Source organism: Streptomyces sp. JNUCC 63, from assembly GCF_054366325.1.
On sequence record NZ_CM135963.1, the window covers coordinates 8,029,211 to 8,085,800 of the forward strand.

The following is a 56,590-nucleotide window of genomic DNA, read 5'->3' on the forward strand; positions in this document are numbered from 1 at the left end:
ACCTTGGTGGTCTCGGGATCCACGGGGTCGTACGGGCGCTGTCATCCCTGAAGGAGCGGGGCCGGTCAAGGGTGTTACCCTGTCTGTTTTCCCGGTTTCCGGCCGAGTTCGGGCAACGCCGAGCCCAGGCGCGGGGTCAAGGCGGAGCGCCCGCAGGCGGAGCCGAGGACGAACGGCCTTGAGGCCGCGGCGGATCGGCGCACACTGGCGGCGCCGGGGACCGGGGGTATGGAGTTGTGGTGTCTCGCCCCAGAGGTGTGGTCGTGGGGTGGGCAGGCTCGGCTGCCGGTCATCCCTTCGCGGCTGCGTCCGGCCCCGCGGCCGGACGAGCTTGTGCATGGGGCGTTCCGCGACGGCCGACGGGATCGATCACGTTAACGGCCGCGCCGCATGCGCGGGGGCCAGACAGTGCGCGATCACGCGTCGGCCGCGTTCCGGCCTGCTCGCGCCGGGTCCGGCTTCGTCAGGCAGCGGACCTCGCCGTCGCGCAGGGCGTAGTAGACCAGGGTGAGCAGCTTGCGGGCCGCGGCGGTCTTGGCCACGTTGCGGGCCGTGGTGCCGCGGCGGTAGACGATGCGGTCCTTCAGGCGCCGCATCGGGGTGTCGGCCCCGCTGCGCTGGACCGCCTCGACGCAGGCCCAGCGCAGCAGTGGCGAGCCCTGCTTGGTGATCCTGCCGCGGTGGACCTTGGTGTCCGAGGCCCGGTGCCGCGGGGTGAGCCCCGCCCAGGAGCACAGCTGGCCGGGTCCGGCGAAGCGGGCCACGTCGCCGATCTCGGCGACCATGACGGCGGCGAAGACCGGGCCGATGCCGGGGATCGTCTGCACCGCGCGGTAGCCGGGATCGCCCGCCAGGGCCTGCGCGATGAGCCTGTCCACCTCTGCGATCTCGCCGTCCAGGAAGGCGATCAGCCGGAGCAGGGAGTCGGCGCGTACCCGGTAGGAGCCGTGCAGCGGTATCCCGGCCAGCCAGGTGCGGCCGCCGCGGTCGAACACGTCGGTCACGGGCACGTGCAGGCCAGCCTTGCCGAGCACCGCGTGGATCTGGTCCTTGGCCGAGGTGCGCATGCCTACCAGCTTGTGCCGGTAGCGCACCAGCTCCCTCACCTGGCGGGTCCGGCGGGGAGCGATCCACGCCTGCGGCAGGCGTCCCATGCGCAGCAGGTCGGCCAGGTCGGCGGCGTCCTTGTCGTCGGTCTTCACCCGCCGGTAACCGAACATCTTCACGCCCAGCGGATGCGCGAGGTGCACCTCGGCTCCGGCTTCCTGGAGCGTGTCGGCGGCCCAGTACCAGCCGTAGGTGGCTTCCAGCACCACCTGCGGGTGCGGGCCGGCCTTGGCGATCTCGGCCTTGAGGGCGGCCGGGCTGTTGTCGATGCGAATCCGCTCCAGCCGTTCCCCTTGGGGGGTCATGCGCAGCAGTACCGAGCGGTTGCGGTGCAGGTCCATGCCCACGATCTGAGGTCCGTCGTAGGCTTGCATCTGGTCCATCAGGGCCTCCTGCCTGTGGACGGTCGTTACTTCTCCTGGACCGAGCATCGTTCGCACCCGGCCGGAGCGGGAGGCCCCGCTCCTTCATCGCATCACGTTGTTGGGTGTGTGAGTGTCCGATGGCGCCGTCTGGGCGTGGTGGGCTTGCCCTTCGGGCCTGGTGTCAGGCCGTGGTGGACCGGTCGGCAGGACCGGTGATCTGGTCCCAGACGGCGAAGCGGACGGTCGTCTCGGCTCGGTGGTCGGGGGCTGTCATCAGGTGGCGGCGGGGTCGGAAGTGGGGTGAGATGCCGCTGAACGCGGCCAGGAACCGCTGGGCTGCGCCGATGCTGCGGAAGCCCTTCATCGCGCGTTCGCGCCGGCGGGTGGGCCGGTGGCTGTTCTCGGCCCGGCTGTTGAGGCCCTTGTGTGAGCGGTGCTCGACCGAGAACATGACCTCGCGGTGGGCGGCGCCGCAGGAACGGAGCTGGTCGGCGACGACCACCCCGGGCACCGCCCGAGTCTTCCGCATCGGGCGGCGGAAGAAGCGCCGGGCCGCGGCCTCGTCCCGGCGGCTCTGCAGCAGGATGTCGAGCACGTTGCCGCCGGCGTCGACGGCCCGCCACAGGTACTTCTGCTCCCCGTTGATCGTCACGAAGACCTCGTCCAAGTACCACGTGTACCCGGGCCGGGGCCGGCGGCGGCGCAGTCCGTTCGCGTAGGTCTGGCCGAACTTGGCGGACCAGCGGCGGATGGTCTCGTAGGAGACGATGACGCCGCGCTGGAGCATCGACTCCTCGACCTCGCGGAAGCTGAGCGGGAAGCGGAAGTACAGCCACACGCAGTGGGAGATGACCTCGACCGGGTACTGGTGCCCCCTGTACGACGGCGCCGGGCTCTCCACGGACGATCCCCCTCCACCATGATCAATTCGAAGATCCTCCCATGCCATTCGCCAACATGACAGTGCCGTCCTGCGCAGGGTCGCCGAGGCGGCGGCGAACGCGGCCGGTGCCGTGAGGACGGGCAGGCCGGCGACGCTGGTGTGCAGGCTCACCAGCAGCATGTCGGCGAAGAGGGTGAAGCCGACCGTGAAGTTTCCCCGTGATGTTGAGCACTTCGTGCTTACGCGGCCGGGGTCACCTCGTGGCGCGGAGGATTTCCCAGATTGTGGAGGCGGCGATGGGGTGGCCGAGCCGGGTCGGCTCGCCCTGGATCCTCCTGTGCACCCACCTGGGGTTCTCCCGCGTCAGACGCAGGATGAGCTTCCTGATCGCCCCCCGGTCGGCCGCCGTCCGGTTCGCGAGCGCCGCATGCTGCAGTCCTACTTGGAGGCGATGAACCGGCGGTGCCGGGCCAGGAGCGTGCCGGGGGGTGACCGGGAAGGCCGTGCGCCAAAGCCGCCGGGTATCAGCGCGGACAGCGCCGCGCATCAGAACCGGTCCGCGGGCTCGTAGCGGACCGGGCCCTTCGACTGCCGGCGCAGTACCGCGTTCTCGTGCCGCAGCACGAGCAGCTCGGCGTCCTTGGAGGTGTCGCGGCGCAGCAGCGCCACCGGGACGGACCGCAGCTTCCGGGTCACCTTGTACACCAGCGAAACGATCACGCAGAGGTGGTGCCAGCCGACGCCGTATTGCCGCCCTCGCCTGCAGCGATGACTATCCGAGCCCGACCGGTTGTGCCCCGTTCACGGGGCGCCGGCAAACCCTCGGCCTGCGCCCGTGTGACGGGCCCGGTGCCGCGGGTGTCGACGTCCGGTGTGCTCAACGCTGCCGCCACAGGTCGATGTCGCCCCGCAGGACAAGCCCGATGAACAGTCCCACTCCGCCCAGGACGGCGACCAGGAGAAACGCCCAGAAGCCGCCGAAGTAGCCGGCGAAGCCCAATGCCATCCCGGCTGCCAAGCCTGCAATCGCTGTGTCCATTGCTCCCGGATTCGACGTAATTCGCGGGTTCTAGAGGTACTGCGGGGTTGAAGGCGCAGGTCATCGGGCTGCGAAGGGCTCGGACGTTCGGAAGCGCCTAGAGACGCGACTTTCCTGATTTGCCTGCGCTGGCCTGCTGCTTCGCCTTATCGTCTGGAGCCGTGTATGTGAAGACGACGAAGCGGGAGAACAAGTCCGGGACGGTCCGGTACCTGCATCTGGCCCACAACGAGTGGGATCCGGTGAAGGGGCGGGCGGTGCCGAAGGTGCTGTTCTCCTTCGGCCGGGAGGACGACCTGGACCGCGACGCGGTCAAGCGCCTGGTCGCGTCTCTATCGAAGCTGCTGGACCCGGGCGACGCCCTGACCGCGACCGCAGCACCGGACCTGGAGTTCACCTCCTCGGTGCCGTTCGGCGGCGCCTACGCGCTGGACCATCTGTGGCGCCGACTTCGGATCGACCAGATCGTGGGCCGGGTCGGGCAGCCCAAGCGGGGTCGCCGCCGGGACATGACCGCGACCGAGCGGGTGCTGTTCGCCCTGGTCGCCAACCGCGCACTGGCCCCCTCCTCGAAGCTCGCGGCAGCGGACTGGATCACGAACGACGTGCACATCGACGGCCTGGCCGAGACCGGCGAACAGACCTGCTACCGGGCGATGGACTGGCTGCACGAGGTGAAGGACGACCTGGAGAAGCAGGTGTTCGACGAGGTCGCGAACCTGCTGAACCTGGAGGTGGACCTGCTGTTCTTCGACACCACCAGCACCTACTTCGAGCTGGAGGAGCCCGACGAACCGGTCGCCCGCGACGACACCGGCCACAAGCTTGAGGACGGCCAGGCGGGCGGCGACGCGAAGCAGGCCGGATTCCGCACCTACGGCAAGTCGAAGGACGCCCGCGACGACCTCCCGCAGATCGTCATCGGCATGGCGGTCACCAGGGACGGCATCCCGGTGCGCTGCTGGTGCTGGCCGGGCAACGCCTCCGACCAGACCCTGATCCGCCAGGTCAAGGACGAGATGCGGGACTGGACCCTCTCCAAGATCGTGTGGGTGGCCGACCGCGGCTTCTCCTCCGCCGAGAACCGCCGCTACCTGCGCAAGGGCGACCACGCCTACATCATCGGCGAGAAGCTTCGCTCCGGGAGTCCCGAGGTGCAGGCCGCCCTGTCCCGGCAGGGCCGCTACCAGGACGTCGGCGAGAACATGCGCGTCAAGGAGGTGCGGATCAGCGACACCGACCGGTTCGTCATCTGCCACAACCCCGAAGCGGCCGAGCGCGACCGGCACATGCGCGAACAACTCGTCGCCCAGCTGGCCGACTTGATCGCTGACACCGACAAGCTCAGCGAGTTCAAGCGGGGCGAACTGCGCGGGCGGATCACCGACAAGCCCGGCCTGAACCGCTACCTTCGCGCCACCCCGGCCGGCAAGCTCCGCATCGACCAGGCGAAGATCAAGGCGGAGGAGAACCTCGACGGGAAGTACCTCCTGCGCTGCAGCGACCCCCACCTGAGCGCCGAGGACATCGCGCTGGGCTACAAGCAGTTGCTGGAAGTCGAGCGCGGCTGGCACGACATGAAGCAGATCATCGACCTGCGGCCCGTCTACCACCGGCTCGAGGAACGTATCCGAGCCCACGTCATCCTGTGCTGGCTCGCTCTCCTCCTCATCAGGATCACCGAGACCACCACCGGCAACACCTGGCCGCACATCCGACGCGAGCTCGACCGCCTCCACCTGGGCACCTTCACCGGCCCCACCGGAACCTTCCAGCAGGTCACCGCCCTGACGAAGCCCCAGCGAGACCTGCTCGCGAAGCTGCAGATCCCCGTCCCCAAGCAGGTCATCGCGCTTCAGCCCGCGCCTCGCTGACCAGCCGAAACGCGACCGCCTAGAGAAACGCCCTCCAGGCGGACCCACGCACGTCCGCCCAGGTCAGATCCCAGATTCGCCCCTCCAGGCCGCCGAATTACGTCGAACCCGGGTTGCTCACTCACCTGTCTCACGGACTGCCCGGCACCACGTCGTCGTCGCCGTGGGTGCGGCGACAGCCGCCGGCGCTCAGCTCACGCGGCCCTCTTCCGCTTCGGACTCCTCCTCGGGCAGGTGCACGTCGTCGATCGTGAGGTTGACCTCGACGACCTCGAGCCCCGTCATCCTTTCGACAGCGGAGATGACGTTGGCGCGTACGTCACCGGCGACCTCGACGATGGAGACTCCGTACTCGACGACCACGTCCAGGTCCACGGCCGCCTGGCGCTCCCCCACCTCGACCTTGACCCCGCGTGTCACTGCGGTGCCGCCGCCGGGAACACGTTCGCGTACGGCCCCGAGGGCCCGCGACATGCCGCCGCCGAGGTTGTAGACGCCAGGTACTTCGCGGGCGGACATGCCGACGATCTTTGCCACCACAGTGTCCGTGATGGTGGTCTTCCCGCGGTATTCGGCAGGGACGTCGGCGCCCCGGCGGCCCTGCAAGGTCGCACCGCCCCCGCCGGGCGGGGACTCCTGGCCGACGCTGTTCCGGTTGCTGGTGTCCGTCATGGCGGCAGTCACCTCGATCGTCCCTGGAGCATCCGAGTGATGCCTGTCAAAGGGTTGGACACCGTTCCGGCCCGACTCTCACACTCAGCCATTGTGATGTGCATCACATAGGCTGGTGTGGGGTGGGAGTGGGCGCCTCGCAAAAAGACGCGGCGTCTGCACGGCTGCGGACATCTCCGCATGCCGGCATCCCGGCACGCGACTGGGAGCGGACGTTGACCCGACAAGTCCGACCTGCACCGCCGGAACCCCGGCTCTCCGATGCCCTCCTGGCAGTGCGGGCCTCCGAGGGCGACGAGGACGCCTTTGCTGTTCTCGTGCGGCGCCACAGCCGCGACCTCCTCCTCCTGGCCTCACACATGCTCGGTAACCCGCAGGACGCCGAAGAAGCCGTCCAGGACGCCTTCGTCAGCGCGTGGCGACGGCTGCCGGAATTCCGCCACAGCGCGGCCTTCACCACCTGGATCTACCGGATCACCGTGAATCGCTGCCTGAACGCCCGGCGCCGTCGGCTGCCTCCCGTGCCGCTGGAGGAGGTGCCCGAACCCGCCGCGCACGATGCGTGCAGCTCGCCCAGCCGGACCGCCGAAAGCAACGCTGCCACGGCCGCCCTGGCCACGGCGGTCGGCGAACTCAGCGCCGACCAGCGGGTCAGCTGGATCCTGCGAGAGATACACGGACTCCCCTACTCACAGATCGCCCAGGTGACAGGTACCAGCGAAGAGACCGTGCGCGGCAGACTGTTCCGAGCACGCCGGTCCCTGAAGGAGGCGATGGTGCCATGGCGCTAGAGGACCAGCATCCGCACAACGCAGACACGAGCGTGCCCGACCTGGCCCCGCTCACCGGCGACGAGGTACTGCCCTGCGGTCGCCCCCTCAGCCACGCCTGGGAACAGGCACGGGACGCCCGGCCGCAGACGGACCCGCACACCACCTCCTGTTCGTACTGCCGCGAGGCCGCCGAAGGACTGGCCGCACTGGACGCCGCCACACAGGCGTTGCGTGAACGGCAGCCAACCGGATTGAACGCCCTCGCCGACCGCGTCATGGCCGTCGTCCGGTCCGAAGTCCGGCTCGGACGCATGCTGCCACTGGACGACCCCGCGCTGGATCTGCGGATCACCGAGAACGCTGCGGCCAAAGTGCTGCGCCAGGCCGCCGACACCGTGCCCGGGGCGACGGCCGTGAGCTGCCGCTTGAAACCCGCGGGCAAGGGCACCCACGTCCACGTGGCCATGACCCTCGCCGCGGCCCTCGACCAACCGCTGCCGGCCGCGGCCGAGGATGTTCGCCGATCGGTCATCACCGCCGCAGACCGGACCTTGGGAATGGCCGTCACGAACGTCGATATCAGGGTGATCGACGTACTGCTGCCCGAGCCCGGCGGTGCCTGATGGCCGCATCCCACGCCCCCAGCCCCCGCACGGCCGCGGCATACGCCGCTCTCTCGGTCCCCGGCGTAGCCGGCCTGCATCCCGGCCTGGCCCACCGCCTCGCACAAGCCACCGCCCACGCCTGGCCGGATACCGACGAGAGGCTTTCCCTGTCCGAAGCCGGCGTTCGCGCCGACCGGGCGGCGGACGGCTCCGGCTGGCAGGTAGAAGTGCGCTGCCTGGTGTCCGAAGGCCACCGACCGCTGGATGTGTCCCGCAACGTCCGCTCCCGGGTCCGGAGCGCTGTCCTGGCCCACCTCACCGCCCACGGCCTTGCAGAACCCCTCACCGTAACCGTCACCGTGACCCGCATCATCATCCCTGCCGGGGCTAGGACTGAAGCGGAAACCACATGAGGAGCCAGGCACCGGGATTGCACAGCCGCAGGAACCCACGAGGGAGCGCGGCCCATCAGGGCCCTCTGTGACAGCGTGGCCTCGGCAGCCAGTTCCCCTGAGGCCGGCGGGGGGCGGAGGCGAAGGTGGACTTCGGCGACGTGGAGGCGCGCCTGGCCGGCGAGCAGGTCAAGGTCTACCTGTCCCCTTCTGCACACGCGGTGCACGGGCACTGCATGGCTGCACCGCTGGGAGAACGGCGCAGCCGACCGGGCGGCCCCGCAGGCTGTGCAGGACCCGCGGGATGCGGAGGCACCGTCGGGGAGCCGGGCCCACCGGCCCGCCCGTCCGTGTGATCCTGTGCCGTTCGGAAACTCGTCGCCGCTGATCAGGCGGCGTACCCGTAACTCGTTTATGACGCCGCCGAGTACTCGGCGGCGGAGGACTCGGTGCGTAGTCAGGTCGGTCTTGGGTGCCGGGTGCTCCTGCGCGAGGGGCGGAAGCTGTCCCCGAGCCTGATGTGGGCGATGGCGGTTGTGGTGTCGGGCGTAGGCGTCCGGGGCATGGCGGGCATGGGTCTCGTTCCAGATCAGCAGGTGGTCGAGGACTTCACGCCGAAGGGTTCCGACGACCCGTTCACCGTGCGCGTTCATCCGAGGAGCCCGCGGCGCGGTCCACACGGCCTCGATGCCGTCGGCTGCGAAGACCGCGTCGAAGGACTCGGTGTACTTCGCGTCCCGGTCGCGGATCAGGAAGCGCAGTGATTCCAGGCGCAGGCCCGGCTCGACGGCGAGGTTGCGGGCTTGTCGCACGGTCCGCTGCCCGGTCGGGTGAGCGGTCACACCGGCGATGTGCGGGCGGCGCGTGCCGTGCTCGAGGAAGACCAGCGCGCAGGCCCGGCGAAGGTCGACCAGGTCGATGTGCGGGAAGTCGCATGCGATGAGGCCCTCGGCTTGCGCGGTCGGGAACTCGCGCCATGTCGGCCCGCTGCGGCGTGGGGCTGGATCGATGCCAGCGGCCGTCAGGATCTCCCAGACCGTCGTGGTGCCGGTCGGATGTCCGAGGCGGGCGAGTTCGCCCTGGATCCGTCGACAGCCCCCACGCGGATTCTCCTGGGCCGGCCGCAGCACCAGCGCCTTCACCGCGCCGGCGGCCGGTGGCCTGCCCGGCCTCCACCGGCCGCAGCACCAGCGCCTTCACCGCGCCGGCGGTCGGTGGCCTGCCCGGCCTCCGGCGGCGCTTGCTGGAGTCCCACGTGACCGCGATGAGCCTGCGGTGCCACGCGAGCAGGGTCGCGGGCGTGATTGGGAACACCCGCGCCCATCGGCGTCGCGGGAACACCGCGGACAGCGCAGCGAACCAGATCCGGTCCGACGGCTCGTACCGCACCGGACCGGTGAGCTGCCCGCGCAGCACCGCGTTCTCATGCCGCAGCACCGACAACTCGGCATCCTTGGCCGCGCGTCGACGCAACAGCACCGCCGGGACCGACAGCAGCCTCCGCGTCACCCGGTACACCAGCGAGACGATCACCCGGACAGGGTTCCAGGAGGCCCTCGTGGCGCGCCAGACCCGCTCCGAGCAGCAGCGACGAATTTCCGAACGGCACAGGTTCGGCGTGTCTGCTTGCGCGTGTGTGCTTGGGAGCGGCCCGCGCGGCGTGCGAAGAGCGGTGCGGGGCCGCTGAGCTCCGCCGTCCTGTAAAAGCGGGCCCGCCTTTTTGGGCGGGCCCGCTGTGCCGGGTCGGCGGATGATCAGTGCTTGCCCACCGGGTTCAGCACGATCGTCCCGGAGTCGTTCGCCGGGTTACCCTCGTTGGGCATCGTGTACGCGAAGAACGCCCGGCCGGTGGCGTTCTTGATCATCTTGTCGACGCGGAGGCCGAAGGTGAAGGTGCGGGAGGCGTCCTCCAGGATCGGCGTGGCGAGGAAGCAGAGGTAGTCGCCCTCGGCGCCCTCCCAGCCGGGCCGGCAGTCCTCGGGGACCGCGGTGACCGTGGTACCCGGGGGGAGGTCGACCCAGAAGGAGATCGGTTCGCCGCCGGAGCGGAGCGCGGCCAGCCAGGCGGGGCCGTGGTTGGCGAAGCCGATGTCCACCGACACCGTGCTGCCCTTGCGGGCGCGCAGCCGCTCACCGGTCAGATCGAGGTCGAAGGTGTTCGCCGTCGGGAAGTCCATCTCCGCGTAGCGGGTGTAATCGGCCGGGTCCGCGTCCGGCACGCGGACCAGCTCCAGCGCCGGCCCGTCACCCGCCTGGTAGTCGCCTTCGGTCGGCAGCTTCCGCGCCTGCTCGGCTGGCACCGCGCTGAAGTTGTAGGACATTGCGTCGTAGAGCGCGAAGCCGGCCGTCTCGACCGGGAAGGGCGCGCTCAGCCCGTATGCCGCCTCACCGGCGAACCCGCTGTCGAAGATGCAGAGCGCCGTGGAACGTCCGAGCACATCGTTGGGGTCACGCGGCTGGTACCAGCAGTTGCTGAAGGTACTGGGGAAGGACAGCCCCCGGCTGCCGGAGATCCGCAGCACGACGCCGTCGCCGCCCAGCCCGCCGGCGTTGCGGAAGCCCAGCGGCGCCTGGAAGGTGTCACCGGCCTGGAAGCCCCCGGGCTCGGTCAGCTGCTTCATCAGCAGTTCTGGGCCGCCCACCAGCACGTCCACCGTGTGTCCGGTGAAGGCCAGACCCTCGCCCGCGGCCGTGATCTCGATGGTGCCGAAGTCGCCCGCGGAGCTCTCGTCGGTCACGTCGAGGCGGATGCCGCCGAGGTCGTTGAAGTCCTGGCCCGCGTAGATCTCGTAGCCGCTGCAGGTGGCGACGAGCCCGTCGACGGAGCACCCCTGCCACCCGCCGAGCTGGGAGAAGTCCACCGCGGCAACGCCGGCCAGGGAGCTCGCGTCCACGGTGACCGTGTACTGACCGGTGTGGATCGGCCAGATGACGCCGTCCTCGTCCGGTACCGGCTCGCCGGGCGCCCGGAGTCCCAGCTCGATCTGAGGCCCACCCGGCTCACCGGCCTCCGGGTGCAGCGAGAGATTCACGCTGCCGGGGCCAGTGACCGAGACCGGCAGCAATTCCTCCTGGGCATGGGCAGGACCGGCCGACGCCGTGCCGACCAGCGCGGCCAGCACAAACGCGGAGATGGTACGCCGCACGGCGGCGAGAGGCGTCATGAGACTCCCATAACTTCAGGCATCAGACGCACCGGATCGGTGACGCATACCCATGACTCACGAACTTCCCGGAAGGTTGCCCTGAAACGCGATGGCGCCTTGTGCGTGCCGAGAATCTCGTCCGCGCAGGTCATTCCGCTTGCGGCCGCTGCCAGTTGCCACGGCATGATGACCACTCGTGCTTCTGCGTCTCGCCTGTCTGATCGTGTCGAATGCCTTCGCCGCGCTCTGGCTGCTCCCGATGAGCGACCGCGCCAAGGACGCCGAGATCCTGGCCCTGCGCCACCAGATCACGGTCCTTGAGCGGCAACTCGGCCCCAAACGGCCTTGGTGGCCTGCGGGCACAGGACGGCGGCGAGGATGGCGCGGGTGGCGACATCGACCGCGATCTGGTGGGGTCGGGCCGGGCGAGGGTGCCGTCGTCGAAGAGGGCGAGGACGTCCGGGCGGGTGGTGTCGACCTGGACCTGCTCACCGGGCCGTAGCGCCGCGGTGGGGGGCAAAGGCCCGCCCATTACAGCTGGCAGGGGTGGCGCGGACGGGGCCGGTGGGCAGTTAGCCGGGGCGGGCGAGGGTGGTGACCAGCCGGTACAGCGTGGCCTGGGACGGTGCGGGCGCGGTCTCGAACAGCCCCCAGTGCGCCGCCGCCTGCGGCGTCTCCGCCCCGATGACGGTGAAGCCGGGATCGGCGAACAGGTGCCCGGCCGGTACGACCTCGCCCCCGCCGTCGGGGCCGACGAGGTGGATGTCCTGCCCGGCCAGAGCGACCACCTGCCACGTCACGCCGCGGAAGCGGACGCGCGCCCCGGCCCTGACCACCGGCCGAGCAGCCCGCCGTACTCCGTTCACTGGTCGCCGCCCCCGTCCGCACCGGCGCCGCTGCCCTTACCTGGGCCGACGAGGACTCGCTCGTGCAGCGGCTTTTCCAACGGAGTGGTCAGCTGCCCGTGCCACAGGGCGTGGAAGACGACCGGGAGGACCTCGATGGGGTCGCCGGCCGCTGCGGCGCCCTCGATCAGCGGTCGCGGCCGTGCGAACGCCTCGAGGACCGCGGGCATCAGGCCGGGGCGGCCGGCGTTGCGGGGGTGGCGGTAGCCGGCCAGTCGTTTCAGGTTCGCCGCCGGCACCTCATCCAGTGGTGCAAGGCGCCGGTAGGTCCAGCCGATGGGTGCACATGCCTCGGCCACCGCCTCCGCGGCAATGAGGGCGCGTTCGCCGCCGGCCTCGGGGTGGCTGGGGCAGTCGGCCAGCAGTCCGGTGCCGTCGGTGTAGCGGGCGAAGAGCTGCGGTACCCACGAGCGCACCCGCCCGCTGCGGTTGCGCCACAGCAGCCGCACCGGCCGTCCGGCCAGGCCGACCACCCGGGGATCACGGTCCAGGATCATCAGCTGGGTCCGCGTCGCGTTCGATTCCATGGCCACATGCCGCCCGGTGGTCGCCGACCACCACAGGCCCGGCCCCCACCGCCGCCCCGGCACCACGGGGAGCGCGGGGACGGGCGGCAGGTCCTCAAAGGCCACCGCCAGGGCTGCGTCCACCCACCGCTGCTGGACCATCTGCCCGACCGGATCGAGGAAGACCGCCTCGAACCCGGCACCGTGCTCTGCCTCCACCCGCCCTGCCCGGCCACCGGGCCCGGCTGCACCCGCGTTGATCACCTGCTCCAGCCAAGCCACTGCTGCCTGCGCGTGCCACGGTTTCCGGGATTCCGGCCCCGAAGGGGTGCCGCATCGGCTAACGGTTGACGAAGCGCCCGCAGCCGTCCGGTGCCTCCCGCTCCGCCGTCAGCCGCCGATTTCCTCCCGGTCTGCGGCCAGTGCCTTCGTCAGGGCGCTGACAGGCAGGCCCGTCCACTGGGCCACCTCCTTTAGGGGGCACGCCGGCCATCGCCGCTGCCAGGACGGTCTGCCGCCAGGCCTCCTTGAGCAGGCCGGCGCCGTGACTGAGGTGGTGCAGCAGATGCCGGGCGACCTCGGCGGTGGGCCCGGTCTGTGCCCCGCGCAGCTGGAGCAGCTGCTCCTTCGCGCTCTCGACCAGGCCGCAGATCAGCGCGCGCTGCTCGGCGGGCGCCGCCGCGCGCCACATCGTGCCCGAGCCGGGCGCTTTCTTCTCCTTGGTCAGCAGAGGAGCCGTCGGTGGTGGGGTGAGGCTCGGGACGGCGCGGGTGGATGGGCTATTGCGCGTCGTGCGGGCGGGGGTGCGGGGGGTGGTGGTGCTCGGTCAGGACGGTGAGCAGGCGGGTGAGTTCGTCCTGCTGACCGGGGGTGAGGGGGGCGAGGAGTGCGCGCTGGGCGTCGGCGATGAGCGCATCGAGGCGCTTCAGGCGGCGGCGGCCGGTGGGGGTGAGGGTGATGACGTTGCGGCGGCGGTCGACGGGGTCGGGTTCGCGGCGGATGCATTCGGCGTCGGCAAGCTCGTTGAGGACGGCGACCATGTCGCTGCGGTAGATACCGGTGCGGCGGCTGAGTTCGGCCTGGCTGGCGGCGCCGGCTTCGGCGAGCGCGACCAGCACGGCGAAGTGCCACTTGCGAGCGCCTTCGGCGGCCAGGCGCTCGCTGACGAGCCGGTCGGCGACGACCGCGGCCCCGGCGAGCAGGCGGCTGGGGATGGTGCGCAGCCGGGCCGGGGTGGGTTCGGGGGTCGGGCTCATGGGGGATCCTCCGCCTCTTGCGTTAGTGCCACTAACAGCCTACCTTGCGTTAGTGGCACGAACGTTTGGGCTTCGAACGAATTCTCCTGGAGTGAAGACCGTGATCAAGCCGTTCCGCATCGACATTCCCCAGGCCGACCTCGACGACCTGACCGACCGCCTCTCCCGCACCCGTTGGCCCAATGAGGTCGCCGACGCCGGGTGGGACTACGGCTTCCCGCTGGCGCGGTTGAAGGAGCTTGCCGAATACTGGCGCACCGGCTACGACTGGCGTGCGCATGAGGCCAGGCTCAACGAGCTTCCGCACTTCACCACCGAAATCGACGGCCAGAACATCCACTTCGTCCATGTCCGGTCTGCGAAGCCGGACGCGCTCGCGCTGATCCTCACCCACGGCTGGCCCGGTTCGTTCCTGGAGTTCCTCGACGTGATCGAGCCGCTGTCGCGCGACTTCCACCTGGTGATTCCGTCCATCCCGGGTTACGGCTTCTCCGGGCCGACCCACCAGCGCGGCTGGGACGCCACCCGGGTCGCGCGGGCCTGGGCCGAGCTGATGCACCGTCTCGGGTACGAGCGCTATGGCGCGCAGGGCGGCGACTTCGGCGCGGGCATCTCCACGGCGCTCGGCGCGGTGGCACCCGAGCACGTCGTCGGGGTGCACGTCAACTACCTGCCGACCCGGCCGGTCCTGGATGCCGGCATCGAACTGTCCGAAACGGATGAAGCCCGGCTGGACAAGGTCCGGCAGCTGATGGCGAATCGTCCGCCGTTCCAGGCTCTGCAGGCCCTCACCCCGCAGACCATCGGCTACGCGCTGACCGACTCGCCGGTCGGCCAGCTGGTCTGGATCGCCGAGCGCTTCGCACAGTGGACCGACCCCGAGACGCCGGTCAGCGACGAGCGGATGCTCACCGACATCTCGCTGTACTGGCTGACCGCCACGGCGGCCTCCTCGGCGCGATTCCACCACGATGCCCCGCGGGGGGTCCAGCAGCCGTGCCCGGTGCCACTCGGCGTGGCGGTGTTCGCGCACGACATCACGCAGTCGGTGCGACCGCTGGCCGAGCGGCTGTACGACATCAGGCACTGGTCGGAGTTCGAGCGCGGCGGCCACTTCGCCGCGATGGAGGTGCCCGAGCTGCTCGCCCAGGACGTCCGGGACTTCTTCCTCGCCCGCATCGCCCGCGCCGACCTCGCTCTCAACGGAATCTGGAAGTGATCACCGCTGAGGAAACGTCAGTGCTTCGGGTCGATGGACGTGGCTGCGTTTGCGGCGTGCGAGGTCGACGTGGCGGGTGTGGAAGTCTGAGTCGAGGTCCTGGAAGCGGGCGTCGGGGTCGTTGATCAGGTGCCAGATGACAACCAGGAGCGAGCGGCCCACCGCGACTGACGATGTCGCCAGGCCGTCACGGTGAGCAGGACCAGGTCGAGACAGAGGCATCCAGGACGGAATATCGGGATATCGGTGATCCGCTCTCCGGTACCAGGCACCACGTGATGCCACGATCCTCCTGCTGCAGATCACCGAAACACGAGGGGCCCGCCGCCCGGTCCGGCGATGGAGGCCGGCCGTGAACGGGCAGCCGATTGCGCGCCGGTCGAGGAGGCGTGGGGAGGCGGGTCGGCGCCATTTACGTGTCACGGGAAATCGTTACAGTGAACGGCTCATGGTCACTCCCCGGCGTGCCGGTGCCGCTGTGTCGCGCAGGCTGGGCGGCTGCTCGGCACTCCGCCGATCACTTCGTACTGAGGCGTCTTCATGTCGGATATATACGGTTTTTTCTGTCTTCTTAGGGTCGATTCAGGTGGTTTTCATGATCGCGGGTCATTCTCTTTTCCGTGACCGAGAGCTTTCACAGCGGCGAGGACGTCGGAGACGCCACCCGACCCATCGAGCGTCGGCGACGTGGGCCTCGGCTTCGTCATCCCGATCGGCACTGTCAAGTCCGACTTGGTCAGGCGATGTGTAAGGAGTACGACATGAGCAAGCAGGTTCTGCACGAGGCGACCGCCCCCGTCGGCCCCGCCGGAGTCTCCCTGGTCCCGGAGGCGTACGAGATCCACGCACCGGCGAGGCGGGTCCCGGAGGTGTCGGTTCCGCACCTGATGGGCTTGCGCACCAGCGCGGCACGCCCCCACCGTCGCAAGGTGCCGCTGAGCCGTCTCACCCCGGCGCTGGGCTGAGTCGGAGCTGCTGGCCCGGCTGCGGGTGCTGATCCGACGCGGCCCCATCGAGCGTCCTACCGTCCTGGCCGCCGAATACCTGCTGCTCCTGGAGCGCACCGACCGCCGCCAGGACACGCCGAGCGTGGCCACAGCCCCTGGCTTCCCATCGGTGCCGCAGCACGTGGCCACGCACCTTCGCAACGGCTCCCCGGCAAGACGGACACCATCGCCTGTTCGGCCAGCCTCACTGCCGCGGTCTGCGCGGACCGGCTGGACCGTGCCGTCACGAACCTGATCCGCAACGCCCAGCAGCACGGTCAGGACCCCATGGAAGTGACCGCGTGTGCATTGAGGTGCGCGATCACGGCCTCGGCTTGCCGCCAGATTTCTTTCCCCACACCTTCGATCGTTTCCCCCAGGCCGACCAAGCTCGCGCCATTACCGACGCCGTCGCCTGCGCCGTCATCGGCAGCTACGGCGCAGCCAACCACGCCGACGGTGGCGCCGTCGTATGGATCACGCTCCCGACGACAACGATCACTTGACTTCCTCCCCCGCCTGAAGGCGGGGGATTCCAGCGGTCGCCCGCTGGGCTTCCTGCTTCACCGACGACCGCCCCGTCCGGGAGGACTCCCGTTGAGGTCTTACACCGTCTCCACAGGCGGACGCCGCCAGCCCGGCGGCCAGGATGTTGCGTGCCGCGTTCACGTCGCGGTCGTGCACGGTGCCGCACTCGCACGCCCACTCCCGGACGTTCAGCGGCAGCTTCTCGCGGACCGTGCCGCAGGCCCCGCACAGCTTGCTGCTGGGGAACCAGCGGTCGATCACCACGAGTTCACGCCCGTACCAGGCGCACTTGTACTCCAGCATGATGCGGAGGTCCGTCCAGGCCGCGTCCGAGATGGCGCGCGCGAGCCTGCCGTTCTTCAGCAGGTTGCGGACGGTGAGGTCCTCGATCACGACCGTTTGGTTCTCACGGACGAGACGAGTGGAGAGTTTGTGGAGAAAGTCCCGGCGGCGGTCGGTGATCCGCGCGTGGATACGGGCCACGCGGCGGCGGGCCTTGGCCCGGTTCGCGGAGCCCTTCGCCTTCCGCGACAGTTCCCGTTGCGCCTTCGCCAGGCGGTCACGGTCGCGGCGCTCGTGCCGGGGGTTGACGATCTTCTCCCCGGTCGACAGGGTCACCAGGGACGTGATGCCCGCGTCGATACCGACCGCGTTCGTCGTGGCCGGAGCCGACGCGATGGTGTCCTCACACAGCAGGGACACGAACCAGCGCCCCGCAGCATCGCGGGACACCGTCACCGTCGTGGGCTCTGCGCCCTCGGGCAGCGGACGCGACCAGCGGATGTCCAGCGGCCCGGCCATCTTCGCCAGCGTCAGGTGGCCGTCGCGCCACTTGAAAGCCGAGCGGGTGTACTCGGCCGACGCGCGGGACTTCTTCCGGCTCTTGAAGCGCGGGTACTGGGCGCGCTTGGCGAAGAAGTTGGCGAACGCCGTCTGCAGATGCCGGAGCGCCTGCTGGAGGGGGACGGAGGACACCTCGGTCAGGAAGGCCAGTTCCTCGGTCTTCTTCCACTGCGTCAGTGCGGCGGAGGACTGGACGTAGGAGATGCGGCGCTGCTCGCCGTACCAGGCGCGGGTGCGCTCCTGAAGCGCCTTGTTGTACACCAGGCGGACGCAGCCGAACGTGCGGGACAGCTCCGCTGCCTGCTCGTCCGTGGGGTAGAAGCGGTACTTGAACGCCCGCTTGACCTGCCGCGTCACACCTCACCCTCGATCCACCGCGTGATTTTTGATCGCGCAGTGTGATTGCTTTTCGGGGTGGGTTTTCGGTTTGGGGCAGGGCGGGGTTCCGGATGGCCGTTCCGGTGAGCTGCCCCGACTTTCGTGGAGTCCGCGATCGTGTGATCAAGCGGTCTGCGGGACTTGCTCCTGTCTCGTCCAGTACGCCTGTTCGTACTCGTCGGGGGGCACGTAGCCGAGGGCGGAGTGGAGCCGTTCACCGTTGTACCACGCGACCCACTGGAAGACGGCCCGCTCGACCTCGTCGAAGTCCCGCCACGGCCCCTGATGGTCGATCAACTCGGCCTTGAACGTGCCGTTCAGGGCCTCGGCCATCGCATTGTCGTACGAGTCCGCGACGGAGCCGACCGACGCGGAGGCGCCGACCTCGGCGAGACGCTCCGTATACCGAATGGACACGTATTGCGACCCGCGGATGCTCTCCTGTGTGTCAACCTCCTGGGATCGGCCCATTGCCGGGAGCGCCCGAGCCTGAAGGATGCCGGGCCGGGCTGGGCTGTCAAGGGCGCCTGCGGCGTCGCTGCGCGATGGGCTTCGCCCACCCTGGACAGCACCGGCCTCCGGCCCGGGAGGGGCTGGCTATCGGGCGGTCCGGTAGGTGCGGCGTCCGGTGGTGGCCCGCCGACTGGCGTCCTGTTTGATCAGGTAGTACGCCTCGCGGGCGGTGTACCGCTTGAGACAGCGGATGATCTCCATCTTCGACTTTCCCCCGGCCGTCCGGCGCTCCACGTACTTGCGCGTCCGGTCGTCGACGCGCATGCGGGTGACCACGGCCAGGTGCAGGGCGGAGTTCGCCTGCCGGTCACCGCCGCGGTTGAGCCGGTGGCGCTGGTGCAGGCCCGAGGAGGCCGGCAGCGGGGCCACTCCGCAGAGCTTGGCGAAGCGGGCCTCGCTGCTGCAGCGGTCGGGGTTGTCGCCCGCAGTGACCAGCAGTTGGGCGGTGTTCTCGATGCCGAACCCGACCGCCGCCAGCAGGCCGGGAGCGAGCTCGCGGACCAGCGGGGCGACCATCTCGTCCAGGTCGGCGACCTCGTCGTCGAGTTCGAGGTAGCGCCGGGCCAGGGATTTCAGCGCGATCCGGGTGGCGGCGACCGGATCGCGGAAGGCACTCTCGTCCGGCCGCCAGGCCGCGCAGGTGCGGATCAGCTGCATCCGGGTCAGGTTGCGGACCTGGTCGCGCAGTTCCTCGGGGGCGGAGACGATCTGGCAGCGCAGCATCTGCAGGGCGACGCGGCGGGACTTGACCGCCGTGCTGCGGGCCACCCGCAGCACCCGCAGCGACTCGACCATGCCGGTGCGGGTCTTGGGAGTGACCGTGCGCCGTTCGGCCAGGGCCGCGTGGGCGGCGTTCTCCGCGTCGAGGGTGTCGTCCTTGCCCCGGCGACGGCGGTCCGAGCGGTCGGGCCGGTCGACCTCGAGGACCTGGACGCCGGCCTGGTCCAGGTGGCGCAGGAGCCCGGCGCCGTAGGAGCCGGTGCCCTCCACCCCGATGCGCCGCACGTCCCCGAAGGTGCGCATCCAGGCGAGCAGGGCCCGGTAGCCGGCCCGGGTGGTGGAGAAGGAGGCGGTGCCCAGGACGCGGTCGTCGGTGTCGACGACCGCGCCGACGTGCAGGTCCTTGTGGGTGTCGACGCCCCCGATGACGAGAGGGGACGTGAGTGGGATGCTGGCCATGTCGGCCTCCGAACGGTTGTGTCCGACTGGTTCCGGGGTCGGCACGGGCTCGTCGAAGGCGGCGGACACGACAGTGATGGGACGCCTCTGGCCAGGCTCTCCTCAGGTCACGGCCGTCGGCGAGGCGGGTGCCTCGCCGGGATGCCCCGGGCCACCGACAGATCCGAGGAAGGACAGCGCGGTCGGTCGGAGTGCGGGTCAGGAGGCCGCGGGGCATCCCGGCACCGGTATCCTCGCGCGTCCGTCGCTGTGCGGGCCAGGAAGCCCGGGGACATCCAGCACTCCACATACTCACTGTCGCTGTGATGGATCAGGTCGGCGTCTTTCTTGATCTTCTGCCGCCACAGCGCCATCTCCAGCGCGTCCAGCGGCAGGTCCGCGCGCATGTGGGTGGCGGCCTGCCAGCCCACGATCCGGCGGGAGTACGCGTCCAGGACGAACGCCACGTAGACCCAGCCCGACCAGGTGCGGATGTAGGTCAGATCGGCCAGCCACAGCTGGTTCGGCCGCTCAGCGGCGAACCGGCGGTTGACCAGGTCCGGCGGGCGCGGCGCGGACGGCTCCGGGACCGTGGTGCGGCGCCGCCGGCCACGGATGACGCCCTCGATGCCGAGCTCGCGCATCAACCGCTCCACCGTGCACCGGGCCACCTGGTGTCCGGCACGGACCAGCGCGCGGGTGACCCGGCGGGCGCCGTAGGTGCGGCCGGAGTCCTCCCACACCGCCGTGACCAGCGGAATCAGCTCCTCGTCGCGGAGGCGGCGGGCCGACTTCGGCCGCGTCTTACGGGCGAAGTACGTCGACGGGGACAGGTCCAGCACCCGGCAGACGGGATCGACCCCGAGGCCCTTGTCGCGCAGATGGTCGATCACCTGCTCGGCCTCGTCCGGGGACGGTCGATCTCCTGGGCAAAAAACACGCTGGCGGCCTTGAGGATCTCGTTGGCCCGCCTCAACTCGGCGTTCTCCTTGCGGAGTTCCTTCAGCTCGTCGCGTTCAGCACTGGTGAGGCGGTCGTCGCGCTCGCCGGCGTCGGCCTCAGCCTGGCGGACCCAGGACCGCAGAGCCTCCTTGTGGATGCCGAGCTCGCGGGCGACGTGGGCAACCGGGCGTCCCGTCGAGCGGACCTCGCGCACGGCACGCTCACGGAGTTCATCGGGGTATTTACGGGGTGCTGGCACTGCTCGTGGTTCTCCTTACGCCTGGAAGCGTAACCCAGGCTTCAGGGACTCCACGAAGATCAGTGCAGCTCACGGTGGCGGGTTCTCCGAGGTCTTCCAGGTCGTGGGTGGACGGCGGGGTCTGGCTGCTCAGGTCTGCATGCGCTGGCCGGTGGCGGTCCACAGGCCGATGAAGTCGTCGGCCCAGCGCCAGTGTTGGGGCAGGTGCAGCACGAGGCGTCGTCCTGGGCGGGCGATGCGGGCCGGGACGGTGATCAGGTGGCGGCGGATGGTGCCGGTCCGGGCCCGTGCGTGGAAGGTGGAGGTGAGGTGGCCGGCGGCGCGGGTGAGGTTGTAGGCGGCTGCCGCCAGGGTGAGCCAGGCCGCGTTCGCGGTGAACTTCCCCGAGGGCAGGTGGGCCAGGGCGGAGTCCTCCAGGTCGGCGAAGACCTGTTCCACCGCGGCGTGAGCGCGGTGCATGGGCTCGGCGTCGGTGAGGACGAAGACGCTGTCGGTGAAGATCGCGTGGTGGCGCCAGACGGCGAACAGTTCGCTCTGCCCGTCGGGGACCGTCTTGCCGGGGTTCGACGTAATTCGGAGCCTCTGGAGCAACGGCATGCCCGCTGGCCTGCGGCTTCACCTTCTCGGCTGCCCCAGGTCGTTTCTCTAGGCGCTCGCGTTTCCGCAGGTGGCGAGGCTCTCCGGTGCGGTCTCCGAGGACCTGGCCGAATGCCGTCGCCAAGCCGTCCCGCGATCGACGATAGGGCGTCGAGCACGGACCTCGCCCTGCGGTCGCCAACTTGCCCCGCTTTAAAGGGGTTTGTCTCCACCGTTCTTCGTCCCATTGTTGGCCCGTTGGCCCGATCGGCCAGGCCGCTGACCTGCCCGTTTCTCTATGCCTAGAGAAACGGGCGATTCGGGCCGCAAGTGGAGAGTCAGCAGGTCAGCTGGTACTTCGCGCCTCCAGGCGAGACGAATTACGTCGAACGCGGGTCTTGGGGTTCAGCCGTTTCACGCGGCGCACGATGAGCCGGGCGGTGGCGCGGAAGGCCTTCTTCTTGCTGGTGAACGCGGTGAAGCCGATCTCGGCGATCTCTGCGTCGGAGATCCAGCGTTCCTCCTCGTCGTCCCAGATCGCGTCGGTGTACTTGATCGATCTCCAGGCGTCGGGATCGATCGTCTCGATGGCTACGCGGATCGTCTTGGTGACCGCGACGGCCAGGGAGAAGCGGGCGCCGGCCTTGCGGCAGGCGTCCACGACCTTGTGGGAGAAGTAGGCGGAGTCCGCGCGGACGATGATCTGTGCGGTGATGCCCATGGACCGCACCGCCGCGAGGGCCTCGCGCAGCAGCGAGGCGGCGCCCTTGCCGGAGCCCGCCGAGCCCTTGCGCAGCCTTGTTGCGACGATGACCGGCGCGCAGGTGGCGGTCTTGACGGTGACGATCTGGAAGTGGAGGCCGCGGACCTTGGTGTAGCCGAAGGAGGCGCCCTGCTTGGCCGGGCCGTAGACCTGCTTGACCTTGGAGTCGATGTCGACGAACACCACCTCGTCCCCCTTCGGGACGAAGCCCGTGTGGGCGGCCAGATTGCAGGTGAACGCGCGTACCGCCGCCTCCAGTTGACGCACGTGTCCCCAGGTGAAGGCACGCAGGAACGTGCCGAGCGTGGACGGTGCCCGCACCCCTGCGAAGAGTTTCGGCAGCCCGCCGTGCCGCAGCACATCCAGGTCGTCGATGGAGTCCGCGCCGGCCACCATGCCTCCCACGACGCTCATCGCCTTCGCGTCGGCGGCCGTCCCGGCGCCGTTCTTCGCGCCGGTCAGCTTGACCTTCTCGGCGACCAGGGCCGGCAGGCCGCACCGCTCGGCCAGCCGGATCACCGGGACCAGTCCGGCATGCGCGATGAGATTCGGCTCGTCGAACGCGGCGAACACCCGCGCCGGGCTGTGGAACAATTTCACTCGAGAGGTGCCTTGCTGATCGTGCCTGATGTGAGCGTAGAGAACTCTCATCATCGCAGGTCACAAGGCACCTCTTCGTTCCCGGCCCTCACGCCGACCGGTGATCACACGGTGGATCGAGGCTCACATCCTACCAACTCCCGTATGAATCAAGGGCGTCGACCGGTGGCCGACAGACGCCGAATCGCCCCGGCGGCGATTCGGCTTTCCCTGACCTGCTCCGCAGGAGTCCGTTTCTCCCCCGGCCTGAAGGCCGGGGTATCCACGGAGGAATTCCGGTGATGACATGGTCTATAGGTTACGGCCTCAGCACAGCCCGGCGGGCCTGGACGCCCGGCAGAAGTTGTGGGCGAAGGTGTTGCCGCTCTTGGTGCTCTCCTGGTTGGCCAGGTCGGCGGGGGAGTTGTCCCGCAGCGAGTTGTCCCTGACCCGGTTGTTGTCGCTGGTTGCTCCGACGAAGCTCTTGAAGAGCATGATGCCGCCCGACAGCGGGGACGTGCCGGAGTTCCCGGTCACCTCGTTGCCGGTGACGTCGGTCTTCTCGACGCCGGTCAGGATGATGCCCGAGCCCTGCAGGAAGGGCAGCCGTTTGGTCTTGGCGCAGTACTTGTTGTTCTTCACGACTTGGTTGCCGCGCACGGTCAGCACGCCGGCCTTCGGCTTGTTCTCGTCGCCGACGATGAAGACGCCCGCGCAGTTGCCGGTGACGTTGTTGCTGGTGACGGTCAGGTTGCGCAGCCGGCGGACGGTGACGCCGATCCGGTTGCTCTCCAGGCGGTTGCCGGTGATCAGCGTGCCCTTGGTGTCGGCGGCACCCTGTTCGGCTGTGATGGTGTTGGCCAGGAAGATGCCCGCGTCCCCGTTGTTCCGGGCGGTGTTCGCCCGGTACGTGCTGTGCTCGGAGCGCTCTTCGGCGAGGCCCCACACGGCGTTCTTCTCGGCGGTCACGCCCCGCACGGTCAGGTCGTCGGTGGCTACGGAGATCACCCCGGTGTGGGAGAAGCCGGTCACCTTCAGGTCGGAGATGGTGACACCCTTGAGCCGCTTGATCTTGGTGCCGGACACGCAGATGCCGTTGCCGCGCTTGCCGCAGTCGTCCGTGGCCTTCGCCGCCGGCTTGATGACGGTGGCGGTGCCCGTGCCACGCAGGGTCAGGCCGGGCGTCGTCACCTTGACGCTCTCGTGGTAGGTGCCGGGCAGCACCTGCACGGTGTCGCCCGCCTTGGCAGAGTCCACCGCCTTCTGGATTGATTCCCCCGGGTGCACGAGGTGCGTCCGCTGTGCCGAGTCCGGCGATGCGGCAGCGGCGCAGGAGGCGACGAGCCCTGCCGTGCTCAGGAGAAAGGCGATGTGGCGTTTCTTCACGTTCTGCACGTTATGAGTCAGACAGCCTTCTGGCTGCCGGATGGGCCATCCGAGGGCGTGTCACGGGCGCGTGCGGGCGTGGTCAGGGGCGCAGGGTGCGGCCGATCTCCGGCTCACGGCCTGCAGCGGCCGGCGGTCCTCGAGCTCCCACAGGCAGTTCTGCAGGACCCGGCCTGTGGGTACCGGCAACCCTGTCACCTGTAGTGAGCTGAGGCCTTAGGGTCACGATGCGATCACACCGTAGGCACTCGTGAGCCCGTCGGCGCACGCTTGGGAAACGTGACGTTCCGTCTGGCCTACCGATTCGGCAGTCTCGCCGCACAAAGGAGGCGGGTTGCCTGTTCCGGCAACCCGCCTTGCAGCACCGTGGGCAGTCAGCCCCGGACGATGTTTTGTGCCTGCGGGCCCTTCTGGCCCTGGCCGATGTCGAAGGTGACGTGCTCGCCCTCGGTCAGCTCACGGAAGCCGCCGCCCTGGATTTCGGAGTAGTGGGCGAAGACGTCCGGGCCTCCGTTGTCCTGGGCGATGAAGCCGTAGCCCTTTTCGGAGTTGAACCACTTCACGGTGCCGCCGGTCATACTGCTATTCCTTCGTTCCTGCCCGGGAACAGCCCGTGATCACGGGCATGCTCCGGCTCTCGTAACGGAAAGAGCCACCAGCTGTTCTACCCCGCGCCGCCTGGTCCGCCCGGCGGGGACACACGCGCACGAGCTGTACCCGGTCATGAACCTGGCCGCTGCTGCTCCTGCGCGGCCACGACCGCTTGGGCCGCGCCCTGGCCGAACTCGAACAGCGCGCTCCCGTCCAGGCGAGCTGCGTACGCCTGCGCTACCTGGCCGAACTCGACTTCGCCGACATCGCCGCCCGCCTGGACATCACACCAGGCGCCACCAAGGCCAAGGTCCACCTGGGCCTGAAGAACCTCAATCGCCTCATCGGCCTCCCGGATCCGGGGAAAGGGAAGCCCTGATGCTGGAAGATCTCCTGCGTGCCAATGGTGTCCCGCCGAGTGGTGTAGCAGCGATCACCGCGAAAGTGCAGCTCGCGGGCCTGATTCGAGTGGCCGCCCATCGGGCCGACCTGACGACGTGTCAGTGAATTACTGCCCGAGGCGCTGCGATGCCAGCGTTGACACGGCCTTCTTCGAGGCTGGGCCCAACAGGCGCGGCGATGGCGGTCACGACGACCGCTCTCACCTGACGGACGGTCAGGTAATGGTGGCGTCGGAGCGAGCCAGCTTGGAGCGTGACCTGCAGCTTCCCCTTGATCGCTGCTACACCACATGGCGGGACGTGACCGGCGGCCCAGTCCCGCCAGTTGCTGAGGATGCTTTTCGCCCGGTCTCCCATGAACAGGTACACGCCCAGTGGCGCGAGTACTCCGAGGGAGGCGATGACGACGAAAACGGCGAGCGCGCCGATCTGTTGCGGGACGGGGATTCCGGCTGAGCTGATCGAGGCGCCGGCGGCGATGGTCAGGGGGCGTTTTTGGCGTTGGCCGCCGACAGCGCGAGCCCGAGTCCGAGGGTCTTGGGCGGGGGTGAAGCGGTCGATGGCGGCCATCCACTTCGGCAACTGTGCCTGGGAGGGGTCGGCGGGGCGTCGGCGCCACGACGGTCTCGGTCATCACGGACCTCTTCCTTGATCACCAGATCCGCCGTTGATCAGTCGCTCCCGGCCCCGGCACCCGGCCCCACCACACCCTGACACGCCATCAGCCAGACACGCCATGGACAACTTGACAACGCCCTCCAGGCCCTCGACCGCACCATCCCCACCGGTGCCATCACCGTGACCACAGCCGACCAACTCGCAGCCGTCGCCGGCCACGCGCTGAGCCCATGAACCCGCACCCGAACCGAGGAGTCATTTTTCGACAGCTCCCTGGCCCGTCAGGCGGATGCCTGTCCGCTGATTTCCGCCAGCAGTTCCAGCGACCTCAGCCAGGCCTTCCTGTCGATGGCCGAGGACACGATGATCAGCTCGTCCGCCTGGGCGAGCTCGGTGAAGCGGTCCAGGTAATCCTTGACCTCGGCGGGGTTGCCGACGGCGGTGTACTGGAGCATTTGCAGGACCTGCTGTCCGGCGGGGGTCTCGAGGATCATGTCCGCCTCCTCCGGCGTGAACGTCCGGCCGCCTCGGCCGAGCATCTGGGTCACGCGGTGGCGCTTCGTGGCATGGAAATGCTCCTGGGCGTCTTCCGTCGTGTCCGCCGCGATGACGTTGACGCCGGCGATGACGTACGGCTTGTCCAGTTGCGCCGATGGCTGGAATTCGCGCCGGTAGAGGGCGACGGCGTCCCGCAGCGCGTTCGGGGCGAAGTGGGAGGCGAAGGAGTACGGAAGCCCGAGTGCGGCGGCGAGCTTCGCGCCGAACAGGGACGAACCGAGAATGTACAGCGGCACGTTGGTGCCCTTGCCCGGTGTGGCGTCGACACCTGGGATGCGGGACTCGCCTGCCAGGTAGCTCTGCAGCTCCAGCACGTCTTGCGGGAAGGTGTCCGCCGACCTGGGGTCGCGGCGCAGCGCACGCATCGTCTGCTGGTCGCTGCCCGGTGCCCGGCCCAGGCCCAGGTCGATGCGGCCGGGGTGCAGCGTCGCCAGGGTTCCGAACTGTTCGGCGATCGGCAGCGGTGCGTGATTGGGCAGCATGATGCCACCGGCGCCGAGGCGGATGGTCCGCGTATGCGCGGCGATGTGCGCGATGAGCACGCTGGTCGCCGAGGACGCGATGGTCGGCATGTTGTGGTGTTCCGCGTACCAGATCCGCCGGTAGCCCCACTCCTCGGCGTGCTGGGCCATGGTCACGCTGGCCTGGAAGCTGTCGGCGGCGGTTTCGCCCTCGCCGATCTGCGCCAGGTCGAGGATGGAGAGTGGGACAGTCACGGGTAGCAGACCTCTCGGAGAGACAGACACAGGTACGTGGAGCGGGCACGCCGAATGCCGGCCGTGCCCGTATCCGGGAACACTGACGAAGCCCGGGATATTTCGGCGCCACTGTCCACCGGCCCGCGTCGTAGGCCTCGAGCGGCAAGTCGGTCGCTACCGCGGGGACGGTGGCGGGAAAGGGACGGTCACCGGACGGGACGGTAGACGCGCAGGCCCTCGTGGAGCTTGGACAGCGTCACGTCGCCCCCGGGTTCCGTGATCTCACCGTCGTACGCGAGCGGGGTGCCGGGGCTGATGCCCTTGATCCGTACCCGCTTCATCCGTACCGCCGCGTGGAACGGCGATCGGGACAGGGGCCCCGCCAGCGCTGCGCCGATCAGGCGTGCCCCGGCCCGGCGGCCGCCGTAGACGGCGCGTACGTCGAACAGTCCGTCCGCCAGGTCGAGTCGGCGTCCGGTGGTCAGGCCCGTGCGCCCGTAGGTGCAGTTGCCTGCGAACAGCAGCCACAACGGGCGCCGACGCGGAGAAGATGCCGAAGTCGTCGATCGACGCCGAGCTCTACGAGCTGGAGGCAGGCCGCCACGTCCCACCGGACCGCGTCCGGTCCGCCTGGCTGTGCGGCGGCCACCTCGTCAGTGAGCGGCGCGAGATCCTGCGGCAATTCGCGAACGGCATCGACGCAGCAGGCCGGCGGGTGCACCGCGCCTTCCTCGCCTCCGTGCGGGTCCTCGGGGAGGGCGTCGACATCACCGGCGAGCGGGGCGTGGAAGCGATCTGCTTCGCCGACACCCGCGGCTCGCAAGTGGAGATCGTGCAGAGCATCGGCCGGGCGCTCCGGCTGAACCGCGACGGCTCCACCAAGGTAGCCAGGATCATCGTGCCGATCTTCCTGGAGCCACCTGCCCGCCGAGGACACCATGGTCGCCATCGTGTCCGTCAGCGCGCCCCGCGACCTGCTGCGCCCCGTCGGGGGCGGCGGGCCGACCGTGCGCAGAGCCCTCGGGCATGGCGACCTCATCGTGATGGGCGGCTCCTGCCAGCGCACCGGGGAACACGCGATCCCCAAGTCGGCGCGGGCGGCCGGGCACAGGATCAGCATCCAGTTCCGGCCGGACGGGGTGCGCTGAGCCGGCACCCGGCCCCCCGCCCGCCGCTCCGGCGACCCCGCCGGAGCCGACGTGACCTGGGGGAACACCAAGTCGCGGACCGTGAGCGCGAGTTCGGGTCCGCATGTGCACCGGGCCCGGCCCGTGCCCGCGTCCGCCGCGCCCGCGGACCGCTGCGGGACACGGACTTGAGCCCACCCCTTGTCCCGCCGCCCGTCGGCACCGAAGAATGCGCACGGCAACCATCGGCTACAGACGTCACACCCGGCGTCGGCGAGGGGGCTCCACCCAATGTCACCTGCAGCACCGATGACACGCACGACACGTCGCTCACCGAGGATCGGCAAGGCGCTCACCGGCGCGGCGTTCGCGCTCGCCCTGGTCGGCGCGAGCGCGGCACCCGCCGTCGCCGGGACCGCGGGCGGGGACGCCGGCACCCGCGCGAGACCGAACGACGCGCCCGTCACGTTCGCCGGCACCGTCGCGCTCAGCAACTGTTCCGGCTCCGTTGTGCGCACCCCGCAGTCACAGCCCGACGACCCCGCCCTCGTGCTGTCCAACGGGCACTGCATCGAGAGCGGCTTCCCGAAGGCCGGCCAGGTCATCGTGGACCAGCCGTCCACCCGCACGTTCAAGCTCCTCGACGAGGACGCCGGGGTGCTCGGCACGCTCCAGGCCGACCAGATCTCGTACGCGACGATGACCGACACCGACATCTCGCTGTACCGGACGACCACCACCTACGCTGAGATCGAGAGCAAGTACCACGTACGGCCGCTGCTGCTCGACCCGCGCCACCCGCGCAAGAACACCGAGATCACCGTGACGTCGGGGTACTGGAAGAAGCAGTACAAGTGCTCCGTCGACGGGTTCGTGGACCAGCTCAAGGAGTACTGGTGGACCTGGAAGGACTCGGTGCGCTACACGCCCGCGTGCCAGACCATCGGTGGCACCTCCGGCTCTCCGGTGATCGACGACCACACCGGACGCGTGGTCGCCGTCAACAACACCGGTAACGAGGACGGCGAGCAGTGCACGCTCAACAACCCCTGCGAGGTCGACCGCAAGGGGCGCATCACCGTCCGCCAGGGCACGCACTACGCGCAGGAGACCTACGGGATCGTGCCGTGCGTCGTCGACGGCAGCAAGCTCGACCTGGGCCGCAAGGGATGTGAACTCCCCGAGCCCCAGGCCTAGTCCGCAGAGGGCGTACTCCGTACGGACCGGCCCGCGAGCACGTCCGTACGGCGGCCGTCCTCGATGACGAACCGCCCGTCGATCAGCACGTGCGGGATGCCCACCGGCAGGGTGCGCGGCGCCTCGAACGTCGAGCCCGCCGCTACCGTGTCCGGGTCGAAGAGCACCAGGTCGGCGCGGTAGCCCTCGCGGACGAGCCCGCGGTCCGGCAGGCGCAGCCGGGCCGCCGGACGGGATGTCAGGTGCGCCACCGTCTCCTCCAGGGACGGCACGCCGAGCCTCGCGGGCGTAGTGGCCGAGGTAGTGCGGGAACGTGTCGTACGCACGCGGATGCGGCTTGACGCCCTGCAGGATGCCGCAGCTCACGCACGTGCTCCAGCCGGGTGTTCTCGCGCTCGCCGTACGCCTTCAGCACCGACGGATCGTCGATATCGAGCTGCTCGGCCAGGTAGTCCACGACCTCCGCTGGCACGTCCGTCGAGTCGTCCAGGAACACCCCGAGGCAGCGTGCGGTCGTGAGCTGGGCAGCGAAGCCCAGGCGGTTGTGGACCCCGCCTCTTGGACTCGATCAGCTCCCGGTCCGCGTCGCCCAGGAAGAAGAAGCGCTCCAGCTCAGACCCTTCAGTCGTAGATCGAGTCGTTTGTTGTAGTTCGTCATGGCGGTGTGGCCGGCGGTGATCGGGTGGTGTCCCGGGGCCGGTTGCGTCTGCGATGACAGGCTCGGGCGAGGGCTTGGTGCAGACGCCGCCATCGTGACCAGTGCAGGCCGTGCAGGATCCGTGCCTCGCCCATCGGCTGACGCTCCATCATGATGAGGAGCCGGGCGATCTCGAAGGCAGTCAGCGTGATCGGGGCGAGGGCGGCGGGGCTGCTGGGATCAGCGTGGCCCCCCTGTGTGGGCGCGACCGGTCCACTCGTCGTGTTCGCGGCGGCGTTCGGCGGCAGCCTGTACGGCCAGGAACGCGGCGGCGAGCTGGGCGAGGGTGATGTGCCGGTACCAGCCGTGGAAGTGGCGCACCTCGTAGTCGGCCATCCCGGCGGCCGACTTCGCCAGCTTGATCGCTTCCTCCACCCTCCAGCGGGCGCCGGGCACCAGCACGAGCTCCTCCACCGCGGTGTCCTCCGGGCCCCAGCCCAGGTAGTAGTCCCGTTCCTGCGGGGTCTCGGGGCGGCGCCGGGCGAGCAGCCAGCGGGCCTTTCCGCTGCCGACCGGGGCATCCGGGGCCGGGATCCGGCGCACCCACCACTGCCAGGTGCGCGAGTCCAGCCGGGAGGGGCCGGCCGGCAGCTCGATCCACTCCTCCTCGGCCGCGTGCTGGTCGACCAGGCGGGCCAGGTGCCGCCGGCCGGGCCTGGGCAGCACGCTCTGGTTGGCCTGCACCGTCACCACGTAGGGCAGGCCGCGGTCCTCCAGGGTGCGGCGGAAGGCACCGTCGCGGCCGTAGACCTCGTCCGCGGCCAGCCACACCCGCCCCTCGGGTAGGTCGGGAAGGATCCGGGAGATCATCTGCTCGGCCAGGCGCGGCTTGACGGCGAAGCCGGCCCGGTCCGGGACACGTGCCCGGCGGCACCGCTCCCGGTCCTCGGTCCACTCCTTCGGCAGGTACAGCTCCCGGTCGATCAACGCCTGCCCGACACCGGTGGCCCACGCAGCCATGACCCCCACCTGGCAGGGGAAGACCCCGCCCAGCGCGCCGGAGTACTGCCGCGCGACCCCGGCGGAGGCCCGGCCCCGCTTGGCGAAACCGGTCTCGTCCACCACCAGCACCCCCGCTCCGCCGGGCCCCGCCCCGACCCCGGCGTCGCGCAACCCCTCGATCACATAGCGACGGGTGAAGTCACGCAGTCCATCGACGTCCCACACCGCCCGGTCCAGCAGATGCTGCTGCCCCCAGGGCGAGGACTCACCGACGTACTCGGAGATCTGCCAGCCGTTCTTACGCGCCAGCGGAGCCAGCAGACCACGCACACACGCCGCCGCCCGTCCCCACAGATCGACGCGCGGGAAGATCCACGCGATATCCAGCAGCAGATCGTCGAGCCGGCCCGCAACACCCTCGGCACACTCCCGGTCCGTCACGACCGGGGGGAGATCAAGCAACTCCGCCTTCATGCCGGACAGCTACCCATCCCACGAGATTGACGAACTACAACAAACGACTCGATCTACGACTGAAGGGTCAGACACGGCAGCTGTAGTTCCGGGACCGTAGCGCGTTGATGCCGGCCGGCGGGGTGGTGGGGTGCCTGCGGGCATGGGGACGGCCACCATGATCATGACGGTTTGTGAAGACTCATCAGAACCAGGTGGCCGCGGAGGCCACGATAGCCGAGCGGGCGTGGACGGCGGCGCTCGGAGCGGTGAGCGGCCGGCCAGAACCGGTCCGCGGGCTCGTAGCGGACCGGTTCTGGCGAGTTGCCGTCGCAGCACCGCGTTTTCGTGCCGCAGCACCAGCAGTTCGGCGCCCTTGGCCGTGTCCCGGCGCAGCAGGACCGCAGGCACGGACAGCACCGCCCGGGTGGCCCGGTACAGCAGCGAGCTGGTCACTGGTGCAGCATCCCAGCCACCGCCGAGGGGTCTTGCACGCGAGCTCCCACCTGCAGCGATGACTTTACGAGCCCCACAGGTCGCGTTCGCCGGGCAGCGGTGGCCCCGAACCGCTTCGGTCCGGGGCCACCGCAGACTTTTGCCATGCTCGCCGGCTCAGTCCTCGTACAGGGCGATGATGCGGCCGACGACCCCGCCCTTGCGGAGGCGCTCCAGCCCCTCGGGAATCCGGTCCGGCGTGATGCGGTTCAGCGGCGGGTTGAGGTCGCCCGACCGCATGAGGTCGTAGAGCTCCTCGAGATCCTGCTTCGTGCCCGACTTGGAGCCGAGGACCCGCAGCTGCTTCAGAATGATCGCGCCGGTGCTGATCGTGGACTCGAGGCGGCCCATGCCGACCTGCACCAGCGTACCGAATTCGCCGAGCGTCTCGAGTGCCTCGGCGGTGGTGGTGCCGAAGCCCGCGTAGTCCACGATGAGCTCGAGGTTCTTGTCCGCGAACTCGGTGATCGACTCGGCGACGCCCACCAGGCCAACCTCGGCGGCGAGCTCCCGGGTGGCCGGGTTCACGTCGGCCGCGTAGACTTCGGCGCCCTTGAGGACGGCGGTGCGGGCGCCGATGTAGCCGAGGCCGCCGAGGCCGATCACACCGACACGCATGCCTTTCTTCGCTCCGCCGAGCGTGACCATGGCGTGGTACGAGGTGAGGCCCGCGTCGGTCGCCATCGCGCCCAGCTCGAACGACACCTCGTCCGGCAGTCGCACCAGATTCGCGTCGGTCGCGCGTACCTTGGGTCCGTAGCCGCCGTCCCAGGCGCCGTAGCCGATGGCGTCGCCGTCCGGCATCATCGGCGAGAGGCCGACGCGGTCGCCGATCTTCCAGTGGTCCATGCCCTCGCCGACCTCGCTGATCACGCCGGCGTTCTCGTGCCCGAGCGTCATCGGAATCCGCGGGAACATCGACATCCAGCCCGCGTCGTCCATCGCGCTGACATCGGAGTGGCAGAGACCGGCGGCCTTGACGTCGACGACGACCTCGCCCGGTCCCGCGTGCGGCGCTGCCACCTCCTCCAGGGTGAGCGGCTGGTTGGTTCCGTGGAAGCGCCAGGATTTCATGGTGTCGCGTGTCCTTGCATACGTGCGTCGGGGGACGACGCCAGATGACGCCGTCCGTCCGGGCTGGATGGGCTTTCTCTTGTCTCTCGATCCGGACGGCGCTCGCTGGAGGCTCTCTCCGGACGGTTCTTTCGGCGGCCCTGGTGCGGGTGCCCGTGTTCCGGCCGCCGCCCGGCATCGGGCGACGACATGCCCGGGGCGGGGTGGGCGCACCCCGCCCGGTCGCCTGCTGCCGGTCTCGGCCGCGGTCGCTCATACGCGACGTCGTTGTCGGACATGAGCCATGCGGATGGTGCGTGCGCACTGCTGATCAGCGGACTGGTGGTTCCGGCCCCCGCCGTCAGCGGCGATCGTCCCCGCGGTCGCGGTTGTTGTCGCGGTCGTGCTGGCCACGGTCGGGGTCGGGCCGGTCACGGTCACGGTCGCTGTCCGTGGCGTAGGAGCCGGTGACGACGCGCTGGGCGTCGGAGTGGGGCGATGCCGAGGCGGTACCGCCCGCGGCGAGCACAGCGCCCGCCGCGGCTGCCACCGAGGCGGCCGCGGTGGCGACCTGCCCTCCGAAGGTGCGACTCGTGATCATTCCTCCTTGAATTCCATGCCGACGGTTCGTCCCGTGGGACTCCGGACGGTTCGGACGGTGCCCCGAGGTGGTGGGCCCATCGCAGAAACTACCCGGATATTGTTGAAAGGTAAACTTTCTGTTACGTGAGCTATTTCACCGCTGTCGCCTCGCCCGGGGGGAAATGATCCGGCCTTCCGCGGCCTTCGCGCGGCAGAAATCAACCGCATCGACGGACAGGGAGAAACCGCCGCCGGTCGAGACGGAACGGCAGCCCGCCCCGGCGGCAGGGGCGGCCGGCGCGCACCGACGGCCACCTGGACCCGGCCCGGCCCGTCGTCGGCCGCTTCCCGCGCATGCGGGGATGACCCCGACCCCAGGAGGCATCTTCCCGGCCCTCACTGACGTCGCGCACGTCCCCGGCCGGGGCGGTGAGGGGAGTCGGGGAGATCGCCTTGTCGGGCGGGGTCGGTGCCGGGTGGCCGGGGGTCGGCGGCGAGCAGGTCGTCGACCGGGATCAGCCGGCCGCGCACGGGTTCTGGACCGTGCCGGGCAGATCCATCCCAGCCTTGCGGCGGCGGATGATCGTGCGGCTGACGCCCACACGCGCCGACGGCCTCCCGCTGGGTCGATATCGGCGACTTCTCGGCGAAGTGTGTGAGAGGTCAACCAGCCGAAGCAGCCTCGGGATTGGGGCCGGAAGGGTGGTGTGTTCCGGCTCGCTCCGGGACCCCTGGGGATCGACCTGCCGAAAAGATAGTTTATGGTTCAACCAACGGCGGGCGGCGTGGCCGAGAAGACCACTCCTGTGACGCGCCGAGGAGCAAGCCGAAGACCACGGTCGAACAGGCCGCAGCCGGCATGGCTCCGCACCGTCGCACAGATCGAAGGAGTTCCCCATGTCAAGACGGAGCCCGAAGTCGCGGACGCTGAGGTCCGCAGTCGTGGGCGTACCGCTGGCGGCGGCCGTCGTCGCCGCGGCGTTCGCAGGGACCGCCGGGACAGCCTCCGCGGCCGACCCGAAGTCGGCCGCGAACTGGACTTCCGCGGGGCATGACTCCCACAACACCCGCAACGCCGCGTCCGAGCACATCGTGAACGCGAAGAACGTCAAGAACCTGAAGGCGCGTTGGACCTTCACGGCCGGCGGTGACATCTCCGCCACGCCGACCGTGGTGGACGGCGTCGCGTACGTGCCGGACTGGAGCGGCAAGCTCCACGCTGTGAACACCAAGACGGGCAAGGCCGCCTGGTCCAAGCCGGTGAGCACGTACAGCGGGATCGAGGGCGACGTCTCCCGGACCAGCCCCGCCTACGAGGACGGCAAGCTGGTCTTCGGCGAGGGCGTTCCGTCCATGAAGACCACCGCCGGCGCCTACCTCCTGGGCGCCGCCGCCAAGACCGGCGCACCGCTGTGGAAGACGCAGATCGACGACCATGAGGCGGCGCTGGTCACCGGCTCGCCGGTGATCGCCGACGGCGTGGCGTACGTGGGCGTGTCGTCCAAGTCCGAGGGAATGCCCGGCGAGCCGACCTTCCGCGGCAGTGTCGCCGCGGTGAGCGTCGACACCGGCAAGATCCTGTGGAAGACCCACACGGTGCCAAAGGGGTACACCGGTGGCGCGGTGTGGGGCAGCCACCCCGCGGTGGACCTCGAGCGCGGCCTGGTGTACGTGGCCACCGGCAACAACTACTCGGTGCCGGAAGGCGTCTGCGAGACCCCGGACGCGACCGGGTGCACCCCCGCCTCCCCCGACAACCACCAGGACTCGATCGTCGCGCTCGACCTGAAGGACGGCAAGGTCGCCTGGGCCCGCCACACCCTCGAGGCCGACCAGTGGACGATCGAGAAGCCGAACGGCCCGGACTACGACTTCGGATCGGGCCCGAACCTCTACACGACCACGGTGGACGGCAAGCGCACCGACCTGCTCGGTGTGGGCCAGAAGAGCGGCGTCTACTGGGCGCTCGACCCGGCCACGGGCAAGGTCGTCTGGCAGACGCAGGCCGGCCCCGGCGGCCTCGGGGGCGGCATCCAGTGGGGCTCCGCGACCGACGGCAAGCGCATCTACGTCGCGGTCACCAACTACGACAACGTCCCCACCACCATCACCTCGGCGACGGGTGAGAAGTCGACCACCAAGGGAGGCTTCTGGGCCGCGCTCGACGCCGCCACCGGCAAGCTCCTGTGGCAGACCGCCGACCCGCAGGGCCACAAGGCCCATGGCTTCGTGACCAGTGCCAACGGCGTCGTCTACGGGGGCTCCATGGCTCCCAAGGGCAACAACATGTACGCCCTCGACGCCGCCACCGGCAAGGTGAAGTGGGGCTTCGCCAGCGGCGGTTCGGTCGTCGGCGGTGCCGCGGTGGTCAATGGCTCGGTCTACTGGGGCTCCGGCTACACCTCGGCGATGTGGCCGGACAAGGGCACGAACAACAAGCTGTACGCCTTCTCCGTCGGAAAGGGCAGCAAGAACTAAGCACCCTCGCTTCGCCTGTTGAAGCCGTGAAACCGCTCAGCCTCGGAGTGCCCCGGTGCGATGTCCGCGCCGGGGCACTCCGAGGCTGAGCCTGATCCATCGCAGTGGACACCCCGACAATGGATCTTGATGGCCCAGGAAGGGACGGCCGGGTGGGACGCAGGTCTCCGTATCCGGAGGAGTTCAAGAAGGACGCCGTCGCGCTCCGTCGTGCCGCGGGTGGCAAGCGCACGTGTGCGGCGGTGGCCGCGGATCTCGGTATCACCGCCGAGTCGCTGCGGACGTGGGCCCGCAACGACGAGTCCCAGGCGGCGCCCGAACACCGTAGTGCCGACGGGAGCGCGGACGAGGAGCCGGCCCGGCTGCGGGCAGAGAACGCCCGCTTGTCGACCAAGAGCAACCTGTCCGCCCGGAGCTTCGTGTGCTTGTCTACCCTGTGCCGCTCGAAAAGACATCGCCGCAGGCGGCAGCGATGATGTCGCGCTGACTGGGAGCATGTCGGGGTGATCGTGTTCCTGGTGGACAAGGTGACCCGGAAGCTGCTGTCCGTCCCATCGGCACTGCTCCGCGGCGATGGGACGAAGGACGCAGAGTTGCTCGTGCTGCGGCACGGGAACGCAGTGCTGCGCCGCCAACTGGACGGCCCGGTTCGCTATGAGCCGGCGGACCGGCTCTGGTTCACCGCCCTGTCCGGCTGATACCCCGACGGTGCCGGCGCGAGGTCTTCCCGGTCACCCCCGGTACCCGGCTCGGCCGGCACCGCAGGTTCATCGCCGCGAAGTGGGACTACAGTGCGCGTCGCCGTACAGGACGGCCGCCCACTCGAGCAGCGGTCAGGACCCTCGTGCTGCGACTGGCGAAGGAGAACCCGAGGCAGGGCCATCGACGCATCCAGGGGTAGTTGGCCCGGCTCGGGCACAGCATCGCCGCCTCGACGGTCTGGGAGATCCCCAACGCCGCAGGCGTAGAGCCGGCACCGCGTCGCTCTGGCCCGACCTGGCGCGAGTTCCTCACCGCTCAGGCCGAGGGCATCATCGCGACCGGCTTCTTCCATCCCGGCACCCCACTCGGCAGGCGGCTGTACGCGCCGGCGTTCCTCGAGCACGGCACCAGACGCCTGCACATCACCGGCGTCACCACCCACCCGACGCGAGAGTGGACGGTGCGGCAGGCGAGGAACCTCGCCGCCGAGCTCGGGGCGCGCACGGAGTCCCTGCGCTTTCTCCCGCGGGACCGCGACGGCACGTACGGCGGAGCGTTCGACGCCGTCTTCAATGCCGAGGACCTGGACGTGATCAAGACCGCGCCGCGGGCTCCCCGCCTGAACGCCCACCGGGAGAGAGCCACCGGCAGCATCCGGCGCGAGGCCCTCGACCACGTCCTCATCCCCAGAAGAGGTCCATGCGTGCCAGATTCTTGCGGCCTACCCGGCCCACCACAACCGGGCACGCAGCCAGCCACCACCCGACGCTCAGGAACACCCCGCCGCGGCCCACCACCTCAGCAGCCGCAGACTGCTGTGCACCCGGGTCCGCGGCGGCCTCGTCAACGAGTACAGATACGCCTTCTGACCTGTGGTATGACTTTTCGAGCGGGACAGGCTCGTGCTCGTGTCGCCTGCCCGCGGGCCTCAAGGCGGCCTGACCACCGCCTCCCACACGCGGAGGCGGTGGTCAGGCGGCGCGGATCGCGGAGACGTCGAACTCCAGCTTCACCTTCTCGCCGACCAGCACGCCGCCGGTCTCCAGCACGCTGTTCCAGGTCAGGCCCCAGTCGGTGCGGTCGACTGTGGTGGAGCCCTCGAAGCCGGCGCGTTCGTTGCCGAAGGGATCGGTCGCCGTGCCGGTGTGGGCCAGGTCCAGGGCGACCGGGCGGGTGATGCCCTTGATGCTCAGGTCGCCGGTCAGGCGGTAGGTGTCCGCGGAGAGTTGCTGCACGGAGGTGCTGCGGAAGGACAGTTCGGGGTGGGCCTCGGCGTGGAAGAAGTCGGCGCTGCGCAGGTGCTGGTCGCGCTGCTCCTGGTGGGTGTTGAGGCTGGCGGCCTTGAGGGTCACGTCGGCGGTGGAGCGCTCGGGGTGCTCGTCGTCCAGGTACAGGCGGCCGTCGAAGTCTTCGAAGGTGCCGCGGACCTTGGTGATCATGGCGTGCCGGGCGACGAAGGCGATGCTGCTGTGCGCGGGGTCGATGGTCCAGATGCCGGTCAACCGGGCGGTGGCCGGGGCGGAGGCCGAGTCGGTGGCCGGGGCGGGAGCGGTGGCGCGGCGGCGGTTGAACAGGCCCATGGGGTCGTCCTTCAGGGAGGGGGATGTCTTCCACCCTCTAACATGTTGAGAATTAAATTAATTTCGGGGGGATTCCTGCATTCTCGACGGTCCGGCAGCCCGAGCACATCAGCCATGAGAAGCGGTTGTGGCGCCGGCTCTGTCCGCCGACCGGCGGGGAGGGCGCACCGCCACTCGCGTTCGTGTCCGCCGACACCACGGCCGCGAAGGTCGCCAACACGGTTGCCGTGTCGGCGGAGGCGGGCCGCCGCTCCTGGGCGCCCCGCCGGTACGACACCCACCGCCGGGGAATCACGGTCCGGGACTACGGCCAGGCCGTGTTCGTCGTCGTCACCACCCTGGAGCAGTTGCGCGAGCGGGGCGCGGACGCGGCGGTGTGGTGGCGCCTGGGACGCGACGGTGCGCAGACGCTGACCCCCGCACGGGACGCCTGGGAGACCGGAACGACGTCCGCCAGTTCTCGACCTGGGCGGTCCGGCGTCAGGGTCAGTGTTCGCCGTTGGCTTCCGTCGGCCGGTCCTTGGCCCCGGGCCGGGGAGCGGCAGGACCGGCCGCACTGCGGAAACTCCCGTCAGGTCGCACCCAGAGGCCGACTGCGCCGGTTGGTGCGCGTGTCAGCCCATGGTGACGGCGGCGTGCATTTCCCACATCAGGACCTCGGCGCCGTCGGGGCCGGCGGTGATGCGCTGGCCCTCCGCGCCGGTGATGCGGACCGCGTCACCGGTGGCCAGGGGGCCTGCACTTTCCAGTTCGGCGCTGCCGCGGGCGAGGAAGAGGTGGGTGAAGGGGGCGGTGACGATCGGGAGGGTCTCGTCGGGGCGGATGCGGGCGACGTGCAGGGCGGCGTGCTTCTGCCGGATGCCGATCGCGCGCTGGTGGGCGTGCCGGGGCATGCCGGAGGCGAGGGTGGTCCAGCCGCCGCGGGCGAGTTCGTCGTTGATGTCGAGTTGCTCGTAGCCGGGCTTGATGCCCGCCTCGTCGGGGATGACCCACATCTGAATGAAGTGGACGGGATCCTGGTGGGCGGGCTCGCCGGTGAGGGTCCAGGAGTCGTTCTTCTCGCTGTGGAGGATGCCGGTGCCGGCGCTCATCCGCTGGGCGAGGCCAGGGTAGATCACCCCGTTGTGGCCCTCGGAGTCCTGGTGGACCAGGCCGCCGTCCAGTACCCAGGTGATGATCTCCATGTCGCGGTGGGGGTGGGTGTCGAAGCCGGTGCCCGGCGCGACGACGTCGTCGTTGGAGACCAGCAGCAGTCCGAAGTGAGTGTTCTTGGGATCCCAGTGGCGGGAGAAGGAGAAGGAGTGCCGGGAGTCGAGCCAGCCGGCGCGGGTGTGGAAGCGCTCGCCAGCGCGGCGGACGTCGAGGGCGGAGGTCATAGGGATGTCCTTGCTGTCCGTGCGGCCGGGGAGGCCGCCCTGGCCGCGTAGTTGAAAGTTATACAACCTTACGGCTCCGGTCATTCCCGTCGCCTCGCGGGGGCTCGGCTGCCCTCTATGTGGTTTACGGTTCAACTAGTGCTCTGGATGGTTTATGGGTCAATCAATGCCCCGGTCGGCGGGCACGGATCGCAAGGATGAAATCTGTCATGGGCATCTTCAGCCGCAATCGAACGAACGCCCCCAACGAAACGGAGACCACAGCTGTGAGCACCCAGACCAAGCTCGCCGTCGTCTACTACTCCTCCACCGGCACCGTCGCCGAGATCAGCAAGGAGATCGCCGAGGCAGCGGAGAAGGCCGGCGCCGAGGTCCGCCTGCTCAAGGCCGCCGAGCTGGCCCCGCAGGCCGCCATCGACTCCAACCCCGCCTGGACCGCCAACGCCGCCGCCACCGCCGACGTCCCCGTCGCCACCCCGGCCGACATCGAGTGGGCCGACGCCGTGATCTTCGGTTCTCCCACCCGCTTCGGGAACATCGCCTCGCAGCTCAAGCAGTTCATCGACACCCTCGGCGGCCTGTGGGCCCAGGGCAAGCTCGCCGACAAGGTCTACAGCGGTTTCACCGCCACCTCCACCGCCCACGGCGGCCAGGAGTCCACCCTGCTCGCGCTCTACAACTCCGTCCACCACTTCGGCGGCATCCTCGTGGCCCCCGGCTACACCGACCCCGCCAAGTTCGCCGACGGCAACCCCTACGGCACCTCCCACGTCGACGCCCAGGGCAACAACCCCGTCGACGACACCACCCGCGCCTCCGCCCGCGTCCAGGCCGAGCACGTCGTGCGCATCACCACCGCCCTCAAGACCGGCCTCGCCACCGCCTGACCCCCACCCTCCCGAGCGGCCCCCGGACCGGCCTGCAGCGACAGCGAGGCCCTCGCCTCCTGCACCACCTTCGCCAGGTGAACGAGCAGACTTTGCGGTTCACCTCATCGGCTTCTGGCCGTGACAGCGCAGTTCGTGCAGCTGAGCAGGGTCGGACGGTGGCACGCGCGTGGGCGGCTGCCCACGGCGGAATGGGTGCTCCCGCCGCCCAACACCGTGGGCGGGGGCTGTTTTCCGTGCGGAGTCGGGCCGGGCCAGGAGCCGGCCGCGGCGCGGCGAACGCCACAGCACGATGTGCCGCGGCCAGAAAGCCTGTCCTGTGCCGGGGAACTGCAGCAGAGCAGAGCCGCCTGGAGGCGATCGACCTGGCTGCTGCCCGCCGGGACGGGGCGCATCGTCCGAAAGCGCGGCTTCCACCTCTCTTCCGCGCCCGTACGGTCAGGCGAGACACTGCCGGTGACCGCGGGCGAAGCCGTCGCCCCGAACGAGAATCCGGCGCACGGGTCGCTGCGCAGGAGCCGGGCCGGGACGAGCTCCCCAAACGGGCTTGCCTCCTCAACCCGGAGTTCCGTGCTGCTCAGGGCTGCCGGCCTGCTGCTGGGGCACTGGGACACGGGAAGGCACGCCTTCAAGGTGGCCACTCGGCTTCCACTCCTGCAGCAACGCCGAGCGGCACACGCCACTGTGGAGTCCGGTGGGAAGGGAAACGATGACCAGTACGCACGAAAACGCGCAGCCGGACCGGTCGGCCCGAGAAGCGGAGCGAACCCGCATCCGGGACCGGTACCTGCGGCCCAGCGGGCAACGGCCCGCCTCGTCCGCTCGAGGCCTGCACCACACCGCCCTGATCAGCAGCGACGTCGAGCGGACGATCCGCTTCTACCAGGAAGTGCTGGAGTTCCCGCTGACCGAACTGATCGAGAACCGCGATTACCCCGGTTCGTCGCACTTCTTCTTCGACATCGGCAACGGCAACCTGCTCGCCTTCTTCGACTTCCCCGGACTCGACGTGGGACCGTACGCCGAGGTCCTGGGCGGCCTGCACCACGTGGCGATCTCGGTGGAAGCAGACCGCTGGCGTCACCTGTGCGACAACCTCGCCCGGGCCGGCGTCGACCACGTAGTGCACAGCGAGGTGTCGGTGTACTTCCGGGACCCCGACGGTGCCCGCATCGAGCTCATCGCCGATCCACTCGGTGAGATGTACGGCAACAAGGTGCTGTGATCAGCGTGCTCAGGGCTGTCCTGCCCCCACGACGCAGGCCTGCCTCGGTCACGGTCTGCCGCGCGATCACCGCTTCGCGGTCGCCGGGAAGGTTGTCCGGCCGGGGCGGCCGGGGCGGCCGGTGCGGCCGGTGCGGCCAGGCAGGCCAGGTCAGGCTGAGGCGTACACCATGACACCCGCCGCCCGCGGTATGAGCGTCTCGGGCATGGGCTGACCGGCGAGCGCGCCGATTTCCCGCCGTCGATACGCCTCCTTCACCGTCGGCGCCCGCGGCAGCGTGACAGGCGCTGCTCCGCGCGGGCGCCGGCGTCGAAGCGACGCCAGGCTGCTCCGATGTCACACCGACGTTCCAGGATCCCGACGGAAGACCGCGTTGCCGAAGCAGAAGTAGGGGTGCGGCCTGTCCGAAAGGCCAACGAACACACCCAGCAGCCCTCAGAGCCCCATGACTGACCGCGTTCGTGCCCGCACCGGAGGCGCCATGCGACCTCTCCGGTCATCCTGGCGGACACTGGCATCCCTGGCGTCGAGCCGCGCATCTGCACGGGCGCGAGCGATGGGGGCAACCCCTGGTGCCGCACAGTCCGCAGGAAACCCCGCTTGATGAGTTCGGTCCTGCCCCCGAACGAGGGCACTCCCAGAAGGGGAACGAGCTGGATCGGGGGTGCTGCGTTGCCTGCCGACGGACACTGACCTGCCAGGGCGCACAGCTTTCGGTCGTCGTGTTCGAGGCGGGGGACCGCGTTGGTGATGGAACCGCTTCGGGCGGAGACCGGCCTTGGTGCCGTCTCGGTGATCGCCTTCTCGGACGATGCGAAGTCGGGCGGGAACGCACAGAGGGCAGTCAGCCGCACAAACATTACCCTGATGAAATGACGACCGGGATGATGACGGGTCCGGTGCGCTTCAGCACGTTCGACCTCCCCGAGGCCCAACGTGTTCTCCTGTGGGAGGAGCACAATGCCGAAGCCCTGATCGGGTTGCGGTGTCGCTCTCTTCACCGGAATTCCTCCGTGGATACCCCGGCCTTCAGGCCGGGGTGGGGGTACCTCCCGCTTGCGGGGGAGAAACGGACTCCTGCGGAGCAGGTCAGGGAAAGCCGAATCGCCACCGGGGCGATCCGGCGTCTGCCGGCCACCGGTCGACGCCCTTGACTCATACGGGAGTTGGTAGAATGTGAGGAATGGCGCAGCAGGTCAAGCGGGCATTCAAATACCGCTTCTACCCCACGGACGAGCAGGCAGCGGAGCTGTCCCGCACGTTCGGCTGCGTCCGCCTCGTGTACAACCAGGCGCTTCAGGAGCGCACCCGCGCCTGGTACGGCGAGCAGCGCCGCATCTCCTACGTCCAGTCCTCCGCCGCGCTGACGCGGTGGAAGAAGACCGAGGAGCTCGCCTTCCTGGCCGAGGTGTCCTCCGTCCCGCTCCAGCAGGCGCTCCGCCACCTTCAGACCGCGTTCGCCAACTTCTTCGCCAAACGCGCCCACTACCCGCGCTTCAAGAGCCGGAAGAAGTCCCGCGCGTCGGCCGAGTACACCCGCAGCGCCTTCACGTGGCGCGACGGGAAGCTGACGCTGGCCAAGATGGCGGAGCCCTTGGACATCCGCTGGTCGCGTCCCCTCCCGGAGGGTGCGCAGCCCACGACGGTGACCGTGTCCCGCGACAGCGCGGGGCGCTGGTTCGTCTCGATGCTCTGCGAGGACACCGTCGCGTCGGCTCCGGCCACGGACGGGGCGGTCGGCCTGGACGCCGGGATCACCTCCCTGGTGACCCTGTCCACCGGAGAGAAGATCGTCAACCCCCGGCACGAGCGGCGCGACCGTGACCGCCTGGCCAGGGCCCAGCGGGAGCTGTCCCGCAAGGCGAAGGGCTCGGCGAACCGGGAGAAGGCCCGCCGCAAGGTGGCCCGCGTCCACGCGCGGATCACCGACCGGCGGCGGGATTTCCTGCACAAACTGTCGACTCGGCTCGTCCGTGAGAACCAAACGGTCGTGATCGAGGACCTGACCGTCCGCAACCTGCTGAGGAACGGCAGGCTCGCGCGCGCCATCTCGGATGCGGCCTGGACGGAACTGCGCATCATGCTGGAGTACAAGTGCGCCTGGTACGGGCGTGAACTCGTGGTGATCGACCGCTGGTTCCCCAGCAGCAAGCTGTGCGGGGCCTGCGGCACGGTCCGCGAGAAGCTGCCGCTGAACGTCCGGGAGTGGGCGTGCGAGTGCGGCACCGTGCACGACCGCGACGTGAACGCGGCACGCAACATCCTGGCCGCCGGGCTGGCGGCGTCCGCCTGTGGAGACGGTGTAAGACCTCAACGGGAGTCCTCCCGGACGGGGCGGTCGTCGGTGAAGCAGGAAGCCCAGCGGGCGACCGCTGGAATCCCCCGCCTTCAGGCGGGGGAGGAAGTCAACGCGGTTCCGTTCCTTCCCAGGCTGCCTGGACCAGCTCGCTGATCGTTTCGAGGGTGACGGCTCGTGGATTGCCGGCCGGGGCGGCGGCGACGATGGCCTCGGCCGCTGCTGCGACGCCCTCCTCGGGCATGCCGAGTTCGCGCAGAGAGCGCGGGGCGTTCAGATGGTCGCGCAGCCGGGCCAGCCCCTCGTTGGCGGTGGGGGTGTCGAAGGCGGCCGCGAGGCGCCGCTCGGCTTCCGGGGCCTGTGGGCCGTTGAAGGCGAGGACGTGGGGGAGGACGACGGCGTGGGTCTGGGCGTGCGGCAGGTCGAACATGCCGCCGAGGACGTGGCAGATCTTGTGGTGAAGACCCGATCCGGCGGACGCGAAGGCCACGGCGGACAGGTAGGCGCCGTACAGTGCCTGCTCCCGGCCCTGAAGCCCGTCGGGTTCCTTGACGACCAGGGGCAGTCCGGTGCGCAGTGCCCGGACGCCTTCGGCGGCGAAGGCCTGGTTGATGGGGTCGGTCCGCGGAGCCCACATGGAGTCCACGCAGTGGGCCAGCGCGTTCAGTCCGGAAGCCGCACTCAGGGCGGCGGGCAGGGTGAGTGTCAGCGAGGCGTCGTAGACGATCGCGCGGGGCAGGACCCGCGGGTCGGTGCCGGTCGTCTTGCGGGAGCCCTCGGTGAGCCCCCACACGGGGGTGGCCTCGGAGCCGGCGTAGGTGGTGGGTACCGCGACGATGGGCAGTCCGGTGGTCAGGGCGACTGCCTTGGCGAGCCCGGTGGTCGAGCCGCCCCCGATGCTGACGAGGATGTCGGTGTCGTGGGCGGCGGCCTCGGTGCGGGCTCGTTCGGCCACCTCGACCGGGACGTGCATGACGACCTCGTCGTGCCGGTGGACGACGGGCAGGCCGTCGGTGATGCGGTGGGTGAGTTCCTGCTCGGCCGTGGCGGCGATCACCATCACTCGTCGGGCGCCGAGAGCGGCGACCTCGGCGGCGAGGTTCTCGGCCGCCGCGCCGGAGGCGAACCGTACGCGCTGGGGCAGGGTGTCGTGGTCGAAACGCATGGGGATTCAGTCCCTTTCCAGGATCGTGGTCAAGGCGTGCCGCAGCTGGGCCGCCGGGTCCTCGGGGAGGGTCATCGCGCGCCAGGCGATGTGCTTGTCGGGGCGCACCAGCAGCACACCGCTCTCCTCGACCTCGCGCAGCTTGGCCCAGTCGTAGTAGAGGTCGGTGACCTCGCGGCCCGGGCCGATGACGACGGTCGCCAGCGGTATGCCGAGTTCCTGGCCGACCTTCTCGGCGGCCTGTCCCCAGTCCTCGCCCGCTATGCCGGTGATGAGCGTCCACCGGGTGTAGGGGGCGAGGTCCATCATCGCCTGCTTGCGTGCGCGGTCACCGACCCAGGCATGCGGCAGGCGCGCGCCCGGCACGGTGGACATCTCGTAGTAGAGGTCGGGGTCCCGCGCCGGGACGGGGGGCGTGGTCTCGTCGGAGAGGATGGCAGAGGAGGTGTAGTGCTGGCCGAGTTCGACGCCGTGCGCGTTGAACTCGTAGTTCTTCAACTCCATCGCCCGCACCAGGGCGGCTCGCTTGGCGACGCCGGCGAGGGTGTTGGCCTTGCGCTCCTCGATGGCGGCCGCCATCTCGGCCTCGGTCGTGGCGTCGAGGACACCCAGGGCCTTGAAGATGTCCACGAACTCGCGGCTGGACTTGTTGGCCCGCTTGACGATGCGCTCCGCGACGGGTGCCCGTTCGGTGCTGTAGGTGTCCAGCAGCGCGGGGGACGCGTGTCCCTTCAGCACGGCGGCGAGCTTCCAGGCGAGGTTGTAGGAGTCCTGGACCGAGGTGTTGGAGCCCAGGCCGTTGCTCGGCGGGTGCCGGTGCACGGCGTCGCCCGCGCAGAACACCCGCCCGAGGTGCAGGCGCGTGGCTTACATCTCGTTGTTGCCCCACAGGCTGGTGCCGGTGATCTCGACATTCAGATCCGGCATACCGAGGAGGTTTCGCACGATCTCGATCGCGGCCTCCTCGTCGATGTGAGGGGGCTCCTCGGCGATGTCGTAGCCCCACACGATCAGCCACTCGTTCCAGGGGCGGACCATCCGGACCAGGCCGGCGCCGATGCCTCCCACGTTGGAACCCGGCTGGATGACCCAGTACAGGACGGAGGGCCGGTGGGATACGAAGGAGGCGATGTCGGCCTTGAAGGTGATGTTCATCGAGCCTGCGATGTCCATCGCGCCCCCGAAGGGCAGCCCGATGTCGGCGGCCACCTTCGAGCGGGCTCCGTCGGCACCGATCAGGTACTTGGCCCGGATGCTGTACCGCTGTCCGGTCAAGCGGTCAAGGACCTCCACGGTGACCCCGTCGGCGTCCTGGAAGTGGGAAAGGTACTCGGTGGAGAACCGCGTCCGGGTCCCCCGCTGCGTCGCGTTCCTGGCCAGGATCGGCTCCAGGTAGGTCTGCGGGATGTCGACGGTCAGGCACGGGGAGGCGAGCCGGTGGTCGGCCTCCCGGTCGGGCCGGGTACCCCAGGTGTGGATGCGGCCGATCTCCTCCCCGGCGATGCTCGTGCAGAACACGGTGTCGCCCACGAGGGCGTGCTCGGTGGCGTCCGCCAGCACCTGGTCCTCGATGCCGAGATCGCGGAAGACCTCCATCGAACGCTGGTTGGTGATGTGCGCGCGAGGCGTGTTCGCCGTCCACCGGTACTTGGTGATCATGATGTTGTCAACGCCAAGCGTCGAGAGCAGCAGGGCGGCGGTGGCACCCGCGGGACCGGAGCCCACGACCACGACCTCGGTGGTTACGGTCGAACCGGTCGGCAGCTCAGTCTCGGGTGCCCCGTCGTTGAATTCCGGCATCCTGATGCACCTCTCTTCGGACCGGCGTCGTTGCCGGTGACGTCAGTGTCGGAACGACCCGACGGACACGGAACCTGCCAGGACCGATGTTGGCGGTAACAGGAAGACGTGGCGGATCTGCAAAGGGCCGCGTGCACGGCTGCGGCCTACGCTCCTTCGTCGCTCTCGTCGCTCTCGTCGCTCTCGTCGCTCTCGTCGCTCTCGTCGTTTTTGCGCCGCCTGCCACGGGAGAGCTCACGCACCCGGCTGGTCGCTGCGGCAGGGATATCGACGACGCTCCCGCCGCGGACGGTGAGCCACTGGGCGAGATGCCGGCCCAGTCCGTTGGCGTTCTCCACAGCCCACTTGCGCTGCGGCCACCGCTTGGCCCAGGTCAGCAGCCGCCGGTAGTCCGTCAGGCTCGCCTCGATCCGCATCGATCCGACCTGCAGATTCGATTCTGGCTCGACGGCGGTGGCGGTGTGGGTGGACTTGTGGGGATCAACGCCGATCAGTATCACGGGCTGTGTTCCTCGCGGTCGGACGACAGGGCAGCCACGGTCGACACGCCGACTTTCGGAACCAGACGACCGGGACACGCCTTTGTTGAGTCAGACCGCGGACGGACGCCGGACCGGCGACATACCACGGGAGGGCCAGCCCCGAAGAGCGGCAGACGGTTCACGAGTCACCCGGACCGGTGTCCTACGGCACGCTACGAGCGGCCAACCCGACCGCGTCCCGCTACCTCTATACAAGTCGGCGGTTCAGGGGCGGAGCGGTGGCGTGGCCTTCCTCGACTCGGACGCCTGAGCACGGTCCAGGTCGGACAGGAGTCGTTCCGCGTCGGTGGCAAGCGCCCCGTAGACGTGCCACGCGCCGGGCTTGACCAGCGCGCCGTGTTCGACGAGTTCGGTCATGCTGTCGTGCCAGGACCGGGCCTGGTCGAGCGCGGCGCGCAGCCGTTCACGGACGTCGGAGTGCTGTGGGCCCGCGGCCCGGTCAAGGTCGGCGCAGGCCCCGACGGCCCGCCCGGCCAGCTCGAGCGTTTCGGCGTACTGGTCGGTGAACAACGGCCCCGGATGGCGGTCGGTCCGGGGGTCCTCCACGATGTCGGCCAGGGTCCGGGCGATGCCCCGCACCTGTAGTGATACTCCGTGCAGAACGTGGAGCGTATTGCCGCAGGTTCCGGGCCGCCGTGACGCGCGCACGGTGCAGCGGATGTTCCAGCGCAGGCTCTCCTCGGCCAGCCGTACCTGTTCCCGTGCCTCTGCGATCTCCTCCTCGAGTCGGCGCGCTCGCGACAAGCAGATCTGCGGCCCGCCGGTCCGCCGCTGCTCGCGCAGGCCGCGACCCATGTCGTGCAGCAGCGCGCTCGTGGCCCGGGCCAGTCGGCGCACCGCGGCACGGGAGTCGTCCACGTACACCGGAGGCAGGATCAGGGCGTTGACCGCCGTCCCCACGACCGCCCCGGCCGCAGTGGCCAGCGCCAGGAGGACGAGGTCACGTACCGAAGTCGCCGCTACGACGGCCAAGGTGAGCAGCGCGGTCGAGGCGACCTGGAGTTGGTCGTCGAACATCCGGCGTCCGCGGGTGGCCAGGACGACGGCGAGGACCACCATGATGCTTCCGGCGGTGGGACCCAGCCACCAAGCCGTGGCGATGGCCAGGGCAGCCCCCGCCACCTGGACGGCGATCCGGCGCACGGCCTCGGTCACCGAGTGGTGCACCGTCGAGGTGTTGACTACGAGCAGAGCGGTGGCGACGGCCAGGAACTGGGGTCGTCCCGGCCCCAATGGGGCGGTCACCTGCCAGGTGAGCAGCACGGCAATCAGATTCTTGACGCCGTGTGACAACACGTTTCTGCTTCGGCCGGCGGTCACGGTTCTGACCAGACGCCCCAGCATCAGCCACAGCCCGCGAGGAGGGGTCGACCGCCTTCGCTGAGCATTAGTTGAATCTTGCACGAAAGGAAGAATGTCATTTTTCGCCGCGTTTAACCAGCGGCCCCTTCGCGAGTCGGGGCGGCAGGGGGTCTGGCGGCCTCGGGTGCGACGCCGTGCAGGTGCATGCATCGGCGGCCCGCCGGCTCGCCGGGCGTCGGATGTTCCCAGTGACCGTGTACGTCCGCGCAGGACGGCGCCTCGCGCCGGGGCCCGTTGCGCAGTGGCGGTTTCCCCTGTGGTTGGCCGGCGCGGCCGATTCAGGAAGCGAGCACTGCGAACCGCCGGATTATTTCCTCTCTGTGAGGGTGGGGCGAGTGAAATATTTCACGAGACTAAAAATTTATTGTTCAATCAACTGGGGATAGTTTCAGCGGTGCCCCACCACCTCGGGGCACCTGTAGGGTGCCAAAAGTCGCACAGATGCTCTGAGCTGGGTGTTTGCCAGCAGTTCGTGACCGTCGTCAGGCGGCATCGTGGTACTCGTGGATGAGTCCGCCAAGGACGTCGTGGCGTTGGATGCGCTGCACGGGGAACGGTATGACATCGGGGTCGTCGGTGGGCGCGCGGAGCTGGAGGAACCGGTGCGACCTTCCGGTGTTGTAGTGAGCCGCGTACTCGGCGAGGACGCGGCGGGCGTGCTCCTCGTTGTAGATCAGCATCCAGTCCGCGCACTCGGCCCTGACGGTGCGTATGAACCTCTCGGGGTGGGCGTTCATCCGGGGTGTCTGCGGCGCGCTCTTCAAGATCTTGATGTTCTCGGCGGTGAAGACGGTGTCGAAAGCATCGGTGTACTTCGCGTCGCGGTCGCGCAGCAGGTATCGGACGACGGAGGCTCGACCGTCGAGGTCGGCGAGGAGGTTGCGGGCGAGTTGGGTGGCCCAGGCGGCGGTGGGGTGGGCGGTGACGCCGAGGATGTGCACCGTGCGGCTGCCGACCTCCATGACGAAGAAGACGTACAGCCGCTTCAAGGTCGCGGTGTCGATGTGGAAGAAGTCCGCGGCCAGCAGGCCGGCGGCCTGGGCGCGCAGGAACTGGCGCCAGGTCGGCGCGTTGTGGGTACGTCGGGGTGCCGGGTGGAGGCCGGCGCTGCGCAGGACGCGGCGGACGGTGGAGGCCCCGACCCGGTGGCCCAGGTGCCGTAGTTCGCCCTGATCCTGGTGTAGCCCCAGCTGCTGTTCTCGCGGGCCAAGCGCAGGATCAGCGAGGTCAGCTCCTCGGAGATCGGCGGACGGCCGCTTCGGGCAGGCGGCTGCTTCCACTTCCAGCGGATCATCCGGCGGTGCCAGGCCAGGAGCGTGCTGGGATTGACCAGACGGTGCCGGCGAGCGGCAGGTACTGGGCGAGAGCAGCGAGTACAGCGCGGTCCGGCCAGGTCAACCGGGGCCGGGCTTCGAGCCGGCGGCGCAGGACTGCGACCTCATGGCGCAATGCGAGCAGCTCGACGTCCTTGGCGCGCTGCGAACGTGACAGCAAAAGGAGCAGTCCGAGGAGGCGGACGAAGGCCAGGTAGATCACGCGCAGCACCATGCCGTTCGAGCGCGCCATGGCCGATCGCGACCGCAAAGGACCAGGTCAAGGGTGGTGTGCAAGTTTTGACACCCTACAGGGGCGACTTCTGTGCGGCCGACTCACCCGCCTGGCGATCCATCCCGGTCTGCGGGGCGGATCCTTTTGAGGCCGGGAGGTGGCCGTGCAAGAGGAGGCTGACGAGCTGGTCCACCACCGCCTCGCCCGGCGGTATGCGGTTCACCGCGGCCAGGTACACGACCGTCCCGGAGTAGATGTCGACCATCAGTGACGTATCGGTGTCCGGCGGCAACCGGCCTTCGAGGCGGGCCCGCTCCAGCAGGTTCACGACCGACGCGCGGCGGGGTTCGATGAGCTCGGCGAAGGCTCCCGTGCCGGTGGGATCCTCGATCACGTCGGCGAGAAGCGCCGGGAGGATCAGGCAAGTGGGCATGGCGGAGACGAGCTCGATCGTGAGACGGACGGCGGTGCGCAGGTCGGCTTCGAGGTTGCCGGTCTCGTGGATGGGAGGCAGGGGGACCTCCCCGCTGAGGGCCTCGATCACGAGTGCGGCCTTGTTCGGCCACCACCGGTAGATGGTGGCCTTGCTGACTCCGGCCCGCCGGGCGACGCCTTCGAAGGCCAGCCGCTGGTATCCGACCTCGCCGAGGAGGTCTTTCGTGGCTCGGAGCACGGCTTCGTGAGACTCCCGGCGGCGCCGTCGGGAGTCGGGCGTGATGCGGTCGGGCTGGGCGCACTCAGGAGCCAAAGCGCTCTGACGGCCTTCCTGAGACCTGGGAGTGTCCACCGCATGCCTCCCTCGTGAGCCACTGGCCCCCGTTGACTTTGCCCGGAAAATGGCTCTATGTTTAGCGAAACGGGGCGTTTCGTACCGTATGCTCCGTCTTGTAGTCAATAGTAAGATCCGCAAGCCTGGCTGGAAACTGCTGCGACGATGTTCAGTACGTCCGGCGGGCGGGTCACTGCGCGTCAGGCTCGCGCGCGGGTCTGGCGCGTATGGGCGTTCTCCCCGAGTGCCCGAGATCCCTGTTTCGACCCCCGGAAGGGGGACATCATCATGCGCGCAACTACGAGCAGGATGCGGCGAATAGCCGCTGTGGTCTGCACGGCACCCATCCTTGCCATCGCGGCCGGAGCCGGCGCTGCCAGCGCGGCCGCTTTCCCCTCGTCGTCCCATGTCGCTTCGGCTTCCTTCCACGACAGCAAGGCCCGGGGAGATCGCTGCTTCTTCGGTGACGGCTGGGGCTGGGGTTGGGGAGACCGCTGCTTCTTCGGTGACGGCTGGGGCTGGGGCTTCGATCACGGCTTCCGTGGTGACCATGGCTTCGATCACGGCTTCGATCACGGCTTCCGTGGTGACCATGGCTTCGATCACGGCTTCGATCACGGCTTCCGTGGTGACCACGGCTTCGGTGGCGATCACGGCTTCGGCGGTGACCACGGCCGTGGCGGGCATGGCCACTGACGCGCCAGCGCAGTGAGCTCGCGACCAACCTGCGGCAGTTTTGTGAGTGCTGCATCCGGATGCCCGGACATCTCGGGCATCCGGACCCGTCTGGAGTGGTGGGCCTCCCATCCGACCGGTAGTCGGGGCGGTGTGTAACGGTGAGGATCGTGTGCGTCGGTGCGGGGCCTGCGGGGCTGTACTTCGCGATCTCGGCCAAGTTGCGCGATGCCGGCCACGAGATCACCGTGTACGACCGTGACCCGCCCGCGGCCACCTACGGCTGGGGCGTCGTGTACTGGGACGACCTGTTGGACGTCCTCTATCGCAACGATCCGGAAAGCGCCCGGGAGGTCACCGCCAGGTCCGTGCTGTGGCAGGACCAGGAGGTGCGTGTGCACGGCTCGGGCGGCGAGCAGACGGCGTACTTCGGGAGGTACGGATACAGCATGAGCCGACCTGCATTGCTCGACGTCCTGGCCCGGCGTGCCTTGCAGCTCGGCGTCGACGTCCAGTACGGCCACCGCGTTGCAGATCTCTCGACGCTTCCTGAAGCGGACCTTCTCGTTGCTGCCGACGGTGCGAACAGCGGGATCCGGGGGCAGAGCGCAGCGTTCGGAACTCACACCGATGTCGGTCGCAATCCCTACATCTGGCTCGGCACGGACCAGGCGTTCCGCAGCTTCGTGTTCAGCTTCGAGCGGACGTCCGCTGGATGGATCTGGTTTCACGCCTACCCCTCAGTCGCGGGAATCAGCACCTGCATCGTCGAATGCTCACCGCAGACCTGGCACGGTCTGGGACTCGACGTGCTCGGCCGCGACCAGGGAGTGCGACTGCTGGAGGACGTCTTCAAGCGCGCACTCGACGGCCACCGCCTGATCAGCCGATCACGGGGTGCACCGGCGCATTGGCAGCGCTTCGCGCACGTGACCAACAAGATCTGGTACCACGGCACGACGGTACTCGTCGGCGACGCTGCCCACACCACCCACTTCACGCTGGGGTCGGGCACCAGACTGGCGATCATCGACGCGATCGTCCTTGCACACAGCCTGCAGAAGTACCTTGACGTGGGGGACGCACTGCGGGAGTACGACCGCCATCGCCGCGCGGAACTCCATCCGGTGCAGGCGGCCTCGCGTACGAGCATGGCGTGGTTCGAGCACCTGGACCAGTACATCGACCGCGATGCTGTGGCGTTCGCGCATGCCATGTCGGTACGCCACGGTGGCCAGAACCCCTGGCACCATCAACTCCACCTCGCCACTCAGATCGCTGCGGTACGCACGGCACGGCGCGCCTTTGCCACTGGCCGACGCTGGTACCTCGCCCGCCGGCGAGGCGGCGGGAAAGACGACCAGTCACGTCAAACCGGCCGACTACCGTGCCCGTCCGGACTCGATCAGCAGGGAAACCGTGACGGGTAGACAGCGGGGGCATGGGCCTTCGGCGGCCTTCCACGACCTCTTCGCCGGGAATCTCTGGCTACCGCCGGCTCACACGCAGTCAGGAACCTGAGCAGTCACGATCGGCCTGGCTCAGGTCTTGCTCAGGCCCTTCAGTCGTAGATCGAGTCGTTTGTTGTAGTTCGTCAATCTCGTGGGATGGGTAGCTGTCCGGCATGAAGGCGGAGTTGCTTGATCTCCCCCCGGTCGTGACGGACCGGGAGTGTGCCGAGGGTGTTGCGGGCCGGCTCGACGATCTGCTGCTGGATATCGCGTGGATCTTCCCGCGCGTCGATCTGTGGGGACGGGCGGCGGCGTGTGTGCGTGGTCTGCTGGCTCCGCTGTCGCGTAAGAACGGCTGGCAGATCTCCGAGTACGTCGGTGAGTCCTCGCCCTGGGGGCAGCAGCATCTGCTGGACCGGGCGGTGTGGGACGTCGATGGACTGCGTGACTTCACCCGTCGCTATGTGATCGAGGGGTTGCGCGACGCCGGGGTCGGGGCGGGGCCCGGCGGAGCGGGGGTGCTGGTGGTGGACGAGACCGGTTTCGCCAAGCGGGGCCGGGCCTCCGCCGGGGTCGCGCGGCAGTACTCCGGCGCGCTGGGCGGGGTCTTCCCCTGCCAGGTGGGGGTCATGGCTGCGTGGGCCACCGGTGTCGGGCAGGCGTTGATCGACCGGGAGCTGTACCTGCCGAAGGAGTGGACCGAGGACCGGGAGCGGTGCCGCCGGGCACGTGTCCCGGACCGGGCCGGCTTCGCCGTCAAGCCGCGCCTGGCCGAGCAGATGATCTCCCGGATCCTTCCCGACCTACCCGAGGGGCGGGTGTGGCTGGCCGCGGACGAGGTCTACGGCCGCGACGGTGCCTTCCGCCGCACCCTGGAGGACCGCGGCCTGCCCTACGTGGTGACGGTGCAGGCCAACCAGAGCGTGCTGCCCAGGCCCGGCCGGCGGCACCTGGCCCGCCTGGTCGACCAGCACGCGGCCGAGGAGGAGTGGATCGAGCTGCCGGCCGGCCCCTCCCGGCTGGACTCGCGCACCTGGCAGTGGTGGGTGCGCCGGATCCCGGCCCCGGATGCCCCGGTCGGCAGCGGAAAGGCCCGCTGGCTGCTCGCCCGGCGCCGCCCCGAGACCCCGCAGGAACGGGACTACTACCTGGGCTGGGGCCCGGAGGACACCGCGGTGGAGGAGCTCGTGCTGGTGCCCGGCGCCCGCTGGAGGGTGGAGGAAGCGATCAAGCTGGCGAAGTCGGCCGCCGGGATGGCCGACTACGAGGTGCGCCACTTCCACGGCTGGTACCGGCACATCACCCTCGCCCAGCTCGCCGCCGCGTTCCTGGCCGTACAGGCTGCCGCCGAACGCCGCCGCGAACACGACGAGTGGACCGGTCGCGCCCACACAGGGGGGCCACGCTGATCCCAGCAGCCCCGCCGCCCTCGCCCCGATCACGCTGACTGCCTTCGAGATCGCCCGGCTCCTCATCATGATGGAGCGTCAGCCGATGGGCGAGGCACGGATCCTGCACGGCCTGCACTGGTCACGATGGCGGCGTCTGCACCAAGCCCTCGCCCGAGCCTGTCATCGCAGACGCAACCGGCCCCGGGACACCACCCGATCACCGCCGGCCACACCGCCATGACGAACTACAACAAACGACTCGATCTACGACTGAAGGGACTAGTACTCCAGCTGTAGATCGCTGCTGCTGAGCTTTTTGGTCATGGTGTGGTGTCGGCGTACGTGTGCCAGTTCCGGTGGCAGAGTCGGGCGCGGTGTTGGTGGCGTCGGCGCCAGGTGGACCACCACAGCAGGTGGAGGCGGTCTCGTCGGGGCGGCACAAGGATCAAGGCCCGTAGCAGGCGCAGGAGTTCGTGGCTGCTGAGGGGGACGAGGTCGGCCTCGGCGGGATCGTTCCGGCCGGTCTGGGCGGCACGTTCGAGGGCGGCGGCGACGGCCAGGAAGGCGTAGGCGACCAGGGCGATCACGCTCCAGCGGTGCCAGGAGTTCCAGCAGGTGACCTGGCCTTTGTCGAGGTGGCAGATCTCCTTCGCGTCCTGGAAATCGTCCTCCACCCGCCACCTGCGGCACACCAGTGACACCAGTCGCGCCAGAGTCACCGGCCCGGGGGCGAAGCAGCGGTAGTAGGACACGGTGCGGGTATAGCGGTGCCGGCGGGCCAGCAGCACTGACGTCCCCGCGTCGTGGTCGTGTCCGTCGGGGGTGTCGTCGGCGGTGACCTCGATCATCGCCCAGTCGTAGTCGCGTATGCCCTTCTGCCCCGCACCGGTCCGCATCCGCTGCCAGGCCCGCTTCGGCAGCCGGGCGGCGGCCTGGGTCACGCTCAGCTTCGCGGCCGGGGTGGTGACCTGGTGATTGGAGCGCACTCCCACGACGTGGCCCAGGCCCAGCTCACGGCAGGCGCTACGCATCTCCCGCCCTCCGTAGACCTCATCGCCCAGGAAGAATGAGGCGGATATGCCCTGCCGTGAGGCGGCGCGGACCATGCGGGCCGCGAGTTGCGGTTTGCTCGCGAAGCACAGTTCGTCGGGAACACCGGTCAGCTCACGGCGCTCCTCGTCGCCGGCCCCGCCGGCTTCGGCAGCGGTCGTACCGGATTTGCCTCCAGACCTGCCCCCGGCTTCGGCGTCAGCACCGACTTCGCGACCGTCTGGGCCACCGCCGACGCCAGCCGGACGACCACCGCTTCGAGCCCATGCATTGCCCGACCTCCCCGTTCCCGCAGACGGCATCGTAGGCAGACCAGCGGCGTCAAGTGGCGGCGATTGCCAAGATGAAAGCGGGGCCCGGCACGTTGGCAATTCAAGCCGGACAGGCTGCGCAACGCTGTGACCTGCTGTGGTCGGGACCATGGTCGGGGTTCCAGGGCTGTGGTCGGGGCCGTGGTCGGGTGGTGCGCAACCGCTGCACAGCGGCTGCGCGGGGTCTCTACCGACTCTGGGTCTGGCTTCAGCTGACGGTGCTGCTGGGCTCCCGGACCGGGTGCCACACGCGCCCTGCGGGCATCGGGCCACTGGCCGCGTTCAGGCCGAGCCGCGCCGATTCTCCCCCGCGCATCTCGCACGCGCTCTGGCCGTCCGGACGACGTGACACACTGGCGTCGGGCAGCGGTGAGCGGGGGGATGATCCGGTGGGTCTGGAGATCGAGAGCCGGCCGTCGGAGCTGCCGTACATCGAGCGGGTATGGCGCAGCCGCAGCGACGGCGTGGGCCGGATGACGTCGATCGCGACGTCGCACTGGGAGCTCGTCTTCTGGGGGGACGACGGTCAGGTCCAGGCGGCCGTGCTGGGCCCGGAGCCCAAGGCCTGCCTGGCTCCCGTCCCCAAGGACGCCACGTTCTTCGGCATCAGCTTCGCCCGCGGCACCTCGATGCCGCACGTGTCGATCAGCCGGCTCGTGAGCGGTAGCGCGGAGATCCCCGACGTGACGCGGCGCTCCGTCTGGCTGAAGGGCTCTGCCTGGCACGTGCCCGATTACGACAACGCGGAGGGGTTCGTACGGCGCATGGTGCGTGAGGGCATCGTGGACTGCGACCCGATCGTGCCCGCGGTGCTCGACGGCGTCACCCCCGATGTCTCCGAACGCACCCTCCAGCGGCGCTTCGTCGCGGCGACGGGCCTCACACGGGGCGCCATCCGGCAGATCCACCGTGCCCGC

The 56,590-nt window shown here is 69.5% G+C and carries 54 protein-coding genes and 8 pseudogenes (2 of these 62 cut by a window edge); 22 read left to right on the forward strand and 40 right to left on the reverse strand.

The window, feature by feature from the left end:
- The 5 genes from ACX25U_RS37305 to ACX25U_RS37325 all read right to left on the reverse strand — a co-directional run.
- Positions 1 to 23 carry the start of a hypothetical protein gene (locus ACX25U_RS37305; RefSeq protein ID WP_454386630.1) on the reverse strand. Its footprint begins 100 nt before the window's first position, so only the first 23 of its 123 coding nucleotides appear in the window; the start codon lies at positions 21 to 23; the stop codon falls past the left edge of the window.
- A gap of 393 nt (positions 24 to 416) precedes the next feature.
- Entirely contained in the window at positions 417 to 1,490 is a 1,074-nt protein-coding gene (locus ACX25U_RS37310; RefSeq protein WP_454386631.1) for an IS110 family RNA-guided transposase, read from the reverse strand.
- Positions 1,491 to 1,653: 163 nt separating this feature from the next.
- Positions 1,654 to 2,373 carry an IS6 family transposase gene (locus ACX25U_RS37315; RefSeq protein WP_454394681.1) on the reverse strand — a complete coding sequence of 240 codons (720 nt, stop codon included), beginning with the start codon at positions 2,371 to 2,373 and terminating at the stop codon, positions 1,654 to 1,656.
- A 528-nt stretch (positions 2,374 to 2,901) separates the two neighbouring features.
- A complete protein-coding gene (locus tag ACX25U_RS37320) occupies positions 2,902 to 3,075 on the reverse strand; it encodes a hypothetical protein (protein WP_454386633.1) in 174 nt (57 codons plus the stop codon).
- Between the two features lie 157 nt (positions 3,076 to 3,232).
- Positions 3,233 to 3,373 (reverse strand): hypothetical protein, encoded by a 141-nt coding sequence (locus tag ACX25U_RS37325; protein ID WP_454394850.1) that lies wholly within the window; start codon positions 3,371 to 3,373, stop codon positions 3,233 to 3,235.
- 182 nt (positions 3,374 to 3,555) lie between these two features.
- Between ACX25U_RS37325 and ACX25U_RS37330 the strand changes: the two genes are divergently transcribed.
- Positions 3,556 to 5,268, forward strand: a complete 1,713-nt coding sequence (locus ACX25U_RS37330; protein WP_454382165.1) for an IS1634 family transposase — start codon at positions 3,556 to 3,558, stop codon at positions 5,266 to 5,268.
- Between the two features lie 189 nt (positions 5,269 to 5,457).
- On the opposite strand, the gene ACX25U_RS37335 is transcribed toward ACX25U_RS37330, so the two are convergent.
- Positions 5,458 to 5,940, reverse strand: coding sequence for an Asp23/Gls24 family envelope stress response protein (locus ACX25U_RS37335; protein ID WP_454386635.1), 483 nt, complete (start codon positions 5,938 to 5,940; stop codon positions 5,458 to 5,460).
- A 275-nt stretch (positions 5,941 to 6,215) separates the two neighbouring features.
- Here ACX25U_RS37335 and ACX25U_RS37340 point away from each other — a divergent pair, with 275 nt between their 5' ends.
- A complete protein-coding gene (locus ACX25U_RS37340) occupies positions 6,216 to 6,731 on the forward strand; it encodes an RNA polymerase sigma factor (protein WP_454386637.1) in 516 nt (171 codons plus the stop codon).
- Positions 6,722 to 7,336, forward strand: coding sequence for a hypothetical protein (locus tag ACX25U_RS37345; RefSeq protein WP_454386638.1), 615 nt, complete (start codon positions 6,722 to 6,724; stop codon positions 7,334 to 7,336). Before ACX25U_RS37340 ends, ACX25U_RS37345 begins: the two co-directional genes overlap by 10 nt.
- Here the strand turns inward: ACX25U_RS37345 and ACX25U_RS37350 are convergent.
- Complete coding sequence (locus ACX25U_RS37350) at positions 7,293 to 8,363, reverse strand: integrase core domain-containing protein (RefSeq protein ID WP_454394683.1); 1,071 nt, start codon at positions 8,361 to 8,363, stop codon at positions 7,293 to 7,295. The genes ACX25U_RS37345 and ACX25U_RS37350 overlap by 44 nt on opposite strands.
- Positions 8,364 to 9,464: 1,101 nt before the next feature.
- Entirely contained in the window at positions 9,465 to 10,874 is a 1,410-nt protein-coding gene (locus ACX25U_RS37355) for a hypothetical protein (protein ID WP_454386640.1), read from the reverse strand.
- A gap of 178 nt (positions 10,875 to 11,052) precedes the next feature.
- Here ACX25U_RS37355 and ACX25U_RS37360 point away from each other — a divergent pair, with 178 nt between their 5' ends.
- Positions 11,053 to 11,358, forward strand: a complete 306-nt coding sequence (locus ACX25U_RS37360) for a hypothetical protein (RefSeq protein ID WP_454386642.1) — start codon at positions 11,053 to 11,055, stop codon at positions 11,356 to 11,358.
- A gap of 70 nt (positions 11,359 to 11,428) precedes the next feature.
- Here the strand turns inward: ACX25U_RS37360 and ACX25U_RS37365 are convergent, their stop codons facing one another.
- From ACX25U_RS37365 to ACX25U_RS37380, 4 genes are all read right to left on the reverse strand, one after another.
- On the reverse strand, positions 11,429 to 11,656 hold the full coding sequence (locus ACX25U_RS37365; RefSeq protein ID WP_454386644.1) for a hypothetical protein: 228 nt from the start codon (positions 11,654 to 11,656) through the stop codon (positions 11,429 to 11,431).
- Positions 11,657 to 11,718: 62 nt separating this feature from the next.
- Positions 11,719 to 12,486, reverse strand: coding sequence for a TnsA-like heteromeric transposase endonuclease subunit (locus tag ACX25U_RS37370; protein WP_454386645.1), 768 nt, complete (start codon positions 12,484 to 12,486; stop codon positions 11,719 to 11,721).
- A gap of 121 nt (positions 12,487 to 12,607) precedes the next feature.
- Positions 12,608 to 12,958, reverse strand: coding sequence for a hypothetical protein (locus ACX25U_RS37375; protein ID WP_454386647.1), 351 nt, complete (start codon positions 12,956 to 12,958; stop codon positions 12,608 to 12,610).
- A gap of 88 nt (positions 12,959 to 13,046) precedes the next feature.
- Positions 13,047 to 13,523, reverse strand: coding sequence for a MarR family winged helix-turn-helix transcriptional regulator (locus tag ACX25U_RS37380; protein ID WP_454386649.1), 477 nt, complete (start codon positions 13,521 to 13,523; stop codon positions 13,047 to 13,049).
- Positions 13,524 to 13,623: 100 nt separating this feature from the next.
- On the opposite strand from ACX25U_RS37380, the gene ACX25U_RS37385 reads away from it, so the two are divergent.
- Positions 13,624 to 14,742 (forward strand): epoxide hydrolase family protein, encoded by a 1,119-nt coding sequence (locus ACX25U_RS37385; protein WP_454394685.1) that lies wholly within the window; start codon positions 13,624 to 13,626, stop codon positions 14,740 to 14,742.
- Here ACX25U_RS37385 and ACX25U_RS37390 read toward each other — a convergent pair whose 3' ends face one another.
- Positions 14,743 to 14,904 carry a hypothetical protein gene (locus ACX25U_RS37390; RefSeq protein WP_454386651.1) on the reverse strand — a complete coding sequence of 54 codons (162 nt, stop codon included), beginning with the start codon at positions 14,902 to 14,904 and terminating at the stop codon, positions 14,743 to 14,745.
- Positions 14,905 to 15,503: 599 nt separating this feature from the next.
- Between ACX25U_RS37390 and ACX25U_RS37395 the strand changes: the two genes are divergently transcribed.
- Together ACX25U_RS37395 and ACX25U_RS37400 are read left to right on the forward strand one after the other, a co-directional pair.
- Positions 15,504 to 15,707 carry a hypothetical protein gene (locus ACX25U_RS37395; RefSeq protein WP_454386652.1) on the forward strand — a complete coding sequence of 68 codons (204 nt, stop codon included), beginning with the start codon at positions 15,504 to 15,506 and terminating at the stop codon, positions 15,705 to 15,707.
- Positions 15,708 to 16,030: 323 nt separating this feature from the next.
- On the forward strand, positions 16,031 to 16,234 hold the full coding sequence (locus tag ACX25U_RS37400; RefSeq protein ID WP_454386654.1) for a hypothetical protein: 204 nt from the start codon (positions 16,031 to 16,033) through the stop codon (positions 16,232 to 16,234).
- On the opposite strand, the gene ACX25U_RS37405 is transcribed toward ACX25U_RS37400, so the two are convergent.
- The 9 genes and pseudogenes from ACX25U_RS37405 to ACX25U_RS37445 form a co-directional block, all read right to left on the reverse strand.
- Positions 16,227 to 17,456 carry an RNA-guided endonuclease InsQ/TnpB family protein gene (locus tag ACX25U_RS37405; protein ID WP_454386656.1) on the reverse strand — a complete coding sequence of 410 codons (1,230 nt, stop codon included), beginning with the start codon at positions 17,454 to 17,456 and terminating at the stop codon, positions 16,227 to 16,229. The genes ACX25U_RS37400 and ACX25U_RS37405 overlap by 8 nt on opposite strands.
- Before the next feature lie 144 nt (positions 17,457 to 17,600).
- Positions 17,601 to 17,915: pseudogene (locus ACX25U_RS37410) on the reverse strand (integrase core domain-containing protein); the annotation flags it as partial.
- Between the two features lie 159 nt (positions 17,916 to 18,074).
- Positions 18,075 to 19,169, reverse strand: coding sequence for an IS110 family RNA-guided transposase (locus ACX25U_RS37415; RefSeq protein WP_454386658.1), 1,095 nt, complete (start codon positions 19,167 to 19,169; stop codon positions 18,075 to 18,077).
- Between the two features lie 107 nt (positions 19,170 to 19,276).
- Positions 19,277 to 20,041, reverse strand: coding sequence for an IS3 family transposase (locus ACX25U_RS37420; RefSeq protein ID WP_454386660.1), 765 nt, complete (start codon positions 20,039 to 20,041; stop codon positions 19,277 to 19,279).
- The gene (locus ACX25U_RS37425; protein WP_454386662.1) at positions 20,038 to 20,349 is read right to left on the reverse strand and encodes a transposase; all 312 of its coding nucleotides are present in this window, start codon (positions 20,347 to 20,349) and stop codon (positions 20,038 to 20,040) included. The genes ACX25U_RS37420 and ACX25U_RS37425 overlap by 4 nt, the downstream gene beginning before the upstream one ends.
- A 129-nt stretch (positions 20,350 to 20,478) precedes the next feature.
- The gene (locus tag ACX25U_RS37430) at positions 20,479 to 20,946 is read right to left on the reverse strand and encodes a transposase (protein ID WP_454386663.1); all 468 of its coding nucleotides are present in this window, start codon (positions 20,944 to 20,946) and stop codon (positions 20,479 to 20,481) included.
- A gap of 325 nt (positions 20,947 to 21,271) precedes the next feature.
- Positions 21,272 to 22,288 (reverse strand): IS1380 family transposase, encoded by a 1,017-nt coding sequence (locus tag ACX25U_RS37435; protein WP_454386665.1) that lies wholly within the window; start codon positions 22,286 to 22,288, stop codon positions 21,272 to 21,274.
- A 306-nt stretch (positions 22,289 to 22,594) separates the two neighbouring features.
- Complete coding sequence (locus ACX25U_RS37440) at positions 22,595 to 23,653, reverse strand: right-handed parallel beta-helix repeat-containing protein (protein WP_454386667.1); 1,059 nt, start codon at positions 23,651 to 23,653, stop codon at positions 22,595 to 22,597.
- A gap of 374 nt (positions 23,654 to 24,027) precedes the next feature.
- On the reverse strand, positions 24,028 to 24,231 hold the full coding sequence (locus ACX25U_RS37445; protein WP_454386669.1) for a cold-shock protein: 204 nt from the start codon (positions 24,229 to 24,231) through the stop codon (positions 24,028 to 24,030).
- Between the two features lie 185 nt (positions 24,232 to 24,416).
- On the opposite strand from ACX25U_RS37445, the gene ACX25U_RS37450 reads away from it, so the two are divergent.
- Together ACX25U_RS37450 and ACX25U_RS37455 are read left to right on the forward strand one after the other, a co-directional pair.
- Positions 24,417 to 24,623, forward strand: coding sequence for an RNA polymerase sigma factor (locus ACX25U_RS37450; RefSeq protein WP_454386671.1), 207 nt, complete (start codon positions 24,417 to 24,419; stop codon positions 24,621 to 24,623).
- Positions 24,623 to 24,751, forward strand: coding sequence for a hypothetical protein (locus ACX25U_RS37455; protein ID WP_454386673.1), 129 nt, complete (start codon positions 24,623 to 24,625; stop codon positions 24,749 to 24,751). The genes ACX25U_RS37450 and ACX25U_RS37455 overlap by 1 nt, the downstream gene beginning before the upstream one ends.
- Here the strand turns inward: ACX25U_RS37455 and ACX25U_RS37460 are convergent.
- The 3 genes and pseudogenes from ACX25U_RS37460 to ACX25U_RS37470 all read right to left on the reverse strand — a co-directional run.
- Positions 24,745 to 25,251 (reverse strand): annotated as a pseudogene (locus tag ACX25U_RS37460) (GAP family protein); the annotation flags it as partial. The gene ACX25U_RS37455 and the pseudogene ACX25U_RS37460 sit on opposite strands and share 7 nt — an antisense overlap.
- A 293-nt stretch (positions 25,252 to 25,544) precedes the next feature.
- Positions 25,545 to 26,537, reverse strand: a complete 993-nt coding sequence (locus tag ACX25U_RS37465; protein ID WP_454386675.1) for an LLM class flavin-dependent oxidoreductase — start codon at positions 26,535 to 26,537, stop codon at positions 25,545 to 25,547.
- 188 nt (positions 26,538 to 26,725) lie between these two features.
- Positions 26,726 to 27,049, reverse strand: coding sequence for a hypothetical protein (locus tag ACX25U_RS37470; RefSeq protein ID WP_454386677.1), 324 nt, complete (start codon positions 27,047 to 27,049; stop codon positions 26,726 to 26,728).
- Between the two features lie 5 nt (positions 27,050 to 27,054).
- Between ACX25U_RS37470 and ACX25U_RS37475 the strand changes: the two are divergent.
- The 3 genes and pseudogenes from ACX25U_RS37475 to ACX25U_RS37485 all read left to right on the forward strand — a co-directional run.
- Positions 27,055 to 27,438 (forward strand): annotated as a pseudogene (locus ACX25U_RS37475) (helicase-related protein); the annotation flags it as partial.
- A gap of 10 nt (positions 27,439 to 27,448) precedes the next feature.
- A pseudogene (locus tag ACX25U_RS37480) lies at positions 27,449 to 27,667 on the forward strand (alpha-ketoglutarate-dependent dioxygenase AlkB); the annotation flags it as partial.
- A gap of 318 nt (positions 27,668 to 27,985) precedes the next feature.
- Positions 27,986 to 28,843, forward strand: coding sequence for a S1 family peptidase (locus ACX25U_RS37485; protein ID WP_454394687.1), 858 nt, complete (start codon positions 27,986 to 27,988; stop codon positions 28,841 to 28,843).
- Here the strand turns inward: ACX25U_RS37485 and ACX25U_RS37490 are convergent.
- From ACX25U_RS37490 to ACX25U_RS37510, 5 genes and pseudogenes are all read right to left on the reverse strand, one after another.
- Positions 28,840 to 29,206: pseudogene (locus ACX25U_RS37490) on the reverse strand (amidohydrolase family protein); the annotation flags it as partial. The gene ACX25U_RS37485 and the pseudogene ACX25U_RS37490 overlap by 4 nt on opposite strands.
- Positions 29,199 to 29,457 (reverse strand): annotated as a pseudogene (locus tag ACX25U_RS37495) (DUF4158 domain-containing protein); the annotation flags it as partial. The pseudogenes ACX25U_RS37495 and ACX25U_RS37490, both read right to left, overlap by 8 nt.
- Positions 29,458 to 29,720: 263 nt before the next feature.
- Entirely contained in the window at positions 29,721 to 30,923 is a 1,203-nt protein-coding gene (locus ACX25U_RS37500) for an IS701 family transposase (protein ID WP_454386679.1), read from the reverse strand.
- A gap of 624 nt (positions 30,924 to 31,547) precedes the next feature.
- Entirely contained in the window at positions 31,548 to 32,504 is a 957-nt protein-coding gene (locus tag ACX25U_RS37505) for a zinc-binding dehydrogenase (protein ID WP_454386681.1), read from the reverse strand.
- 340 nt (positions 32,505 to 32,844) lie between these two features.
- Complete coding sequence (locus ACX25U_RS37510; protein WP_454386683.1) at positions 32,845 to 33,084, reverse strand: hypothetical protein; 240 nt, start codon at positions 33,082 to 33,084, stop codon at positions 32,845 to 32,847.
- Positions 33,085 to 33,962: 878 nt separating this feature from the next.
- Between ACX25U_RS37510 and ACX25U_RS37515 the strand changes: the two genes are divergently transcribed.
- From ACX25U_RS37515 to ACX25U_RS37525, 3 genes and pseudogenes are all read left to right on the forward strand, one after another.
- Positions 33,963 to 35,543, forward strand: coding sequence for an outer membrane protein assembly factor BamB family protein (locus ACX25U_RS37515; RefSeq protein WP_454386685.1), 1,581 nt, complete (start codon positions 33,963 to 33,965; stop codon positions 35,541 to 35,543).
- Positions 35,544 to 35,662: 119 nt separating this feature from the next.
- The gene (locus tag ACX25U_RS37520; RefSeq protein WP_454386687.1) at positions 35,663 to 36,019 is read left to right on the forward strand and encodes a transposase; all 357 of its coding nucleotides are present in this window, start codon (positions 35,663 to 35,665) and stop codon (positions 36,017 to 36,019) included.
- Between the two features lie 27 nt (positions 36,020 to 36,046).
- Positions 36,047 to 37,114, forward strand: a pseudogene (locus ACX25U_RS37525) (integrase core domain-containing protein).
- A 102-nt stretch (positions 37,115 to 37,216) separates the two neighbouring features.
- Here the strand turns inward: ACX25U_RS37525 and ACX25U_RS37530 are convergent.
- Together ACX25U_RS37530 and ACX25U_RS37535 are read right to left on the reverse strand one after the other, a co-directional pair.
- Positions 37,217 to 37,825: a YceI family protein gene (locus ACX25U_RS37530; protein WP_454386689.1), complete on the reverse strand. Its 609-nt coding sequence runs from the start codon at positions 37,823 to 37,825 to the stop codon at positions 37,217 to 37,219.
- A 614-nt stretch (positions 37,826 to 38,439) separates the two neighbouring features.
- On the reverse strand, positions 38,440 to 39,201 hold the full coding sequence (locus tag ACX25U_RS37535) for a pirin family protein (protein WP_454386691.1): 762 nt from the start codon (positions 39,199 to 39,201) through the stop codon (positions 38,440 to 38,442).
- A gap of 266 nt (positions 39,202 to 39,467) precedes the next feature.
- Here ACX25U_RS37535 and wrbA point away from each other — a divergent pair, with 266 nt between their 5' ends.
- From wrbA to ACX25U_RS37550, 3 genes are all read left to right on the forward strand, one after another.
- Positions 39,468 to 40,088 (forward strand): NAD(P)H:quinone oxidoreductase, encoded by a 621-nt coding sequence (wrbA, locus tag ACX25U_RS37540; protein ID WP_454386693.1) that lies wholly within the window; start codon positions 39,468 to 39,470, stop codon positions 40,086 to 40,088.
- A gap of 709 nt (positions 40,089 to 40,797) precedes the next feature.
- Entirely contained in the window at positions 40,798 to 41,313 is a 516-nt protein-coding gene (locus ACX25U_RS37545) for a VOC family protein (protein WP_454386695.1), read from the forward strand.
- 1,183 nt (positions 41,314 to 42,496) lie between these two features.
- Positions 42,497 to 43,765: an RNA-guided endonuclease InsQ/TnpB family protein gene (locus ACX25U_RS37550; protein ID WP_454386696.1), complete on the forward strand. Its 1,269-nt coding sequence runs from the start codon at positions 42,497 to 42,499 to the stop codon at positions 43,763 to 43,765.
- Here ACX25U_RS37550 and ACX25U_RS37555 read toward each other — a convergent pair.
- The 7 genes and pseudogenes from ACX25U_RS37555 to ACX25U_RS37585 form a co-directional block, all read right to left on the reverse strand.
- Complete coding sequence (locus ACX25U_RS37555) at positions 43,719 to 44,774, reverse strand: maleylacetate reductase (protein WP_454386697.1); 1,056 nt, start codon at positions 44,772 to 44,774, stop codon at positions 43,719 to 43,721. The two genes, ACX25U_RS37550 and ACX25U_RS37555, sit on opposite strands and share 47 nt — an antisense overlap.
- Positions 44,775 to 44,780: 6 nt before the next feature.
- Positions 44,781 to 46,574 (reverse strand): annotated as a pseudogene (locus tag ACX25U_RS37560) (FAD-dependent oxidoreductase).
- Between the two features lie 146 nt (positions 46,575 to 46,720).
- Positions 46,721 to 47,074, reverse strand: coding sequence for an IS110 family transposase (locus ACX25U_RS37565; RefSeq protein ID WP_454386699.1), 354 nt, complete (start codon positions 47,072 to 47,074; stop codon positions 46,721 to 46,723).
- Between the two features lie 246 nt (positions 47,075 to 47,320).
- Entirely contained in the window at positions 47,321 to 48,379 is a 1,059-nt protein-coding gene (locus tag ACX25U_RS37570; RefSeq protein WP_454386701.1) for a hypothetical protein, read from the reverse strand.
- A gap of 581 nt (positions 48,380 to 48,960) precedes the next feature.
- Positions 48,961 to 49,758 carry an integrase core domain-containing protein gene (locus tag ACX25U_RS37575; RefSeq protein ID WP_454386703.1) on the reverse strand — a complete coding sequence of 266 codons (798 nt, stop codon included), beginning with the start codon at positions 49,756 to 49,758 and terminating at the stop codon, positions 48,961 to 48,963.
- Positions 49,759 to 49,768: 10 nt separating this feature from the next.
- Positions 49,769 to 50,044 (reverse strand): hypothetical protein, encoded by a 276-nt coding sequence (locus ACX25U_RS37580; RefSeq protein ID WP_454386704.1) that lies wholly within the window; start codon positions 50,042 to 50,044, stop codon positions 49,769 to 49,771.
- Between the two features lie 55 nt (positions 50,045 to 50,099).
- Positions 50,100 to 50,699 (reverse strand): TetR/AcrR family transcriptional regulator, encoded by a 600-nt coding sequence (locus ACX25U_RS37585; RefSeq protein ID WP_454386706.1) that lies wholly within the window; start codon positions 50,697 to 50,699, stop codon positions 50,100 to 50,102.
- Positions 50,700 to 51,122: 423 nt separating this feature from the next.
- Between ACX25U_RS37585 and ACX25U_RS37590 the strand changes: the two genes are divergently transcribed.
- The 3 genes from ACX25U_RS37590 (at position 51,123) to ACX25U_RS37600 (ending at position 54,330) form a co-directional block, all read left to right on the forward strand.
- Complete coding sequence (locus tag ACX25U_RS37590) at positions 51,123 to 51,491, forward strand: hypothetical protein (protein WP_454386708.1); 369 nt, start codon at positions 51,123 to 51,125, stop codon at positions 51,489 to 51,491.
- Positions 51,492 to 51,640: 149 nt separating this feature from the next.
- The gene (locus tag ACX25U_RS37595) at positions 51,641 to 52,900 is read left to right on the forward strand and encodes an FAD-dependent monooxygenase (RefSeq protein ID WP_454386710.1); all 1,260 of its coding nucleotides are present in this window, start codon (positions 51,641 to 51,643) and stop codon (positions 52,898 to 52,900) included.
- 227 nt (positions 52,901 to 53,127) lie between these two features.
- Positions 53,128 to 54,330, forward strand: coding sequence for an IS701 family transposase (locus ACX25U_RS37600; protein WP_454386712.1), 1,203 nt, complete (start codon positions 53,128 to 53,130; stop codon positions 54,328 to 54,330).
- 302 nt (positions 54,331 to 54,632) lie between these two features.
- On the opposite strand, the gene ACX25U_RS37605 is transcribed toward ACX25U_RS37600, so the two are convergent.
- A complete protein-coding gene (locus ACX25U_RS37605; RefSeq protein ID WP_454386714.1) occupies positions 54,633 to 55,784 on the reverse strand; it encodes an IS701 family transposase in 1,152 nt (383 codons plus the stop codon).
- Between the two features lie 278 nt (positions 55,785 to 56,062).
- Here ACX25U_RS37605 and ACX25U_RS37610 point away from each other — a divergent pair, with 278 nt between their 5' ends.
- Positions 56,063 to 56,590: the 5' portion of a helix-turn-helix domain-containing protein gene (locus ACX25U_RS37610; protein ID WP_454386716.1), read on the forward strand. The gene runs 192 nt beyond the window's last position; only the first 528 of its 720 coding nucleotides appear in the window; its start codon is at positions 56,063 to 56,065; the stop codon falls past the right edge of the window.

Coding starts and splice junctions, on each gene's coding strand:
- ACX25U_RS37310 (WP_454386631.1), bottom strand. CDS start 1,490: ATGGACCAGATGCAAGCCTACGACGGACCTCAGATCGTGGGCATGGAC.
- ACX25U_RS37335 (WP_454386635.1), bottom strand. CDS start 5,940: ATGACGGACACCAGCAACCGGAACAGCGTCGGCCAGGAGTCCCCGCCC.
- ACX25U_RS37345 (WP_454386638.1), top strand. CDS start 6,722: ATGGCGCTAGAGGACCAGCATCCGCACAACGCAGACACGAGCGTGCCC.
- ACX25U_RS37350 (WP_454394683.1), bottom strand. CDS start 8,363: ATGAACGCGCACGGTGAACGGGTCGTCGGAACCCTTCGGCGTGAAGTC.
- ACX25U_RS37355 (WP_454386640.1), bottom strand. CDS start 10,874: ATGACGCCTCTCGCCGCCGTGCGGCGTACCATCTCCGCGTTTGTGCTG.
- ACX25U_RS37375 (WP_454386647.1), bottom strand. CDS start 12,958: ATGTGGCGCGCGGCGGCGCCCGCCGAGCAGCGCGCGCTGATCTGCGGC.
- ACX25U_RS37380 (WP_454386649.1), bottom strand. CDS start 13,523: ATGAGCCCGACCCCCGAACCCACCCCGGCCCGGCTGCGCACCATCCCC.
- ACX25U_RS37395 (WP_454386652.1), top strand. CDS start 15,504: ATGAGCAAGCAGGTTCTGCACGAGGCGACCGCCCCCGTCGGCCCCGCC.
- ACX25U_RS37415 (WP_454386658.1), bottom strand. CDS start 19,169: ATGGCCAGCATCCCACTCACGTCCCCTCTCGTCATCGGGGGCGTCGAC.
- ACX25U_RS37430 (WP_454386663.1), bottom strand. CDS start 20,946: ATGCCGTTGCTCCAGAGGCTCCGAATTACGTCGAACCCCGGCAAGACG.
- ACX25U_RS37445 (WP_454386669.1), bottom strand. CDS start 24,231: ATGACCGGCGGCACCGTGAAGTGGTTCAACTCCGAAAAGGGCTACGGC.
- ACX25U_RS37455 (WP_454386673.1), top strand. CDS start 24,623: ATGCTGGAAGATCTCCTGCGTGCCAATGGTGTCCCGCCGAGTGGTGTA.
- ACX25U_RS37505 (WP_454386681.1), bottom strand. CDS start 32,504: ATGAAATCCTGGCGCTTCCACGGAACCAACCAGCCGCTCACCCTGGAG.
- ACX25U_RS37510 (WP_454386683.1), bottom strand. CDS start 33,084: ATGATCACGAGTCGCACCTTCGGAGGGCAGGTCGCCACCGCGGCCGCC.
- ACX25U_RS37515 (WP_454386685.1), top strand. CDS start 33,963: ATGTCAAGACGGAGCCCGAAGTCGCGGACGCTGAGGTCCGCAGTCGTG.
- ACX25U_RS37520 (WP_454386687.1), top strand. CDS start 35,663: ATGGATCTTGATGGCCCAGGAAGGGACGGCCGGGTGGGACGCAGGTCT.
- ACX25U_RS37530 (WP_454386689.1), bottom strand. CDS start 37,825: ATGGGCCTGTTCAACCGCCGCCGCGCCACCGCTCCCGCCCCGGCCACC.
- ACX25U_RS37535 (WP_454386691.1), bottom strand. CDS start 39,201: ATGACCTCCGCCCTCGACGTCCGCCGCGCTGGCGAGCGCTTCCACACC.
- ACX25U_RS37545 (WP_454386695.1), top strand. CDS start 40,798: ATGACCAGTACGCACGAAAACGCGCAGCCGGACCGGTCGGCCCGAGAA.
- ACX25U_RS37550 (WP_454386696.1), top strand. CDS start 42,497: ATGGCGCAGCAGGTCAAGCGGGCATTCAAATACCGCTTCTACCCCACG.
- ACX25U_RS37555 (WP_454386697.1), bottom strand. CDS start 44,774: ATGCGTTTCGACCACGACACCCTGCCCCAGCGCGTACGGTTCGCCTCC.
- ACX25U_RS37580 (WP_454386704.1), bottom strand. CDS start 50,044: ATGGCGCGCTCGAACGGCATGGTGCTGCGCGTGATCTACCTGGCCTTC.
- ACX25U_RS37605 (WP_454386714.1), bottom strand. CDS start 55,784: ATGGTCCCGACCACAGCAGGTCACAGCGTTGCGCAGCCTGTCCGGCTT.